The sequence below is a fragment of the Leptospirales bacterium genome, assembly GCA_019694655.1.
In the GTDB taxonomy this organism is placed as follows: domain Bacteria; phylum Spirochaetota; class Leptospiria; order Leptospirales; family Leptonemataceae; genus SSF53.
In genome coordinates this window covers 560172-616521 of sequence record JAIBBN010000001.1, presented here as the reverse complement: position 1 = coordinate 616521, position 56350 = coordinate 560172, and the positions used below count along the sequence as shown (strand labels likewise).

At 61.0% G+C, this 56350-nt stretch carries 59 protein-coding genes and 1 other RNA gene (2 of these 60 only partly in view); 21 read left to right on the top strand and 39 right to left on the bottom strand.

Annotation, left to right across the window (positions count from 1 at the left end):
- The 4 genes from K1X75_02935 to K1X75_02920 all read left to right on the top strand — a co-directional run.
- Positions 1-1057, top strand: the 3' portion of a protein-coding gene (locus K1X75_02935) for a 2-oxoacid:acceptor oxidoreductase subunit alpha (protein MBX7056994.1). It extends 830 nt beyond the left edge of the window; only the last 1057 of its 1887 coding nucleotides appear in the window; its start codon lies beyond the left edge, outside the window; it ends in the stop codon at positions 1055-1057.
- Positions 1058-1063: 6 nt separating this feature from the next.
- The gene (locus K1X75_02930; GenBank protein MBX7056993.1) at positions 1064-2071 is read left to right on the top strand and encodes a 2-oxoacid:ferredoxin oxidoreductase subunit beta; all 1008 of its coding nucleotides are present in this window, start codon (positions 1064-1066) and stop codon (positions 2069-2071) included.
- Positions 2072-2318: 247 nt separating this feature from the next.
- Entirely contained in the window at positions 2319-2711 is a 393-nt protein-coding gene (gene speD, locus K1X75_02925; protein MBX7056992.1) for an adenosylmethionine decarboxylase, read from the top strand.
- 34 nt (positions 2712-2745) lie between these two features.
- Positions 2746-3069: an STAS domain-containing protein gene (locus K1X75_02920; protein MBX7056991.1), complete on the top strand. Its 324-nt coding sequence runs from the start codon at positions 2746-2748 to the stop codon at positions 3067-3069.
- On the opposite strand, the gene K1X75_02915 is transcribed toward K1X75_02920, so the two are convergent.
- Positions 3056-4414, bottom strand: coding sequence for a UvrD-helicase domain-containing protein (locus tag K1X75_02915; protein ID MBX7056990.1), 1359 nt, complete (start codon positions 4412-4414; stop codon positions 3056-3058). The two genes, K1X75_02920 and K1X75_02915, sit on opposite strands and share 14 nt — an antisense overlap.
- Before the next feature lie 105 nt (positions 4415-4519).
- Between K1X75_02915 and K1X75_02910 the strand changes: the two genes are divergently transcribed.
- Both K1X75_02910 and K1X75_02905 read left to right on the top strand, forming a co-directional pair.
- Positions 4520-4891, top strand: a complete 372-nt coding sequence (locus tag K1X75_02910; GenBank protein ID MBX7056989.1) for a single-stranded DNA-binding protein — start codon at positions 4520-4522, stop codon at positions 4889-4891.
- A 90-nt stretch (positions 4892-4981) separates the two neighbouring features.
- Positions 4982-5557 (top strand): hypothetical protein, encoded by a 576-nt coding sequence (locus tag K1X75_02905; protein MBX7056988.1) that lies wholly within the window; start codon positions 4982-4984, stop codon positions 5555-5557.
- 6 nt (positions 5558-5563) lie between these two features.
- Here the strand turns inward: K1X75_02905 and K1X75_02900 are convergent, their stop codons facing one another.
- Both K1X75_02900 and K1X75_02895 read right to left on the bottom strand, forming a co-directional pair.
- Complete coding sequence (locus tag K1X75_02900; GenBank protein MBX7056987.1) at positions 5564-6049, bottom strand: hypothetical protein; 486 nt, start codon at positions 6047-6049, stop codon at positions 5564-5566.
- Positions 6046-8637, bottom strand: coding sequence for a TIGR03936 family radical SAM-associated protein (locus tag K1X75_02895; protein MBX7056986.1), 2592 nt, complete (start codon positions 8635-8637; stop codon positions 6046-6048). Before K1X75_02895 ends, K1X75_02900 begins: the two co-directional genes overlap by 4 nt.
- Positions 8638-8777: 140 nt before the next feature.
- On the opposite strand from K1X75_02895, the gene K1X75_02890 reads away from it, so the two are divergent.
- Both K1X75_02890 and K1X75_02885 read left to right on the top strand, forming a co-directional pair.
- Positions 8778-9818 (top strand): alpha/beta fold hydrolase, encoded by a 1041-nt coding sequence (locus K1X75_02890; GenBank protein ID MBX7056985.1) that lies wholly within the window; start codon positions 8778-8780, stop codon positions 9816-9818.
- Positions 9815-10705 (top strand): hypothetical protein, encoded by an 891-nt coding sequence (locus K1X75_02885; GenBank protein ID MBX7056984.1) that lies wholly within the window; start codon positions 9815-9817, stop codon positions 10703-10705. Before K1X75_02890 ends, K1X75_02885 begins: the two co-directional genes overlap by 4 nt.
- Here K1X75_02885 and K1X75_02880 read toward each other — a convergent pair.
- From K1X75_02880 to K1X75_02865, 4 genes are all read right to left on the bottom strand, one after another.
- Positions 10614-11567 (bottom strand): phosphate ABC transporter substrate-binding protein, encoded by a 954-nt coding sequence (locus K1X75_02880; GenBank protein ID MBX7056983.1) that lies wholly within the window; start codon positions 11565-11567, stop codon positions 10614-10616. The two genes, K1X75_02885 and K1X75_02880, sit on opposite strands and share 92 nt — an antisense overlap.
- Before the next feature lie 117 nt (positions 11568-11684).
- A complete protein-coding gene (locus K1X75_02875) occupies positions 11685-14168 on the bottom strand; it encodes a SpoIIE family protein phosphatase (GenBank protein ID MBX7056982.1) in 2484 nt (827 codons plus the stop codon).
- A 117-nt stretch (positions 14169-14285) separates the two neighbouring features.
- A complete protein-coding gene (locus K1X75_02870; protein ID MBX7056981.1) occupies positions 14286-15170 on the bottom strand; it encodes a hypothetical protein in 885 nt (294 codons plus the stop codon).
- Positions 15171-15226: 56 nt separating this feature from the next.
- Complete coding sequence (locus tag K1X75_02865) at positions 15227-17014, bottom strand: ComEC/Rec2 family competence protein (GenBank protein ID MBX7056980.1); 1788 nt, start codon at positions 17012-17014, stop codon at positions 15227-15229.
- An 86-nt stretch (positions 17015-17100) separates the two neighbouring features.
- On the opposite strand from K1X75_02865, the gene K1X75_02860 reads away from it, so the two are divergent.
- The 4 genes from K1X75_02860 (at position 17101) to K1X75_02845 (ending at position 21855) form a co-directional block, all read left to right on the top strand.
- A complete protein-coding gene (locus K1X75_02860; protein ID MBX7056979.1) occupies positions 17101-19251 on the top strand; it encodes an ATP-binding protein in 2151 nt (716 codons plus the stop codon).
- A 117-nt stretch (positions 19252-19368) separates the two neighbouring features.
- Complete coding sequence (locus K1X75_02855; protein MBX7056978.1) at positions 19369-20439, top strand: polysaccharide deacetylase family protein; 1071 nt, start codon at positions 19369-19371, stop codon at positions 20437-20439.
- A complete protein-coding gene (locus K1X75_02850; GenBank protein MBX7056977.1) occupies positions 20436-21410 on the top strand; it encodes a DMT family transporter in 975 nt (324 codons plus the stop codon). The genes K1X75_02855 and K1X75_02850 overlap by 4 nt, the downstream gene beginning before the upstream one ends.
- Positions 21397-21855 carry a TfoX/Sxy family protein gene (locus tag K1X75_02845; protein MBX7056976.1) on the top strand — a complete coding sequence of 153 codons (459 nt, stop codon included), beginning with the start codon at positions 21397-21399 and terminating at the stop codon, positions 21853-21855. Before K1X75_02850 ends, K1X75_02845 begins: the two co-directional genes overlap by 14 nt.
- A gap of 21 nt (positions 21856-21876) precedes the next feature.
- Here the strand turns inward: K1X75_02845 and K1X75_02840 are convergent, their stop codons facing one another.
- Entirely contained in the window at positions 21877-22440 is a 564-nt protein-coding gene (locus tag K1X75_02840; GenBank protein ID MBX7056975.1) for an isochorismatase family protein, read from the bottom strand.
- 92 nt (positions 22441-22532) lie between these two features.
- Between K1X75_02840 and K1X75_02835 the strand changes: the two genes are divergently transcribed.
- Complete coding sequence (locus K1X75_02835) at positions 22533-22997, top strand: hypothetical protein (GenBank protein ID MBX7056974.1); 465 nt, start codon at positions 22533-22535, stop codon at positions 22995-22997.
- Positions 22998-23033: 36 nt separating this feature from the next.
- On the opposite strand, the gene K1X75_02830 is transcribed toward K1X75_02835, so the two are convergent.
- From K1X75_02830 to K1X75_02820, 3 genes are read right to left on the bottom strand one after another with little or no spacing between them, the layout of a single operon-like run.
- Positions 23034-23921 carry a hypothetical protein gene (locus K1X75_02830; GenBank protein MBX7056973.1) on the bottom strand — a complete coding sequence of 296 codons (888 nt, stop codon included), beginning with the start codon at positions 23919-23921 and terminating at the stop codon, positions 23034-23036.
- Positions 23918-24538: a DnaJ domain-containing protein gene (locus K1X75_02825; protein MBX7056972.1), complete on the bottom strand. Its 621-nt coding sequence runs from the start codon at positions 24536-24538 to the stop codon at positions 23918-23920. The genes K1X75_02830 and K1X75_02825 overlap by 4 nt, the downstream gene beginning before the upstream one ends.
- 3 nt (positions 24539-24541) lie before the next feature.
- Entirely contained in the window at positions 24542-25735 is a 1194-nt protein-coding gene (locus K1X75_02820) for a sensor domain-containing diguanylate cyclase (protein ID MBX7056971.1), read from the bottom strand.
- Between the two features lie 59 nt (positions 25736-25794).
- Between K1X75_02820 and K1X75_02815 the strand changes: the two genes are divergently transcribed.
- Together K1X75_02815 and cysK are read left to right on the top strand one after the other, a co-directional pair.
- Positions 25795-26652: a serine O-acetyltransferase gene (locus K1X75_02815; protein ID MBX7056970.1), complete on the top strand. Its 858-nt coding sequence runs from the start codon at positions 25795-25797 to the stop codon at positions 26650-26652.
- 45 nt (positions 26653-26697) lie between these two features.
- Entirely contained in the window at positions 26698-27621 is a 924-nt protein-coding gene (gene cysK / locus K1X75_02810) for a cysteine synthase A (protein MBX7056969.1), read from the top strand.
- Between the two features lie 36 nt (positions 27622-27657).
- On the opposite strand, the gene K1X75_02805 is transcribed toward cysK, so the two are convergent.
- Genes K1X75_02805 through K1X75_02795 form a run of 3 tightly spaced genes read right to left on the bottom strand, consistent with a single transcriptional unit; the run spans position 27658 to position 30463 of the window.
- Positions 27658-28470 carry a hypothetical protein gene (locus tag K1X75_02805; GenBank protein MBX7056968.1) on the bottom strand — a complete coding sequence of 271 codons (813 nt, stop codon included), beginning with the start codon at positions 28468-28470 and terminating at the stop codon, positions 27658-27660.
- A 39-nt stretch (positions 28471-28509) separates the two neighbouring features.
- Positions 28510-29559, bottom strand: coding sequence for an ABC transporter permease (locus K1X75_02800; protein MBX7056967.1), 1050 nt, complete (start codon positions 29557-29559; stop codon positions 28510-28512).
- Positions 29531-30463: an ABC transporter ATP-binding protein gene (locus K1X75_02795; GenBank protein MBX7056966.1), complete on the bottom strand. Its 933-nt coding sequence runs from the start codon at positions 30461-30463 to the stop codon at positions 29531-29533. The genes K1X75_02800 and K1X75_02795 overlap by 29 nt, the downstream gene beginning before the upstream one ends.
- 204 nt (positions 30464-30667) lie before the next feature.
- Here K1X75_02795 and K1X75_02790 point away from each other — a divergent pair, with 204 nt between their 5' ends.
- A complete protein-coding gene (locus K1X75_02790; protein MBX7056965.1) occupies positions 30668-31780 on the top strand; it encodes a FecR domain-containing protein in 1113 nt (370 codons plus the stop codon).
- Between the two features lie 104 nt (positions 31781-31884).
- On the opposite strand, the gene trpS is transcribed toward K1X75_02790, so the two are convergent.
- Positions 31885-32850, bottom strand: a complete 966-nt coding sequence (gene trpS / locus K1X75_02785; GenBank protein MBX7056964.1) for a tryptophan--tRNA ligase — start codon at positions 32848-32850, stop codon at positions 31885-31887.
- 81 nt (positions 32851-32931) lie between these two features.
- Between trpS and K1X75_02780 the strand changes: the two genes are divergently transcribed.
- From K1X75_02780 to K1X75_02765, 4 genes are read left to right on the top strand one after another with little or no spacing between them, the layout of a single operon-like run.
- Positions 32932-33189, top strand: coding sequence for a hypothetical protein (locus tag K1X75_02780; protein MBX7056963.1), 258 nt, complete (start codon positions 32932-32934; stop codon positions 33187-33189).
- A gap of 5 nt (positions 33190-33194) precedes the next feature.
- Positions 33195-33575 (top strand): hypothetical protein, encoded by a 381-nt coding sequence (locus K1X75_02775; protein ID MBX7056962.1) that lies wholly within the window; start codon positions 33195-33197, stop codon positions 33573-33575.
- Entirely contained in the window at positions 33554-34405 is an 852-nt protein-coding gene (locus tag K1X75_02770; GenBank protein ID MBX7056961.1) for a hypothetical protein, read from the top strand. Before K1X75_02775 ends, K1X75_02770 begins: the two co-directional genes overlap by 22 nt.
- A 30-nt stretch (positions 34406-34435) precedes the next feature.
- Positions 34436-35287 carry a DUF547 domain-containing protein gene (locus tag K1X75_02765; protein MBX7056960.1) on the top strand — a complete coding sequence of 284 codons (852 nt, stop codon included), beginning with the start codon at positions 34436-34438 and terminating at the stop codon, positions 35285-35287.
- 35 nt (positions 35288-35322) lie between these two features.
- Here the strand turns inward: K1X75_02765 and K1X75_02760 are convergent, their stop codons facing one another.
- The 15 genes from K1X75_02760 to K1X75_02690 form a co-directional block, all read right to left on the bottom strand.
- Positions 35323-35904: a M23 family metallopeptidase gene (locus K1X75_02760; GenBank protein ID MBX7056959.1), complete on the bottom strand. Its 582-nt coding sequence runs from the start codon at positions 35902-35904 to the stop codon at positions 35323-35325.
- Positions 35876-36559 (bottom strand): hypothetical protein, encoded by a 684-nt coding sequence (locus K1X75_02755; GenBank protein ID MBX7056958.1) that lies wholly within the window; start codon positions 36557-36559, stop codon positions 35876-35878. Before K1X75_02755 ends, K1X75_02760 begins: the two co-directional genes overlap by 29 nt.
- A gap of 72 nt (positions 36560-36631) precedes the next feature.
- A complete protein-coding gene (hisG, locus tag K1X75_02750) occupies positions 36632-37237 on the bottom strand; it encodes an ATP phosphoribosyltransferase (GenBank protein ID MBX7056957.1) in 606 nt (201 codons plus the stop codon).
- Between the two features lie 35 nt (positions 37238-37272).
- Complete coding sequence (locus K1X75_02745; protein MBX7056956.1) at positions 37273-38031, bottom strand: hypothetical protein; 759 nt, start codon at positions 38029-38031, stop codon at positions 37273-37275.
- A 29-nt stretch (positions 38032-38060) separates the two neighbouring features.
- Positions 38061-39749 carry a 30S ribosomal protein S1 gene (locus tag K1X75_02740; GenBank protein MBX7056955.1) on the bottom strand — a complete coding sequence of 563 codons (1689 nt, stop codon included), beginning with the start codon at positions 39747-39749 and terminating at the stop codon, positions 38061-38063.
- A gap of 92 nt (positions 39750-39841) precedes the next feature.
- Positions 39842-40546 carry a (d)CMP kinase gene (gene cmk / locus K1X75_02735; protein ID MBX7056954.1) on the bottom strand — a complete coding sequence of 235 codons (705 nt, stop codon included), beginning with the start codon at positions 40544-40546 and terminating at the stop codon, positions 39842-39844.
- Positions 40539-41456, bottom strand: a complete 918-nt coding sequence (locus K1X75_02730; protein MBX7056953.1) for a prephenate dehydrogenase/arogenate dehydrogenase family protein — start codon at positions 41454-41456, stop codon at positions 40539-40541. Before K1X75_02730 ends, cmk begins: the two co-directional genes overlap by 8 nt.
- A 6-nt stretch (positions 41457-41462) precedes the next feature.
- Positions 41463-42578, bottom strand: coding sequence for a prephenate dehydratase (pheA, locus tag K1X75_02725; GenBank protein ID MBX7056952.1), 1116 nt, complete (start codon positions 42576-42578; stop codon positions 41463-41465).
- Positions 42579-42582: 4 nt separating this feature from the next.
- Entirely contained in the window at positions 42583-43308 is a 726-nt protein-coding gene (scpB, locus tag K1X75_02720; protein ID MBX7056951.1) for an SMC-Scp complex subunit ScpB, read from the bottom strand.
- A gap of 139 nt (positions 43309-43447) precedes the next feature.
- Complete coding sequence (locus K1X75_02715; protein MBX7056950.1) at positions 43448-44344, bottom strand: segregation/condensation protein A; 897 nt, start codon at positions 44342-44344, stop codon at positions 43448-43450.
- Positions 44345-44396: 52 nt separating this feature from the next.
- Positions 44397-44756, bottom strand: a complete 360-nt coding sequence (locus K1X75_02710) for a response regulator (protein MBX7056949.1) — start codon at positions 44754-44756, stop codon at positions 44397-44399.
- A gap of 23 nt (positions 44757-44779) precedes the next feature.
- Positions 44780-45805, bottom strand: a complete 1026-nt coding sequence (locus K1X75_02705; GenBank protein ID MBX7056948.1) for a chemotaxis response regulator protein-glutamate methylesterase — start codon at positions 45803-45805, stop codon at positions 44780-44782.
- A gap of 22 nt (positions 45806-45827) precedes the next feature.
- On the bottom strand, positions 45828-48947 hold the full coding sequence (locus tag K1X75_02700) for a chemotaxis protein CheW (GenBank protein MBX7056947.1): 3120 nt from the start codon (positions 48945-48947) through the stop codon (positions 45828-45830).
- Complete coding sequence (locus K1X75_02695) at positions 48947-49459, bottom strand: chemotaxis protein CheW (protein ID MBX7056946.1); 513 nt, start codon at positions 49457-49459, stop codon at positions 48947-48949. The genes K1X75_02700 and K1X75_02695 overlap by 1 nt, the downstream gene beginning before the upstream one ends.
- 74 nt (positions 49460-49533) lie before the next feature.
- The gene (locus K1X75_02690) at positions 49534-50136 is read right to left on the bottom strand and encodes a 5-formyltetrahydrofolate cyclo-ligase (protein ID MBX7056945.1); all 603 of its coding nucleotides are present in this window, start codon (positions 50134-50136) and stop codon (positions 49534-49536) included.
- A gap of 68 nt (positions 50137-50204) precedes the next feature.
- On the opposite strand from K1X75_02690, the gene ssrS reads away from it, so the two are divergent.
- Positions 50205-50384, top strand: a non-coding RNA gene (gene ssrS, locus K1X75_02685) — 6S RNA.
- Positions 50385-50414: 30 nt separating this feature from the next.
- On the opposite strand, the gene K1X75_02680 is transcribed toward ssrS, so the two are convergent.
- The 9 genes from K1X75_02680 to K1X75_02640 all read right to left on the bottom strand — a co-directional run.
- Positions 50415-50735 (bottom strand): cell division protein ZapA, encoded by a 321-nt coding sequence (locus tag K1X75_02680; GenBank protein ID MBX7056944.1) that lies wholly within the window; start codon positions 50733-50735, stop codon positions 50415-50417.
- 13 nt (positions 50736-50748) lie between these two features.
- Positions 50749-51480 carry a hypothetical protein gene (locus tag K1X75_02675; GenBank protein ID MBX7056943.1) on the bottom strand — a complete coding sequence of 244 codons (732 nt, stop codon included), beginning with the start codon at positions 51478-51480 and terminating at the stop codon, positions 50749-50751.
- A 179-nt stretch (positions 51481-51659) separates the two neighbouring features.
- Entirely contained in the window at positions 51660-52001 is a 342-nt protein-coding gene (rplT, locus tag K1X75_02670; GenBank protein MBX7056942.1) for a 50S ribosomal protein L20, read from the bottom strand.
- A gap of 22 nt (positions 52002-52023) precedes the next feature.
- The gene (gene rpmI, locus K1X75_02665) at positions 52024-52224 is read right to left on the bottom strand and encodes a 50S ribosomal protein L35 (protein MBX7056941.1); all 201 of its coding nucleotides are present in this window, start codon (positions 52222-52224) and stop codon (positions 52024-52026) included.
- A gap of 5 nt (positions 52225-52229) precedes the next feature.
- A complete protein-coding gene (gene infC / locus K1X75_02660) occupies positions 52230-52898 on the bottom strand; it encodes a translation initiation factor IF-3 (GenBank protein MBX7056940.1) in 669 nt (222 codons plus the stop codon).
- Positions 52899-53065: 167 nt separating this feature from the next.
- A complete protein-coding gene (locus tag K1X75_02655) occupies positions 53066-54322 on the bottom strand; it encodes a serine hydroxymethyltransferase (protein ID MBX7056939.1) in 1257 nt (418 codons plus the stop codon).
- Positions 54323-54359: 37 nt separating this feature from the next.
- A complete protein-coding gene (locus K1X75_02650; GenBank protein ID MBX7056938.1) occupies positions 54360-55193 on the bottom strand; it encodes a lipoate--protein ligase family protein in 834 nt (277 codons plus the stop codon).
- Entirely contained in the window at positions 55193-55633 is a 441-nt protein-coding gene (locus K1X75_02645; GenBank protein MBX7056937.1) for an ATP-binding protein, read from the bottom strand. The genes K1X75_02650 and K1X75_02645 overlap by 1 nt, the downstream gene beginning before the upstream one ends.
- Positions 55634-55700: 67 nt before the next feature.
- Positions 55701-56350 carry the final stretch of a chorismate-binding protein gene (locus tag K1X75_02640; GenBank protein ID MBX7056936.1) on the bottom strand. Its footprint extends 1144 nt past the window's final position, so only the last 650 of its 1794 coding nucleotides appear in the window; its start codon lies off the right edge, out of view — the gene reads right to left on this strand; its stop codon occupies positions 55701-55703.

Here is a 56350-nt window from a genome sequence, read left to right as displayed (position 1 = left end):
AATCACGCCGGCCTCGGACATTTTGCACGAGCTTTCCAAACACAAAAACTTTGGCGTGAAGACCTTTCAGGCCGAGGACGAGATTGCCGCCGCTGGCGCAGCAATTGGCGCCAGCTACGGCGGTTCGCTGGGCGTAACGGCTTCCGCCGGCCCGGGCATCAATCTCAAGCTGGAAGCGATGAACCTGGCGATGATCACCGAGTTGCCGCTGGTGGTGATCAACGCCCAGCGCGCCGGTCCCTCCACCGGTCTGCCAACCAAGACCGAACAGGGCGATCTATTGCAGTCCTTCTTTGGACGCAACGGCGAAAGTCCGATTCCAATTCTGGCATCGGCCACGCCGGCGGACAGTTTCGATTGCAGCATTGAGGCCGTGCGTCTGGCCGTTGAGTTCATGACGCCGGTCATGTATCTCTCCGAGCTCTTCTTGATCTTTGGCTCCGAGCCCTGGCGCGTTCCCAGCGCCGACTCGCTGCCAGTCATTCGCCACAACCAGATCCAGGCCGGCGAAGATCCGGCCGCCTTTCATACCTATGCCCGCGATGAAAAAACCCTGGCGCGACGCTGGGCGATACCCGGCATCCCCGGCTTCGAGCATCGCGTCGGCGGCCTGGAAAAGGATGCGCTCAGCGGCGCGGTCAGCTACGATCCCGATAACCACGAACGCATGGCGCTCACTCGCCAGCAGAAGATCGAAAACATTGCCAATTTCATCCCCGAGCAAAGCGTCTACGGCGAAGAATCGGGCCAGCTTTTGATTCTGGGCTGGGGCGGAACCCATGGCGCAATCCGCGCCGCGGTCGAGGAACTGAAGCGCGAGGGCGTCAGCGTCTCCCACGCCCATCTGCGCTACTTGAATCCCTTCCCGCGCAATCTGGGCGAGATCCTCAAACGCTTTGATACAATTCTGATCCCCGAATTGAATCTCGGTCAATTGTCCTGGCTGATCCGCGCCCGCTTTTTGCGCGAGGTTGTTGGTTTGCACAAGGTCAAGGGCCGGCCTTTTCTGGTTGGCGAGATCAAAGCAAAAGCCATGGAACTGCTGGGACGCAACTGAGGAAGTATGAGCGCAACTGCACTGACCAAAAAAGACTTCGTCAATGACCAGGAGGTGCGCTGGTGCCCTGGCTGCGGCGACTATGCCATCCTGGCGGCCATCCAGAAAACGATGCCCGAGCTGGGCGTGGCGCGCGAGAAGATTGTCTTTGTCTCCGGCATTGGCTGCTCTTCGCGCTTTCCCTACTACATGAATACGTATGGATTCCATACAATCCATGGGCGCGCGCCGACCATCGCCACCGGCCTGGCCCTGGCGCGTCCGGATCTTTCGATCTGGGTCATCACCGGCGACGGCGACGCGCTGTCGATTGGCGGCAACCACCTGATCCATGCCATGCGGCGCAATGTGAATATCAAGGTGCTGTTGTTTAACAACCAGACCTATGGCCTGACCAAGGGCCAGTATTCGCCCACCAGTCACCCTGGCACCATCTCCAAGTCCACGCCCTATGGTTCGGTGGATCAGCCCTTCTCTGCTACGGCCGTGGCCCTGGGCGCTGGCGCGACCTTTGTTGCGCGCACCTATGATAAAGACGCCAGACACATGAGCGATGTGTTCAAGCGCGCCCATGAGCACAAGGGCGCCGCCTTCGTTGAGATTCTGCAAAACTGTGTTATCTTCAACGACGGCGTATTCGAGGATATCGTCGGCAAGGACCAGCGCGTCGACCACATGCTGCACCTGCAGCATGGCGAACGTTTGCGCTTTGGCAAAGACAACCAGAAGGGCCTGGCCATCACCGACTTTGCTGCGGAGGTGGTCGATGCGGCCAGCGGTCGTCTCGACGACGTGGCCGTGCACCGCGAAGATCTGCAGAATCCAGGCTACGCCTTCCTGCTCTCGCATCTGATGCAGCCGGAATTTCCAGAGCCGGTTGGCGTCTTTCGTTCCGTGGAAAAGCCGGGCTACGAGTCGGCGGTCATCGCTCAAATTGAAGAGCAGACTGCACGACGCGGTCGCGGCAATTTGGACGCACTGCTGCGCTCCGGCGACACCTGGCAAATCCACTGAACGGCAGATGTCGCTCAACAGTCCGCTCTGTTCCGATCTCTTGACAGCAGACCCTCCCCGGAGAGTATGGCCGCTTTCCTGGAGTTTCAGGAAATTGGCGTCGTCCGGTAGTTCCGGGCGGCCCCGTCGTCGCTGTGCAAAGCGCAGCGATCTGCGGCAGGCGCGGCACAATCCGCGTCGGTCGGGACTGCTTCCAGGCGAGGCTGGACCGCAAGGCGGTCTGGCGCCTGTTCGGGGGAGGGACGCATTGGTCGATCCACTTGGCGCTCATTACATCATTGAACTCTGGGGTTGCGAGGCGACAGCCTTGAACGATCTACCTGCCATTCGCAGCACGCTGCTGGAAGCAGCCCGCCGCGCAGAGGCCACCATCATCGACGATCGCTTCCACCAGTTCGCACCACAGGGCGTTTCCGGAGTGGTGGTCATTGCCGAATCGCACCTCAGCATTCACACCTGGCCAGAACTGGGCTACGCCGCCCTCGATCTATTTACCTGCAATCTGCATATGCCCCTGGAAGAGTGCCTGGATATGATCCGCCAGGCGTTCCAACCGTCCGATATGGAAGTAAAGCGAATCGAACGCGGCATCCGTCCGCTGGCCGCAGTGGGCGCGCCCGGCAAAGGCTCGGCCAGCTGATCTCGACCGGCCAGCGGTCGCGCCTTCGGAAGCCATGGAGTTTGCAGACAATATGCTTCTGATTCACGAAAACCACCAGACGGAGGAGAGCAGGCTTTCGCTGGTCGGCGCGCTGGATCTGGAAGCCTCCGTCGATTTGAAAAGCGCACTGGCCCAGTGCCTGGCGCGTCCGCAGAGAGTGGTGCGCATCGATATGGCGCAATTGCAGCTGCTCAGCTCCACCGGCGTGGGCGCCCTGATGCATTTCCAGCAGCAGTTCAATGCCGTCGGCGGACGGGTAATTCTCTGCAATCTATCCGAGGTCTGCCTGCGCGTCCTGATGATCCTGGAATTGCGCGATTTCTTTACGATTGAATAGCGCCGCGCAGCTGCTCTTCGCGGCGTAAGGCGCGCTCTACCGCCAGCCCATCCGCTGCGCGACAATGCGGCCCGATCCAGCGCTCCCAGTAGAATCCTTCGCGCTCGTTTTCGCCGTATTCCGGCTGATGCAGGACGACGACCAGATTCTCCGCTCGCGTGATTGCTACGTAAAGTATACGAAACTCTTCATCGGCCTGAAGCGCCTGCTCGGCGCCTGTTCGCCCGGCCCCGCTCCAACCGGAGACCAGATCCAGAAACACCGCCGGGAATTCCAGACCCTTGGCCTTATGCACTGTAAGAACTCGCTCCGGGTCAAGGCCGGCCTGAATCCAGCGCGCCCTCCGATAGTTTGTACGTACCAACAGTCTGGCCTCCACAAAGCGATGGAACAGGCCGGCCAGCTCCCGCTCGCGTCCGCGCGCCACGGGCAAAGCCAGCGGTCCCAGGCCGCGCGCACCGCCGCGAACGGCGCGCACCCTTTTGCGCAATTGCCGGCTCGATCCGCGGATCACCGCCGATCCCAGATGGACCACGCCGCGCAGGCTGCGAAAGTTATCCGCCAGACGAAACAGGCGGGCGCCGCGAAAGAGCTTGCGAAAATCCAGAAAGGACGACAGGTTTGCGCCGCGAAAGGCGTAGATGCTTTGCCAGTCGTCGCCCACGACGACCAGTCGCGCGGGCCGCAGCAGACTCAAAAACTCCAGCTGTCTGGCATCCGTATCCTGAAATTCATCAACAATGACCAGCTGGTAGCGACGGCGCAGTTGCTCCGCCTCCTGTCCGCCGCGCCGCAAGAGGCTGAGCAATCCCTGCTGCAAGTCTTCATACTCCATGCGCTCCTCGGCCCGCTTCCAGCAATAGAAAGAGCGAAAGACATCGAGGGCGACATGCGGATGCAGGCGACGAAAAAGCGCCGGATCATCGATCAAAGCCGCAAAGGGCATGCCGTCCAGCTGCGCAGCATGTTCGCGCATCCGCTCGAAGAGAAAATCGCGGCGTTCCTGCTCCGTAATTAAGGCGCGACCGACCACGCGCTGCGGCGCCAGCTCGCGCAGACGCCGGTAGCAGAAGGAATGAAAGGTGCAGACTTCCGCCTGCGACTGCACGTCCGCCGGCAGACGCTGGCGAAGTTCGGCCGCCGCTTTGCGACTGAAGCTCAGCGCCAGCACGCCGCCAGGCGCCTCGAGACCTGCGCGCAGACGGTAGGCAATCAAGCCGACAACGGTGCGCGTTTTACCGCTGCCGGCGGCGGCAATCACCTGTTTGATGGGCGCGGGATCCAGAATGATATCAGATTGCGCCTTCGAAAATCCCGGCAGGATGCGCGCTCTGTCTCTGGCCATACTGCCAGTTGTCGCCGGGCGCGGCCTTGTTCCGGCGTTCTGGAAAATTTTTGCGGAACAATCCTCGGGCGCACAACGCCGGCCAGCATACAGGAGGATAGCTGTATGCAAAATTTGGCGCTTGCAATTCTGGATGGCAACCTGGTTGCCGATCCGGAGCAGAAGCAGGTGAAGGACAATCGCGTGGTAACGACCTTTCGGGTGGCCATGAATCACGAATGGGGATCGCGCGAGGGCAACCAGCAGGTAAGCTACGTAGCAGTTGAATGCTGGGACAAGCTGGCGGAGAACTGCGGGAAGTACCTGAAAAAGGGCAATCGGGTGACCGTGACCGGAGTGATCCGCCAGGATCGCTGGAAGGATCAAGACGGCAAATCGCGCAGCATGATCAAGGTGGTCGCGCGGACCGTTCGCTTTGATACGCCGCCGACCAGGTCGGAAAGCGAGGATGCAAAGGAGGCCGAAGCAGCGGCCTGAATGGGACAGCGGGGCCTGTCCGGGGCCCCGCTGCTTTTTTGCAATTGTCGAAGGCTTGACGCTTCGGCGGCGAGACTTTCTCTGCGGTCCATGAAATGCAAGGCGAAAGTGATTGCGATTGTTCTACAACTATTGATCAGCGCCTGCCAGAGCGCTACGCTCAGCAACCAGGACAATGCCCCGGCGCTTGGCGCCTTGCAGCCCGGCGCACTGCCAGTCGCCTTGCGCAATCCAGCGATCCAGCTGCGCGTGGCGGAATGCCGCTCGCTGGCGCGCCTGCGCATCCAGGGCAGCAACTTCTGGGCCGACCCAGGCCGCGCCATTCTGGCAGTGACCGTCATCTTCGAAGCGAACTCCGCTCGCCCCTTCGATATTGAGCCATTCACCTTGATGGCCGGATACAGCGGAAGCAATCCCGATACTCCAGGTCAGGACGCCGCCAATCAGTTGATTGCGCCGGAGCTGATCATCCTGGTCGCGCCAGATGGCAGCCAGCAAATCGCCAGACAGGCGCGGGACGCAACTGCGCGCGTTGCGCCGGGCGCTTGGCTGGCGCGACGCTATCTCTGGTCGCATCGCATCGGAGCGCCGCCCGATTTGCTCAAGCTGAGTTTTGGCCCCGGAGCGGCAGCGCCCGTAGCCTTGCGCAATTGCAGCGGCTCCTAGCCCGTCTCAGATTCCGACGCCCAGCAGATCGCGAAAACGCTGGCGCGCGGCGGCCATATGATTGGTCTGAAAGTGCCGGGCGCAGACCTCGGCGCATTCCAGTGTTGTGTTGTTCGTCGCACAAACAAAGCCAATGCTGTAGCCCAGACTGTAGCCAAAGCCGCGCGAGGCAGGAGTAGTGCGGTAGAATTGTTCCAGCTGATCCAGCACCTGATGCCAGCTTTGACGCGTAACTGAACGGCAGCCAAAACCGATTGCCTGTACATCCAGGCTTGCATTGCGCACCCGCGCTCGAAAGGGAGCATATTCCGCATCAAGCTGGGAATCATCGACAACTTCGCCTGGCGCCGCCGATTGATCCTCTGCAGCCACTGTCGGCTGAGAAGGGTCGGCGGGGTCCAGCTTGCCGCCGCTGCTGCAAGTCGCACAGCAAATGCCGGCCGCACAGAGGGCGCCGGCCAGCCAGGTTCGTCCATCACGCAAATCAATCATACTGAGCTGGCCTCCTTGACGATGCGCAATTGCACATTCCACTCGCTGACCGGCAATTCGAGATATTGCACCAGCAGATCGGTCAGGGAGATGGCGCCGCCGCCAGGGGCCTGCAGCGTAAAGCGCAAGTGCGATCCATCAAGGTCGATGTCCGACAGGGCGGCGCCAAGCGCTCGCTCCATGGCGCGCATGCGACTCTGTCCGCGCTTGAGCTTGTGTACCCGCTTCTTCTTGCGATCCAGCTTTTCAAAGGCCAGGCTGGGCGGCGCGCTCTGCAGGGCCTGGCAAGCCCTCGCCGCTCGCGCCGCGTCCTCAAACTCCAGACGATAGCGACGGGGATGCAACTCTGCAGCGCGCAGATCCGGCGCCGCCTCCAGAAGCTGCAGGCTATTGAGCGTGAGTCCGCCTGGCAGCTGCGACTTCAGGCGCTCGGTCAACGCCTCCAGATCCGGAATTTCATATAGTTCCACATATATTTTTTCAGATTCACTGTAGAAATAGAGCGGCAGCGAATCGGTGAAATGCAGCTTCTCGTGTTTGTTGAAGCCGCGGCTGAAGGTCATCGGCGCGCGAGCGCGCCGCAAGGCCTTGCGCAAGACCTCCGCTCCCTCCAGGTGGGACACGTAGATAAAAGGATCCAGACGCTGGTAATCCAGCTCCAGATAAGCGCGGCGCTCGAACTTGTTCTCGGGCATGCTGACCGGCTTCAAAAGCTCGGGCGGGAAATCGGACTCCTGCAAGGCCTGGGGATGCGGCGGCTTCATGTTCTCGGCCGTCACGCCCTCGAATTTAGCAAAGTCGCGGCTGAGCAGATCCAGATTCATCGCCTTGCCCTGAATCAGATCGTGCCAGGGCATGGCCATACCGCCGGGCTTGCGTTCCATCCACAGCGCGCGTCGCTCGGGCGCCAGGCCGGCAATCAACTCCATCCAGAGCTCGGCCTTGAATTGCTCATCCCAGGAATCAAAGCGCGCGCCGCGCTGGAAGGCCTCCAGAATCAGCGCTCCGGCGCGGTGATCGGCGCGCGAGAGCAGCCCCTCGACGTAGGCCATCTCCGGCGCCGGACCCTTCAACGCGACGCGCCGGCTCTTCAAGCCCGACTTCAGGCGCGCCAGGCCCCTGCGGAAGTACTCCGGCGTGGCCTGCGCCTCCCATTGAAACGTTGTGAATGGCTTAGGAACAAACAGCGAGACTGTTACGTTGACGCGCTTGCGCTCCCCGCACTCCTCGGCCAGCTGGCCAAGGGCATTGAGCGCGCGCACCAGGTCCTCGATTTCGCTTCCATCGCGGTCGGGCAAGCCCATCATGAAGTAGACCTTTACCAGATCCCAGCCGCGACTGTAGATTTCACGAATCAGGTAGTGCAGATTCTCTTCGCTTGACTTTTTTCGAATCCGTTCGCGCTGTAATTCGCTGCCCGCTTCCAGAGCGAAGGTCACGTTGCTCTTGCGAATGCCGGCGGTCATCTCCAGCACCGGTATGGTCTTGACCTGCACGCGCAGGCTGGGCAGCGACAGCGAGACGCCATCCGGACCGTGCCGATTGGCAAGGCCCGTGACCAGCTCTTCCAGATAGGGATAATCGGCGATGGACAGCGAGTGCAGCGAAATGGAGTCGGCGCCCGTTCGCTCCAGCAGCCGCGAGGCGTTATTGATAAGAGTGGTCACTTCCGTATTACGCACCGGTCGCTTCCAGAATCCGGCATGACAGAAGCGACAGCCCTGACCGCAGCCGCGATTGACCTCCAGCACCAGTCGGTCCTGGGTCACCTCGATGCTTGGAAGAACTATATGTTCTAACATCGCATATGATTTGTTGAAGAAGTCGCGCTTTTGCACCAGGGGCCCGCGGTAGCGGGGGTAACTTTGGGCATCCGGCGGCGCCTCGATGGCGTAGCGATGCGGCAGGAGCAAGCCCTGCACCGCCCCGAGATCATCCAGAATCGCCGCGCGCGTCTTGCCCGCCGCTTTGCCGGCAGCGATGATGTCGCACATTTCCAGCAAGGCCTCTTCGCCATCGCCAAGAAAGATGCCGTCCATGAAATCAAAGAGCGGCAGCGGATTGGATACGGCGGTTCCGCCGGTAATTACGATCGGATCGTGCGCGCCGCGCCTTGTGCGCAGGATCGGCGAACCGGCCAGCGATAGCGCATAGCAAAGATTGGTGAAGTGCATCTCATGCGCGGTATTGAAGCCCCACAGATCAAAGCTGCCGGCGGCCAGGAAATGATCGAGGGAGTAGAGCGGCAGGGCATGGGCCTGCAACTGATCGGCAAAATCGGGCCACGGCAGAAAAATGCGATCGGCGATGTAGTCCGGACGACGATTGACTGCGTCGTAGAGGATCTTCAGACCCTGATTGGACATGCCCAGCTCATAGGTGTCCGGATAACTGAGCGCCACGCGCACCGTCGCCTGGCGCGGATTGCCGGCGGCCAGACCAAACTCGCCGCCGGTGTAACGGCCGGGTCGAAGCGCCTTCTGCCAGAGCGGTCGCAGCAAATGCCGCTCTACAAACTGCAACGGCGGCCCAAAGGGGCGGACATCCGCTACTGCTGTTGAATCGGGTGCCGGGGCCGCAAGACGCATCGCGCACAGCAAAGCGCGACGCCGATCCAAACTGACAGCAAAAAAATAGCTGCGGCTGTGGAGAACGGTTTGCCCTCACGGCCGCCGCCCGGGCCTGACTGTGCCGACGTCGCCGCCGGTGCGATGCAGCGGAGCGCAACATGGATCTCGATCAGTCAACACGACGCCGACGCATTGCAGGCGCCTCGGCGCTGCTGGCCTTTGCGGCGGTCGCGGCCTTTGCGCTGCTCTACAATCCGCTTGCCTACCAGAAGCCGACGCTGCCGGCGCCACAAGACTTCGAAGCATTCTTACAGGAACGGCTGGCAGAAAGCCGGCGCGTTGGCGTTCGCCCGGGAAATGAAGAGCGGCTGCAACGTTACAGCGCCGGTCGCAGCAGGGAGGCCATACTCTATATCCACGGCTTTGGCGCCTCGCGCGCCGAGGGCGAGGAAATTGTCGATCAGGTAGCCGCCGAGCGACGGGCCAATACCTACTACATGCGTCTGCCGGGCCATGGCGCCAGCATGGAAGAGCATGCCCGACATGGCTTCCGCGATTACCTGGACGCTGTGGAAGAGGCCTTTGCGGCCATGCCGCTCCTGGGCGAGCGTACCATCCTGGTTGGTTCGAGCACCGGCGCACTGCTGGCCATGTATCTTGCTGCTCAATACCCGGATCGCGTCAAGGCTCTGATCATCAATTCGCCGCTGATCGACTACCGCAACAAGCTGGCGGCGATCCTTGGCGTCCCCGGCGGCATCTACATTGCACACGCCCTCTACGGCGAGGTCCGCGACGCCGGCTGGGGCGACGATCCGGAGCGGCGGCGCGTCGATGGCTACGAAGATCACTGGCTGGTGCGGCAGCGCTACGAAGCCGCCGTCGAACTGGATAAACTGCGACGCAGTCTGGCGGCGCCGAAGACCTATGGTCGAATCGTAGCGCCAACGCTGATGCTTTACTACTACGAGGATGAGGATCATCAGGACGGGACAGTTGCCGTCTCTTCGATGCTTGAGGCCTTTGCCCAGTTTGGCAAATTCAGCCGGCCCTCGCCGCTCAACCGCGCCGCCGCAATTTCGGACAGCAACCATATCATGCTCAGTCACTATGTGCGTACTAACAAAACGGACGCGCTGCAGGAGATACGGGCTTTTCTGGCGGATCTCGAAAGCCAGGAGAGAGGCGCCGCCCCTTGAACAAGCCGCCCGAAGCGCCGCTCTACGGCTTCTCGCTGCTTGACGGTCTGGCCTACCTGCGCGAGCTGGGCGCCGGTCGTCTGGTGCATCTTTTTTCGCGGCTGAGCATGGAACGGATGCTCTATATCTCGCAGCGCATCGCGCACGCTGAGATCTTGCGTCTGCTCAAGAGCGTAAATCAGGAAAAATTGGTCGAAGTCATGCAGTCGATGCGCAACGAGGAAATCATCCGCCTGCTGCGGTCTGTGTCCGAAAAGGATCTTATTCTGCTCCTGGAAGAGATTCCAACCGCCGATTTGATCGCCTGGCTGCATCACTCGCCGGTGCAGGAAACGGCGACGCTGGTCAATGGCATTGGCGCTCGCGATTCCGTACGCCTGATTCGCGGGGCCGGCGTGGAACAAAGCATTGAGCTGGCCCGTCTGCTGAAGGCGCGTCGGCTGGTCGATCTGGTGCAATCGATTGGCGTCGATGTCGCCCTCGAACTGGTGCAGGCCGTTCCGCTTGCCGATATCAAGCGCTGGGTGCGCAAGCGAGGAATCCAGGATCTGAAAATCCTGGCGCCCTGGCTGGGCGCCGGCAATCTCGCGAAAATCCTGGAAGGCCTGGGCGTCGATCGCGCCGCGGCGATGATCAAGACCATCGGCGCAGCGGAGAGCGTGCGGCTCCTGCATCTGGTGCAGTCGATGACCCTGCCTGCGGCCAGCGCCGAACAGCTGGAAGCCCTGCTTCAGGGCAAAGCCGCTGCGCCAGGCCGCCGAGGAGCAGGCAAGAAAGTGCGCAAAGGCGCAAAGCCTAGGGCGACTGGCCGCGCACCTCGAGCTGGGCAGCCAGGGCGCGCAACTGGCCGGCGCGCTGCACGACGCGCTGCCCCTCGGCGGAAGTAATGAAGGTCAGCAAGCGAGCGGCAGCCTCGCTCTGGTCATCGCGAGCCGTATTGTTTGGCTTGCTTAAGTAAACAAAGAACAAGGGACGGGACAGGCGATAGGTCCGGTTCAATACGTTGGCGATAGTCGGCGCCACCGGACGCTCGCGAGGAGTCAGAGCATAGTCCAGCGGCTTTACGCGACGAATAAAGGTCAAATCGGCGCTGGCCATGCCCATGTAGCCCACTGCGCCTGGATTTTTTTCAATGAACTCTGCCATCTGCGTATTATCAGCAACCACCTGGGCCGATGGATCCAGCTCTCGGTTGCCTTCGCGAGCAAAGACGTCGGCGCCAAGATCGGCCATGCGCAGGACGTGCTCCCGAAAGTAAACGGTGGAACCGCTGTTCTCGTCGCGGATCACCAGCTGCAGCGGCAGATCGGGACCGCCGATTTCTCGCCAGTTGCGGACGCGCCCCGAAAAGATATCCGAGGCCTCGCGCAAACTGAGGCTCTTGATCGGGTTGGCGGTATTGACCGCCAGCACCAGGCAATCGTAGGCAATCACTTCCGCCCGAAACTCGCCCAACTTCGATAACTCGACGCGCTCCTGATCATCCAGCGAACGCGAACTAACAGCCACATCGGACTTGCCGGAAAGCAGATCGCGCAATCCAGCATTCGAGCCGCGAAAATGCATTTCAATGCGGTCCGTACTTCCCGCCGTCCGAAACGCTGCAACCAGCTGCTCGGTCATCGGGTGCATCGTCTCCGATCCAGAGATGACAAGATCCGGATCGTTGCCGCAGGCCGAAAACAGCAGTCCAGCCGCCAGCGCCAGATAGCCTGCAATCGTGCGGCTGAGTTTAAACTGTGCAATCATTCCGACTCCTGCCGGCGCCTGCTCCGGGCGCGACTCCGGCATTTCGTCCTGTCGGTAAGGGCGCTGGCAGCGCAATACTTTTGCGCCGCGAGGCCGCTCCTGTCACGGATCTGTAACCTACCGCTCTTTGACGCCGATACCGCGGGCCTGAAGCGCTGCGCGCATCCGCTCAGCGCGAGCTACGTTACGCTCCCGGGCGTCGCGCTTCAGGGATGCGCCGCTCATCTCCTGTACGCTGCGCACTCCCAGCAGAGAATCGCACAAAAACTGGTAGAGCGGCGCCCGCCAGCGAAGGATGCGCTGGATGCGCGCTCGTTCAAAATAGTCGCGCGCCTGCCCAACCTGACCGGCGCGCAGCAAGCAGCGACCGGCAAGCATCAATAGATGGTAGTCTGCGGCCGCGCTCTCCTCCTCGGCGCGCAGCAATTCCGCGGCGCGCACAAAATCACGGCTGCGCAGGGCCAGCTGCAGGGCCTTGCGGCGCGCTCCGGAAGCGGCTTGATCTGGCAGCGGCGGCGGGGCCCCCTCGCGATAGCTGATGCGCATCAGACTGATATCGTCTGAAAACTCGCCATAGGTCTCCAGACGCTTCAACAGTGCGTCGAGATCCCCGCCGGAGTGTTCCGCCGCGCGCAGGAAGAGTGTTTCGTCCTCGTTGATGCGACGGTTGCCCTGAGCGTCCCGGCCAACAATCAAATCATCGCGACCATCCGATCCCAGAATCAGGATATCATCCGGCCGCAATTGAAAGGTGCGCAAATGAAAAGGACGGTCCAGATCAATGCCCAGCTTGCGAAACAGCGGCGCTCGCTCCAGGAAGCGCGCCCTGCCCCGGCGCAGCAGCACCGCCGGCGGATGCTCTGCATTTATATAGTAGATAAGGCCGCTGCGCTCATCGATCAATCCCATGGCCATGGAAACCAGCATATAGCCGTCAAAATTGAGAAACACATCGTGCATTTCCAGGAAGCCTTCGCGCAGCCATTGCTCCGGCGAGCGCTGTTGAATGGATTCGCGCATCGCTGTGCGCGAAAGAATCGACTTAAACAAGGCGCCCAGCACCAGGGCCCCGCCCGCTCCCTGAATCGATTTGCCCATGGCATCGCCATTCAAAAAGGCGGTGTAGTGCCGGCCGCGCAAATGGACATCGGCGCGAACACAGAGGTCGCCGCCGATGTCCGCCTCCCAGTGGCGAAAACGAAAGCGCTTCTTCTGAAAGGTGCGCGTATCGATGCGCACCAGCTCGCTGCTGTGCGCGCCGCCGGACAGCGGCCGAATCAGGAGCGAGGTCAGGAAATAGTCGCCGTCCTGCTGCTCTTTGAGGGCGCGCACCTCGCGCAGCGAGCGGGCCAGCTCTTCGGTGCGATCCGCCACCTTCTTCTCCAGATTGCGATTGAGGTCCTCCACCTCTTCATTAAGTCGTACAAAGCGATTGGCCAGAATCAGCGCAATGGACAGAATAAAGAGCAAGAAGAGATAACCCATGAAGCGCGGTATGGGCAAACTCAACAGGTGACCCGTGGCATCAATGCCCACTCCGACAACAAAGGTTGCCAGACCGGCCAGCAGGTAGCGAGCATCGCGCTCCTTGCGCCAGAATGCTTGATAGGAAATCAAGGCAAGCATCGCCGGCGCATAAAAGATCACCCAGCTGGAAATGGCGATGCGACGATTCCAGTAGTCCCAGGCTACGACATCGTCATTGATTGCAATAAACAATGCCAGAGCAACGTGCACGCCGGCCAGAGCAAGCATGCCGCGATCGAGCCAGCGCTGCGCCCATCCCGGCGGAAGGCGAAAGCTGTATCGCAAAAAATAATAGAGAAAGTTGGGTATCGTATAGAGCGTGATGTATTCCATCCGCTTCATCATGAATAGGTCGTCGGAAATAAAGTACTTCAGCTGCAGCCGTAAGAATTGATAGCCCACCAATCCAAAGCAGGCCAGGGCAAAAAATAGGTTCTCGCGATTCTGCTGTCGGCGCAGGAACAGAAAGGCAAAGTAGGCGCCCACTGACACGTAGAGCATCAAGAAGAGACCTTGAACGAGATTGCCAAGGTAGAAGCGCTGGTATTGCAATTTCGCCGGCCCGATGCTCAGCGTTCCGCGGATGATTCCGGCCTCGTGTGGAAAATAGCTGCGCACTCGTATCAATACCAGATTGCTCCGGTCGCGGAGCAGTACATTCTCCGGCACTGGATAGAGACGCAGTCGGTCGTAGGCCTGCGGACGCGATGACGCGAAGTCGCCCGTCTGCCCCAGGGCGACGCCATTCAAAAAGGCCTGATCGATGTCGCTGATGTTGCCAAGGCTGATCACCAGGGGCTGGGCCGTTGCGCGGCGCAGACGAAAGCTGAAGGCCAGCCAGATTTCCCGCACGCCATGGGCCAATTTCAGGTCATTCAGCGCGTTGCCGGGAACCTGCGCCTGGACCCAATTGCCTGGCGCTCCCCGCAGGCTGTCGCGGCGATTCTGAAATTCAATCTGCAACGCGGCCGGATCAATGCGCTCGGCGCTGGCCAGCCAATCCACCCCTTCGGAGCTTTCCAGAGCGACAATGCTCTGGCGGGCGTCCAGCAGCGGAGCTTCGGGCGACGCCACAAGCTGTCCCGCCGGCAGCAGCAGGAACGCAAACAGTCTGACAAAGGTCCTGCGCCTCACAAAACCTCAGTGGCGCGCACTTGCCTGGGCGGCAAGCGAAAGGAGATCTGCGGTCATTCAGCGCGGCGCGGTCCATTGCTCTGGTATGCGTCGCGCCAGTGCAAAATAGAACTCAGGATCGATCTGTTCTGCGCGCCGATCCAGCTGAATGCCAACTTCTTCAGCGAGGCCCAGCAGCGCGGCGGCCTGCTGCTCATCGCGGCTGGCCTGGCGCATCGAATTTGAGAGCTTCTTGCGCCGCGCCGCAAATGCACGACGCAGTACAAACTGCAAGGCCGCCGGATCGCTGCGCCAGCCGGCTTCATGGCGCTCGAACTCGATGAAGGTGGAATGCACGGCGGGCCTTGGAAAGAAGAGCGCCGGCGAGAGCTCGAACACGCTTCGCCAGCGGCCGGCATTGGCCAGATAGACGGTCAGCGAACTTTCGGCGCTGGCCGCCGTCGCCCGCGCCGCGTATTCGCGCTGCACCAGGAAGGCGCCGCGCCGCAGACGGTCGATTGCCATGCATTGCAATAGCAATTCTGTCGTTATGTAGTACGGAACATTACCGACCGCCGCCGCTGGCGCCGCTTCGGCCACAGACGAATCAAATTGGACTCGATCCCCCGCCGCCCAGGCTGCCAGAGCAGGCCGTGCATCGCCGCTGCGCAGCGCAAAGTTGCGTCCAGCAAAGGCCTCGCGCAACAAGTGACAGAGTACGGGATCCAGCTCTAGCAGCAACAACCTCCTTCCCCGCTCCAGCAGCGGCCAGCTCAGCGCGCCAAGACCCGGGCCGATCTCGACCAGCGGATCGATACCCCAGGCGGCAATGTGTTCGGCCATGCGCTGGCTGACGGCCGCGTCCGTCAGAAAGGACTGACCCCAGCGCTTGCGCGGAGCGGCCCCATGGGCGGCAAAGGCCGAGCGGATGCGCGTCGCGCTGTAATACGGAAAAGCAGACACCAGATCCACTGCCGGCGGAAGCAGCGTCGGGGGCCACTACGATGCAAGGCCCTCGGTCAAATCGCGATCCAGCGCTGCAGCGCAAGCAGGGCCAGGGCGCCGGGCGGGCCGCCAGTAGCCAGCGTCAACCAGGCAAGGCAACGCCAGATACTGCGCCGTGCTGGCGTCGTCTGGCGCAGTCGACGCAAAGTAATCCAGAGCGCCAGACCACAAAGACCGGCCAGAAAGGCTGGCGCCGGCGGAAAAACAGCGGCAACACCTGCGGCGACGGCGCTGATCTTTACCGCAAGCTGCAGCAATTGAGCGGCAGGCCAGAGAACCAGAGCGGCGATCGAATCGGAGACGCCGCACAGGCTGAGCGCGGCGCCGCCGTAGAGCGCGGGCAAGAGCAATCCAGCCAGCGGAACCAGTATCATGTTCAACGGCAGCGCCAGCCACGCATAGCTGCGAAAGAGGAACTGCAAGAGCGGCGCCGTCAACAACCCGGCAGCGGCGCTGACTGCGCCCTGCGTTGCCAGCCAGCGGCCCGGCGCAGTCCGGGCGTCGAAGACTCGCCGCTCCAGATCGCGAAAGTAGTAGAGAATGCCGCCGGCTGCAGCAAAGGACAGGGCCGCGCCAGGTGAAAGCATCTCCTGCGGCCGCAACAGGAAACAAAGCCAGGCAGCGTGCAGCAGGGCCTCCCGCGGCGGCAGCGGCCGGTGGATAAGCGACCGCAGCGCCGTCAGCAACAGAAAACACTGCGCCCGCAATAGCGAAGCGGGCGCGCCCAGAGCCAGAGTAAAGACGGCACACAGCGCCACGCCTGGCCACAACGCCAGCGGATGGCGTGCGCCAAAGACCCGAGCCAGCGGCCAGTGCAGGCAGACAAAGAGAATCGCCAGGTGCAAACCGCTGGCGGCAAAGAGGTGCAGGCTGCCGGTCAGAGCGGCATCGGCGCGCAACTGGCGATCCAGATACGAGGAACGACCAATCAGCAAGGCAAGCATCGCCGATCTTGCCGGCGCATCAAGACCTGGCGCCTGCTCTACGCTGTGCTCCAGTCGAGAAAGCAAGCGACCGCGCCACGTAGCCGATGCACAGTTCGTCCCGATCAGTTGATAACGCGGTGAAATGTGCGACTGCAGATAGACGCCGCGGCGCTGCAGAAATTGGCCATAGCCCTCGGGCGGCGCAAGTTGCATGGCGCCCCGACCCCAGAAACGCAGCTCCACCCGGCAACCTTCCATCCAGCGCTGCCCGCTAATCGAAACAGCGATGCGAAAGGGTGCGGCGGTAGCCAGCGCCTGGCTCAACGGATTCCAGCGCGCCCGCCATCGAACGGGCGCCTGCGACCGGCGTATCTGCCAGGCGGCTCGGCTGCTAACGTTGCGGCGGCGCTGCTGAGCTGCGTAGCGGCGAGGTCGATGGGATGCGTCTTCCGCGCCGCCGCGCCGACGACTGAAGCCAGGTCGGCGAGCCTGGCGCTCTTCAACATATCCGCTCTGACTTTCTATAATATAGAGGCCCGGACGAATTGTCTCGACCACTTGCGCTTGCAGGCGATAGGCGCGGTCATAGCGCGGTTGCTGTGCCGCAGCCTCGCCCAGGGCAAGCAGTAGCTGTCCCGGCGGCGGCGCCGTCTGCCATTGTGGGGCCAGGCGCAGCGCAGCCAGCAGCAGAAGTATGGCCGCCCCAATCCAGCCCCGCCAGCTTGCGCGGCGGTTCAGCGCAGCGACGATACCTGGCAAAAGCGCTGCCAGACCCAGTGCAGCAAGCCAGACGCAGGCCTGATGCCCGGCGCGCCAGCAAATCAGCAAGGCGCAGCCAAGTGCAAGCAGGCGGGCAGCGGCGGCAAAGGGCGGCATGAATGCAGGCGTTGGGCGCCGCCGCCGCGTTCCGGAGAATTTCTGGTTGCGATGCGACCGGCAAAATTTCGAACTCAGTCCGCACAATGGGCTATTCATCGGGCAAATGGCTGCTCTTACCGCTGGCATTGCTCTGTGCGGCGCCGCTGACGGCCATGCCGTCGCTGGATGCTGCAATCGACTGGCAAGGCGAAGGCGCGGCGATGCACGCCGAAGTGGCGGCCGATCCCGGCGCCCGCAGCCAGCCGCCGCTGGCCGATTCTGCCGCCGACGCTCTGCAATTTTTGCCAGCCGCCAGCGACGCCCCCTCCTTTGGCTTCGAATCGGGGGCGCGCTGGATTCGTTTCCAGCTGACCAATAGCGCCGGCGCTTCACGACTGATGGTCGTCGACATGGGCTACGCCATGCTTGACGATGTTCGCCTCTATGTTGTGAGCGCCGACGGCCAAATAAGCGAGCAACGATCCGGCGATACGATGCCCTATGATCAACGCCCGCTAGACTATCGCAACCCGGCCTTCCAGATCCTGGTACACCCCGGACAGACCCTGCGCTGCTACCTGCGCATCGAAACCGAAAGCTCCATGGCCCTGCCCATCCGCTTCTGGAGCGCAGCCGCCTTTCAAGACCATGAACGTCTGGAAAGCGTCATCTACAGCATGTACTTCGCCGCACTGGCGGTGATGTTTTTCTACAACTTGATCTTGCTGGCATCGATTCGCGACATCAGCTATTTGTACTACTTAGCATATCTGCTGTGCGTGAGCCTTTTCCTGTTTACCCTGAATGGCCTCTCCTTTCGCTTGTTGTGGCCGCAGCTGCCGCGATGGGGCAACAGCGCTTTGCCGGTCTTCATTGAGCTGTGCTTTACATTTGGCTTGCTGTTTACGCGCCGCTACCTGGATACGCGGACGCACATGCCGACGTTTGATCGACTCCTGCTGGGTCTGAGCATCTCGGGAATACCGCTGGCGCTTGTGTCTCCGCTGGTCAGCTACCGCCTGGCAATTGTGGCCGCTACGGGCCTGGCGTTCATTGTCGCCTGTTGTGCGCTGGCCGCTTCGATCCTTGGCGCAATTCGCCGCGCACGCGAAGCGCGCTACTATCTGATCGCCTGGTGCGCCATGCTGGTGGGCATCGGTCTTTACAGCTTGAAGACCTTTGCCATTCTACCAAATACGCTGTTGACTGCAAATTCGATGCAGGTTGGAATCCTCTTGCAGGTCGTTTTGCTTTCGCTGGGCCTCGCCGACCGCATCAACCTGCTGCGACTGGACCTCAAGCAAAAACTGGAGGACCTCTCCCATGCCGATGCGGCGATTCGCGCCAGCGAGTCGCGCTACCGGCTGCTGGTAGAAAGCGGACGAGATATTGTTCTGCTGCTTGATCCTCAGGGCGTCATCCTGAGCGCAAACCGCGCCATACAAGAGCACCTGGGCCGCCGGGCGGAAGAGGCGGTCGGGCAGAATTTTCAGAGCCTGCTGTTTCGCTCGCCAGAGCTGAGCGAACTGCTTCCCGATATGGACCTGCACGGCGAATTCCTCAGCCGGCAGTTCCGCGAGCTGGACCGCCACGGCGGCTCCCAGGTCTTCAAAGCGGAGTTTGCTACGCGCCTTGGCGAGCTGCGCCATATGGAGGTCCGCCTGGACTCCATCGAAAGCGCCGGTCAGCGTTTGATTCTGGCGCGCGCCGGCGAAGCCCTTGACGATTCGCTGGCTCGCTTTGTCGAAAGCGAAAGCCAGAACTTTGTGATTGGCAACTTTATCAACATTGGCGATCTGATCAGCCAGCGCATCTGCAAGAACCTCAGCAAGTATGCCGACCCGGCGACGACCCTCGGCCTGGAAATTGGAGTGCGTGAGATGGTAATCAATGCCATCGAGCACGGCAACCTTGCAGTCACTTACGAAGAGAAGACGCACACCCAATCGCGCGACGCCTACTTTCAGTTCTTGCTGGAGCGGCAGAAGGATCCCCGCTACCGCGACCGCAAGGTGCGCATCCAGTATTCTCTGAACCGCCGTCGCGTGTTCTATGTGATCCGCGATGAGGGCGCCGGCTTTGACCATCGTAAGATGTCGCGGCAGGGGCATCAGCAGTCCAATGAACAGCAACTGGCCCATGGCCGCGGGATCTCCATGGCGCGCAGCGTCTTTGATGTCATCCGTTACAATGATAGCGGCAACCAGGTCATGATGATGAAGCGCTTTGATCGCAGCCCGGCTGCGCCGGCCTGAGGCGCGTCGCCGACGGCGCCTGGCGCCGGCAGCAAGGCGCCATCTTTGCGATTGTCCGCCGCCTGGGGCCGAAAAACCTGGTCAAGAACTCGCCCGAATGGGCGATGGATGTAGCAAATGAAAGCCCTTTCGAAGACTGCTCTTGCGGTCCTGTTGCTGGCAGCGCCGGTCGCCGCCAATCCGCCCGCCTCCAGCCAGGAGGGCGCACGCGTCTATGTGCTTTGCTATCACACCTTCCTCGGACGCAGCGGCGAGTACGATACCTCTCCCCAGGAATTCGGCCGACAGATGGATGAGCTGGCGACGCTGGGCTATCGCTTTGTCAGCTACCCCGAGATGCTGGCCGGCCAGGTAAGCGGCAGCCGCAATGTTCTGATCAGTATCGATGACGGAAATCGTTCACTGCTCAGCGTTTACCAGAATGTACTGCGCCGGCATTCGATCAAACCGCTGTTGTTCATTTATCCGGGGATCATCGACAAAGCGGACTACGCATTGACCTTTCCGGAACTGAAAAACATTCAAAGCCAGGGCGCCAGCTTTGGATCGCATGGCTATTTTCATCTGTTCTTGAATCAGAAAACACACGATCGCAGCCCCACCGCCTTCCACGACGAATTTCACCGTTCCAAACGCATCTTGCAGGAACGTCTGGGCATCGCCAACGTCGACGTCTTTGCCTTCCCCTTTGGCGTTACCAGCGATCTGGCCCGAGCTGAGCTGCGACGCGCCGGTTATCGCTATGCCTTTACAATCTTTCACGGACAGGTGCGCGTGCCGCTGGATCAAAATAGCGATCCGCTGCGTCTGCCGCGGTACATGGTGACCAAAGAGAGCTGGCGACTGATTTCTGGAATCCTGCGCCGCAATGCGCGCCAGAATGATCCCTCGCATGCCGATCGCAGCGCCGCGGATCGGGCTGTGCAACGCCGCCCAAATCCGAGGCAAACCGCGGCGGAAGTGCGGCAACCGCGGAGTCCGTTGCGCCAGTCACATCCAGCGCAGCGTTCTCAGCGCAGCCAGGAACGCCGTCGTCGACTGAGCAGAGAGGTGCGCCCGTCGCGTCCGGCTGGCGAAGAATCCGGTCGACGGCCCGCGCCGGCCGCAACGCCCGCGCTACGTCCAGCCGCTTTGCAGCCTTCGACGCCGCCGGCCGCGCCGCCCGACGAGCGGCCAGCCGCGCTGTGAGCGAAGCGCCGGAGTCCATCGCTGCAAAGAGCGATTCCAATGCTTCGATCTATTTTCAGCTGACGCTGACGGCGCTATTCTGGTCAGGGGCCTTCTTTGCAGGCAAGCTGGCGCTGGTCTGGGCCACGCCCATGGAAACGGCCGCGGCGCGTTTTCTAACAGCCGGCGCAATTCTTCTGGCCGTGTTGCGCTGGCGCAGCGGCCTGCACAGCGTCCTCGATCGCGCCTTTCTGGTTCAGGCGGTGATGCTCGGTTTGATCGGAATTACTTTGTACAACGTATTTTTCTTTCACGGTCTGGCGCAGACCGCGCCGCTGAACGCATCGCTGATTGTGGCCAGCAACCCATCGATGACGGCGCTGCTGGCCTGGTTCTTTCGCGGCGAACGTCCTTCGGCGCGCGCCGCCGCCGGCATCGCACTATCCTTCAGCGGCGTTGCCATCGTTGCCAGCAACGCCTCGCTCAAGCAACTGCTGCAGCTGCACTTTGGACCTGGCGACCTGATGATCGTGGGCAGTTCCTTTTGCTGGGCAATCTACTCGCTTTTCAGCCAGCGTCTGATGCGCCAGCGCGGCGCGCTGGAACTTGCCGCGTGGTCCACCAGCGCTGGCGCACTGCTGTTGATCCCGCTGGCGATGCTGGAAAGCCGCGGCCTGCAGTGGCTGGGCCGTCCGGCAGCGACGCTTTCAATCCTTTACATGGCGGCGCTGGCTTCGGCCTTAGCATTTACGCTCTGGAATCGCGGCGTAGCCCGCCTGGGCGCGCCGCGCTCCGCCATCTTCATCAACCTGGTGCCGCTTTTTTCCTTCTTGATCTCTCTGGCCAGCGGCGTTCAACCGGGATTGGCGCAAATCGCAGGCGGCGCGGCCATTCTCAGCGGAGTCTATCTGACCAGCGCGCCCTCGCGAGTCGCAACCGCGCGCCGGGCAGAGTCCGCCGCCGCTGGAGGCAAAGATCATGGCCGAGGCTGAATTTGTCGCCTTCCTGCTGGAGCAGTTGCGCCCGCTGGGTGCGGTCCGCGCGCGACGCATGTTTGGCGGCTATGGCGTTTATCGCGGCGCGCAGATGTTCGCTCTGGTCGCCGATGGCGTGCTCTATCTGAAAACGGATGAAGGCAATCGCGCCGAATTCGAGGCCGCCGATCAACGGCCCTTTGTCTACGAAACCAAAGCCGGTCGCAGAACGGCGATGAGTTACTTTACGGCGCCAGAAGAATCGATTGAGGATTCCGAACAACTGTTGCGCTGGGCGCAAAGCGCGCTGGCTGCGGCGCGGCGCGCGACGGCGGCCAGTCCGCGGCAGAAAAAGAAAGCGGTCTCCGACCGCGGCGCAAAGAAGTCGGCGGCCCGCGGCCTCAACCAGCGGAAGAAGAAGGCGAAAACAACCGCCCGCAAGCCTCGTCGAAATCCCTCCTGATTTGCGGCTTGCAGCGCACGCTTAACGGACCAGAGCCGAGATGGCCTTGAAACGCTCCGTGCCAGCCTCACGGCAAAGCTCAAAGAGCAAGGATTCAGCAGAGGTAACGATGGCGCCCTCGTGACGCAGACGATGCAAAGCCAGGTCTTTGTGTTCCGGGCGGCGCGAAGCGACGCAGTCGGCGACGACTACGACTGTATAGCCGGCAGTCAATAGATCGATGGCTGTTTGCTGGACGCATACATGACTTTCAATGCCCATCAAGATTACCGACCGACGTTGCAGTCCTTCCAGCTTCTGGACAAATCCGCTGTGGCCGCAACAGCTGAAGCTGGTCTTGTCAATTGCCGCCTGCAAGGATTCGCCATAGCCGTTCTGCTGCAGGCAGTCCTGAAGCGTCGTCACGGTGGGGCCCAGGCCCTTGCGGTACTGCTCGCTGACCAGCAGCGGAGCGCCCAGCAGCGAGAGACCGCGCAACAGCAGCCCGATGGAATCCAGCAGGGCCGGCGAATTGTGGATCGCTGGCAGGAGGCGTTCCTGAACATCGATCAAGAGACCGCAACTTTCTGATAGCAAGACGCGCACGCAACAGTGGCGCTTCGCGGCTGTAACCCGGCAAGCAGTTCCTGCGGCGCGCTTTCGCTTGCCGCCAACGCGGCGTGCTTGCGCGCTGTGCCATGCCTCGATCGCTTTATTCCGCGCTGCTGCTGGCGCTGCCTGGCGCCGTGCTTCTATCCTTTTGCAGCAGGTCGCAGCCGGCAACTTCCGGACCGGAGGGTTATCGCCTCTATTCCGCAATGGAATTTATCCCGCGCGGCTACTCCTGCAGCCGGCCCTGCCGCTGCCTGGAAATCTACAGCCGCCTGGAACTCAGCGCCGAGGAGCAGAAGCAAATCGAAAGAGCGCGCCTCAATCTACGCGGCTTCGCCGGACCGGATCAAGAAGCGGATGTCGAGCGCTGCGACCCATCGCAGGCGGTGGCGCGCTGCCAGATTCATGCCCGCGATGCGCTGCCAGAGAAGAGCGAACCGCCCGACCTCTGGCTGGTATGGTACGACGGCGCTGAAATCGGCGCGGCGGCGGCGCGCGACGACTGCAGCGCCGAAGGCTTTCGTGAGCTGCAGCGGGATGGATCGCCCTGAGTTATGGCGCGGCACACTCCTGCAATTCCGCCTCGGTCAGATCGATCCATGGACCATTTTTGTCAGTCCATGCTCGTAAGTTCGCAACTGATGGGTAAACAGGATATCCAGATCGCCGTCCGAAGCAAGCGCCGATAAGGCTCGGCCGCGGGCGATGGCATGGGCCAGACGCTCGCCATCGATCTTGGACAGCGAGAAAATAGGCCGCACCCGACCGGCGTGGCGATAGGGAAAGTGGGCGCGCAAAATGCGTACGTCCTCGACTGGCGTATCGACGATTGGATCCCAGACATTCTCGATACGCCAGCTCTGGGGGACCAGTCGATCAAAAAGACCGGCAAAGCGTCCATCGCCAACGCGCGGCGATCCGACGACATAGACGCGCGGACGGATGGCGTGTAATTCGAGGGCCGCCAGCGTCGCCAGGGCGCCGCCCAGACTGTGGCCGGCAACAGTCAGCGGTCCGCCGCCAATCAACGCTCGCAACTCGGCAGGCGCTGGACGAAGCGACGAATAGATGCGGGCAAATCCGCGATGCACAGAGCCGCCGCTCAATCCGGGTCTGGGCATAAAGGGACAGGGGACCTGCGCCAGCTGCAAATCGCGCAGCCATTCGCTGTCGTGAATTGTTCCGCGAAAAATGAGCAAGCGCTGCTTGCCGCGCGCCGCCAGAAAGCCAATGGGCCAGGCGTCGCGGCGCGTCTGTCGCCAGCGGATGACTTCCAGCAACTGGTATTCGGCGGGCAGATGTCCCGGTCGATAGCGCTCATACCGCGAGCGCATGCTGCGCGGCCGCCAGTCCTCGGGACTGGCGCCGTAGCGTTCTTCAAAATATTGCACGTAGGCGCGCCCTACCAGCCGCAAGAGCTCCAGGGCTTCCCCCGGATCAAAATCGCGCGGCCGCCAGAACTTCCACTGTATCATTGCTGCTCCTGGTTTTCGCGCAGACGGCGCTCGAGGTTGCCGCGGATGCTTTCGTAAACGCGCAAGAATCCGCGAATACGCACCAGCTTCCATTCGGCGTCCGCCGTCCAGATGCTATCCGGAAATTCCTCGATCAATCTTCGAAAATATCCCTGCGCCTGGACAAAAGCTGCAAGCGAATCCAGAACGCGGCGCAATCCATTTTCGTCTGGTAGAATGCGCCGTGAGCGACCGCGAAACATCATGCCGCCGGCGCCACGACTGAAGTGCACAAAACCCTGCTTGTAGTAGGCGTAAGCGGGATCGCGCAGCTCAGCCAGTGCTCGCGTTTCCGCCGCCGGCGCCGTGGGCGCGGTAGCGCCGCGAGCGGCAGGCGCTGGACGGGCGGCGCTGCCGGCCGGCGGCAGCACAGATCCGCCGCCGCGCAGCAAGCGCAGCCAGGCGCGGTAGGCCTCATTGATTTCGGCCATGCGGCGCGACTGCTCCTCGCGCAACCGGGGCTCGAAGCGATCGGGATGATTTTCGCGCGCCAGTCGACGGTACGCTTTGCGCAGTTCGATCTCGTCAACGGCGGCAGAGATGCCAAGCAGGGCGGCGTAGAGTTCAACCGGACGCAAGCTTTACTGGACCAGCATGACGCAATTGCGTCCGGCATCCTTAGCCGAGTACAGATTGCGATCGGCGGCAATCAACAGTTCATCGGCGTTGCGCCGCTCGCCCAGTTCGGCAACGCCTATGCTTACAGTGATTTTCAATTCGGGGGATATCTGCGACCAGTCAAATGACTGAACGCCGGCGCGCACCTTCTCGGCGATGCGCTCTGCGCCGCGGCCGTCGGTTTCGGGAAAGAGCATGGCAAATTCCTCGCCGCCATAGCGGGCCACACAATCCACGGAGCGAACACAATCGGAAAGAATACGCGCAATGCGCGCCAGACTGCGGTCGCCAACGCTGTGCGAGAAGGAGTCATTGATTTGCTTGAAATGATCCACATCGCACATGGCCAGCGCCAGCGGACGGCGGTAGCGATGGGCGCGGTCGATTTCGTCGCGCATACGGTGATTCAGGTAGCGGCGATTGTAGACGCCGGTCAGGTCATCGGTGCGGCTCTGCAACTCCAGCAGCGCCGCCTGTTGCTCCATTTTCTTGAGCAGTCGTGTCTTTTCCAGATGGGCCCGCGCCAGGTCCTGGCGGGAGGCTTCAAAGCGAGCGAAATCAGCCAGCTCGCGCCAGCGCTCGCTGATCTCCCGGCCCACTCCGTACCAAAGGCCGCTATCTGGCCGTCGAATAAAGCGCCAGCTGATCCAGATTTCAAGTTCGCTGAGACCGGCCACGCGATGTTCCAGCGACGTTTCCAGCTGCTCTGCACCGGGGCGGGCCAGACGCTCCATTCCAGCCTCACGATCCTCCAGGTGGATCAGAGAGTAGAAGGAAAGCCCGCTCAGCTTCTCCCGGGCCAGACCGCAAATTCGGGCAAAGACCTGATTTGCCTGGCGAATCCGACCGCCGGCGTCCAGGGCCACAAAGGGGTCGTGGGAATTTTCCAGCAAATAGCGCACAAGATCAGCCGACTCGGCACAATGGCAGCTGGAGCTGGATTCGGTCATGGCCAGTACTGATAACGCTGTGGGGGCCAGCCGCTTGCGCAAAATGGCCTGTCCCCCGTTGATCCCCGGACATTTTTTCCAGTGGGCCGGCCGCGAATAGCCGCAAACGGCAAGGTCGACTCGCCAGGCGCCAAAAAATACCAGAAGCGGCCCGGGCCCCGCACTGCACTCCGCAGGCTTCTCCTTGACTCCTGCCGCAGAGGACACATCGCAGCAATTCCGCCGAAACGGCCGAGTCGATCCGGCGTCTGAAAAAGGAAGGCCTGATGAGCGGAGTACTACCAGCCTCCCTGTCCGCAGCGCGCGCCATATTTGAACGGCGCCGGGAATTGCGCGACCTGCATCCCCTGAAACGGGCCAGCGAAGCATTTATCAACGATCTGCTGGGCGCTTTTTTCCCGCACCACGCCAATCGTCCCATTGCCAGCGAGTCCGACATGGCTGCGGCCCTGGCCGGGATCGAAGAGGAACTGGTCACTGTCCTGCGCATGCTGCGCGAGCAGCTGGGACTCAGTGTGGAGGCAAAACCAGAAGATTTTTTTGAGCGTCTGCCGCAGCTGTACGCCCGGCTGCTGGCCGACGCCGAATCGCTCTATCAAGGCGACCCGGCGGCAGAAAGCGTGGACGAAGTCATCCTGGCCTATCCTGGCTTTCTGGCAATTGCCATGTTCCGCATTGCCCATGAGCTGCACCTGATGGAGATTCCGGTTGCGCCGCGCCTGATGACGGAGTGCGCCCACCGTTTGACCGGCATTGATATCCATCCCGGCGCACGCATCGGGGCGGCTTTCTGCATTGATCATGGCACCGGCGTGGTGATCGGCGAGACCACTATCATCGGCGATAACGTCAAACTCTACCAGGGCGTCACCCTGGGCGCGCTCAGCGTGGACAAGGATCTGGCCCGGCAAAAGCGACATCCGACCATCGAGGACCGCGTTGTGATCTATGCCGGGGCCACGATCCTTGGCGGGGACACGACCATCGGCCACGACAGCGTCATTGGCGGCAACGTATGGTTGACGAGCAGCGTGCCCGCTCATTCCCTCGTGACGCACCGTAGCGGCGACCGCGTGCGCGACCGCCGACTGCGCAAAGACTTCGAAATCGACTTTGTGATCTGAGGCGTCGCGCCCCGTGCCGCGCGCCACAGACCGATAGGGAAAAGCATGAAAGCAAACAGCATTCTGGATACGATTGGCGCCACGCCTCACTTGCGGATCAACCGCCTCTACCCCTCCGCTCAAGAGGTATGGATCAAGCTGGAACGAGCCAACCCCGGCGGATCAATCAAGGATCGCATTGCTCTGGCCATGATCGAGGATGCCGAGAAGCGCGGACAGCTGAAGAAAGGATCGGTAATCATCGAGCCGACCTCGGGCAACACTGGCATTGGATTGGCGATGGTGGCGGCGGTGAAAGGCTACAAACTGATCCTGGTCATGCCGGAGTCCATGTCCGTCGAGCGGCGTCGATTGATGGCCGCCTATGGCGCCAGCTTTGAACTTACGCCGCGAGAGCGCGGCATGAAGGGCGCCATCGAAAAGGCCCGCGAATTGACCGAAGGCATGGACAATGCCTGGATGCCGATGCAATTCGACAACGAGGCAAATACGGAAGTACACATGCGCACTACGGCGCAGGAGATCTTGAAAGACTTTCCCGAGGGCCTCGACTGCCTGATCACCGGCGTAGGCACCGGCGGACACATCACCGGCTGTGCACGCATACTAAAGGAAAAGTTTCCAAAGCTGAAGGTTTTTGCTGTGGAACCGGCGGCATCGCCAGTACTCAGCGGCGGACAGCCAGGCCCGCATCCAATCCAGGGCATTGGCGCCGGTTTCGTACCTGGCATCATGGACGTGAAATTGCTCGACGGAGTTATCCAGGTCAGCAAAGAGGAAGCCTTCGATTTTGCGCAGCGCGCCGCGCGCGAAGAAGGACTTTTCATCGGCGTGAGTTCCGGCGCCTCGCTGGCTGCGGTGCACAAGAAGCTGCCGGAGATGAGCGCCGGCTCGAAGATCCTGACCTTCTGCTACGATACCGGAGAGCGTTACCTCTCTGTGGAAGGCCTCTTTGAATTGAAGAGCTGAGCAGCGCACGTAGCCCGGCGCCGCGCAGCAAAACAATCAGCTGCCGGCGCTGAGCGCGGGCGCGCTTCCCGTCGCTTGATCCTCTCCAAGCAATTGCGTGGCGGCGGCGCCGTACATAGCCATACTCGCGGCCATGGTCGGGAAGATGCCCACAAAGCAAAGCAGGATGCCCAGATTGCTGACTTGCGTCATGGCAAAGACCAAGAGCATCAGGTACCATTTGTAAGGCGCCGTAACGCGCCACGACTCGCGATAGGCGTCAATCACTCCAAAGTTGCGCTCCTGGATCAGCGGAAAGACCAGCACCCAGCGGCCCCAGAGAAAGTACATGAAGACCGAAACGACGAAAAACAAACCAAAGCTGCCAAGGTAGCCAACCAACAGCGCGGCCTTGAGTGCGCCGGAGCCGGCGGATTCGCCGCTGGCGCCGCCCAGAGCGCCCAGACCAAAACCAAAAACAATAAGCGGCAAGAAGGCAGCCAGAAATGGCGCCACAAACAGCAGCGACGCGCCCAGCTGACGCCCATAGTTGCGAAAAGGGGCAAAGAGCCCGCCGACAGGATCGCGACGACGGACCAATCCAATTCCGGCAAGGGCGTAGCCGCTGATCACAATCGGAATCAGGAAGATTCCCACCAGCAAAACGCTGAGCGCAAGGATCACATAGGTCAGCAGCAGATGAAGAAAACCGATGGCAAAGGATTGGCCGATTTGCTCCCAGGCGGCCTTGAAGCCGACCTCAAAACAGCGCGCCAGATCCAGCTTGCCATAGCCCGTGCTGCCATTTGCAGGGCTGCCCTGCGAACCCTGCAAGCTTTGCTCTGAGGGATGATACACGCTGTCTTGCATACGCGCTTCTGGCGAATGTCGACTGAGTTGTCAATCGCTTCAACGCCAGCGAAACATGCGCATTCCAAGCGTGAAAAAGCAGAGCCCGATCGCGCCCAACCACGCCGTCGGAAGCGCGATCTCAGTCAGACCCGCCCCTTCATTGAAAACCGCGCGCAGGGCGTCGGCCAGAATCGAAAGCGGCAGCCGCGAGAGAATTGGGACCAGCCAATCTGGAAAGTTGCGATAGCTGAAGAATATCCCGGATAGGACCATCATTGGCAGGGTCAAGGCATTGACGATGCCGTTTGCGGCGCGCAGGCTTTCGGCGCGACTGGCAGCAAAGATGGCAATGCCGCCAAACGCGGCGATGCCGGCCAGCAGCAAGAGCGCAACGCTGCCCCACGCGCCCTGATTCTGCTGCCCGAAAAAGAGCCAGGTAAAGAGCAGCAGCGCGCCGGTTTCGATACTGATAAAGAGCAAGCGCGCAATCAGCTGAGCCAGCAGGAATGCGGCGCGACTCATCGGACTGGCCGCCATCCGTCGCAGCAGCTTGCGAGTCCTCAGATCAATCAAACCGAAGCCGACGCCCCACAAGCAAGAGTTCATCACGCCCATGGCGACCATGCCAGGGGCCAGAAAATCGATGTAGCGATCGCCCAGGTTGGAAAGCAGACGTTCATTTACCGCCGGTCGCACGCCGCGCGCCAGCTGCAATCGCCTTTCTGCCGCCAGCCAGGCCGTACGCGCCGTCGTCGCCGAGGGATCGAGATGTGCGCGCCAGCCATCGGCGTCAAGGGTCACATACAATGCGGCCTCGCCATGACGAACAGAGCGCAGCGCGGCATCCTCATCCGCCGCCGCAATCAATTCAATATTCAACTTTTCCGATCCAGGGCCGGCAATCGCCTGCTGCAACTGGCGAAAGCGCGGGCTATCAGAAGGGAGCGCTACAGCGATGCGCACTTGTTCAACTTCGCCTTTGGAAAAGGCGAGGCCAAGAGCGCCGGCCATCAAAATGGGAAAGAGCAGGGCCCAGAAGATCGTGCCCGGCTCGCGGAAGAACTCCTTAATGGCGGCTTCAGTCAGCAGCAGTGTTTGTCGTATCATCGAGGGACCGTCCGGTCATTGCCGTAAAGAGATCGTCGAGGTGCATGCGACGACATACCAGATCGCTCTGTCGAGCGGGCGGCAGCAGCCGCAGGATGGCCGGCAGCGCCTTGTGGGCGGAGCGTACGGTCAAGCGGATGCGTCTGCCATTCAAGGCTTCGGCGCGAGTCAGACCGGGAGTTTGCTGAAAGCGCTGCGGACGGAGCGTGCTGTTGAACTCGATCACCTCGCCGCCCAACGAACGCAGCAGGCTTTCGCGTTCGCCATCGGCCAGCTTGCGTCCGCGATCCATGATTACGATTCGATCGCAAAGCCGCTCCGCCTCCTCCATGTAGTGTGTGGTTAGAATCAGAGTGATGCCGCGGGCCTTGAGGCCCTCGAGGATGCCCCAGACGTCGCGACGGGCATTGGGATCGAGCCCGGTGGTGGGCTCATCCAGCAGCAAGCATTCCGGTTCATTGATCAATGCTGTGGCCAGGGCCAGGCGCTGGCGCTGTCCCCCCGAAAGGTGCGCCACGCGCGCCGCACGCTTCTCGCTCAGCTGCACCTGCTCCAAAAGCTGATCCACACGGCTGCGGCCAAGGCCGTAGAAGCTGGCAAAGAGGTTCAGGATCTCGGCGACGGTCAGTCGATCCTGAAATCGCGTTTCTTGAAGGGCGACGCCAATGCGCCGCCGAATTCTGGCCGCGCTGCGGCGCCAGTCGAGCCCGAAGATTTCGATTTTACCCTGGTCCGGGCTCTGCAAGCCTTCCAGCATCTCGACGAAGGTGGTCTTGCCCGCGCCGTTGGGTCCAAGCAGCGCTACAAATTGGCCGCCCTCGATTTCCAGATCGAAGCGGTCTACGGCGCGCAGCTTGCCGAACTGCTTGACCACGCTGCGAGCGCTGAGCGCCAGTTTGGTCATGGCACAAGGCCCAGGCGGACCAGGATAAGTTCCAGGAGATCCGGGCAGTGTTCCGGCATCGGCAAAGCAATTGTAGCGGCAGAGGTCCGGGCAAGCGATTTTGCGTAATTTTGACAGCTCTGGATTGTGACTTGCTTGCAAGCGCCCGTTGCTTCGTCTGTTGTATAATATAGCAGTCGTCGCTGGCGGTCTGCGGAGGAAATCATGCGCAATCGAATTCTAAGCGCGCTCCTATTGGGCGCACTCGTGGCCGGAGTGTCTGGCATCGCCTGCAAGAAGGAAACGGCGGGAACTCGCGCCCATCTACTGGTGATCTTTGCCGGCGAGGGCGCCGTGGTAGTCCAGAACGGAAAGGAAAGTCCGGCCAGAATCGGCATGGCTGTGGAAGAAAGCGATCGTATTCGCACAACGCAAGGCCAGGTTGATCTGCAGAGCTCCGGCGGCGCCACCGTGCGCGTGCGCCCCTTCACTGAAATCCAGGTGCGCAGCCTGATGCCGCAGCAGGGCGTTTCCCTCGATCTGAAGAATGGCTCGCTGGCTGCCCGCGTTCGCCGCGCAGGCGCTGGCGAGGATTTTACGGTGCGGACGCCTACGGCCATCGCCGGCGTGCGCGGCACCACCTTCACCGTGGAAGAGGATGCCGAACACGGCGCCCAGGTGACCGTGCTGGAAGGACAGGTAGCGCTGGCCCCGCGCATTGCTGCAGCGGATGATGCCAACCTCAGCGGCGCCAGCCAGCAGTCCGTAGCGCAGGCGCAAGAACAGCTGCAGGCGCAAGAAACGGTAATTGAGGGCGGCCAGTCCGGTTCGCTCAGTCCGCAAACGGTGCAGGCATTGCAGCAGGCCAATGAGGCCGTTGCCGAATCAGCGAGCAACAACCAGGCCCTCCCGGCCCAGGTTATGCAACAGCTGAACGCGCCGGAGCAACCGGTGCAGGTAGCCCAGGCTGATATTACCATACGCGACCGCGCCGAACAGGAAAGCCTGGTGGCAGTCAGCAACGACGCCTTCCAGCAGGCCCTGGAAAACGCCGGCAGCCCGCAAGCTACCGAGGCGCTGCAAAACGACTACAATCGCGAACGCGAGGGAGCGCTGCAGCGCATCGAATCCGAAGCGCGCAATACGCAGGCCAACAGCGATGCTGAAATCCGTCGTCTCTATCGCCTGGTAGAAGTGGTTTCGCTGAAGGATGGCCGCAAGATCACCGGCGCAGTGATGACTCAGATTGGCGATGTGATCGTGGTGCACAGCGCGGCCGGCGTGGATCGCGTCAAAGTCAACGACATCAGCTACATCGACTACCAGGACGCACGCTAGTCGGCGATCCCTGTCATCGATGCTTCGACGAAGAGGCGACCGTCATGACGGTCGCCTTTTTTTTGCACCAATTGCAGGCAATGCAAACGATCGCAAGACTGGCTTCAGTAATCCAGACCGATGGCGCGACGAACGCTGTGCAGCGTAGCGGCGGCGCTACGACGCGCTTTTGCGGCGCCAGCATGCAGCAATTCGCGCAACGCCTGCGGATCGCGCATGATCTCCTCGCGCCGCTGCCGCTGCTGCTGAAAGTGCTGCAGCACAATTTCGAATAGCTCCTGCTTGAAATGGCCGTAGCCCTTGCCCGGCTCGGCAAAACGTCGCGCCAGATCCTGGCGACCGCGCTCGTCCAGGAATAGCGAATAGATTTCAAAAAGCGGCGTCCCCTCGGCTGGTTTGGGCGCATCGACAGGCGTGGAATCAGTCACAATGCCCATAATCGCCTTGCGCAGCTCTTTCTCCGGCGCAAAAGGATAGATGGCATTGTTGTAGCTCTTGCTCATCTTGCGTCCATCGACGCCGGGCACCACCGCTACATCTTCCAGGATGTCTGGTTCCGGGATCTTCAGTAGATCGCCGTATTGCAGATTGAAGCGCCGCGCAATGTCGCGCGCAAACTCCAGATGTTGCTTTTGATCTTTGCCCACCGGAACACGGTCGCTTTGAAAGAGTAAGATATCGGCCGCCATCAGCACCGGGTAGAAAAACAGACCGCCGCTGGGCGTAATGCCCTGGGCAACTTTGTCCTTGTAGGAATGCGCCAGTTCCAGCTGCGGCGCAGTGATATGCATGGAAAGAATCCAGGCCAGTTCCTGCACCTCGGGCGCGTCGCTCTGCACCCAGAAAACGCAGCGCGCCGGGTCCAGGCCGAGGGCCAGAAAATCGGCGGCGGTTTCCAGGATATTCTGCGCCAGCGTCTGACCCTCGCCGACAGAGGTCAGTGAATGGTAGCTGGCAATAAAACAGAACAGTTCGTGATGCTGCTGGTAATCTACCATTCGGCGCATCATGGAAAAGTAGTTTCCCAGGTGAGGCCGTCCGCTGGGCTGTATGCCGGACAGAATGCGCATAGCGCCAGGGAGCCCTTGCCCTGCATGCTCGCCAGTACTTTCCGGCGCGCAGCCGCAGAGCTCGATCGATCGACGAGGCACATGGAACATTTTCGCGAGCTGAGCGTTATCATCATTGGCCTTGTGTTTGGCGCGCTGGCCGCCGGCTGGAGCCTGATGATTCTATTGCGCCACCGCCGGACGCCTCGCCCGCAGCGGCGAGCGCAGCGTCCATTGTTGTGGGTGGCAGTCATCGCCGGACTGATTGCCCTGGCGTCGCTGAGCAAGGCCGGCGGCGATTTGCGTAAATGGATCGCTGCCTCCGCGAGCGAAAGCCCGGGCCAGCGCCGCCTGCCCTGAATGCTATGGAAGACGGCTATCTCATATTGATCGGACTGACGCTTGGCCTGGCCATCCTCTTGATCTGGATGCTCTTGCCGCTGCGCAGTCGTCGTCAGGCGCCGGAGGAAAAGCCGCGCGGTTTCTGTCCGCTGTGCAAGCACCCCTTGATGAAGGGCGAGCGCGTGCGCTCCGATCAGACGGAGATCGGCAATATCGAGGTGCAGACGCGGATCAAGGGTTGCCCGTTTTGCATGGGTCCATCCAATCGACGCAAGCGCAGCTGCCCGGTCTGCCAGCGTCCGGTAGCGCAGGATGAGGTCATCCTGGCGCTGGCCGATCCGCGCGTCGATCGGCTGAAGCTCTCCATCAAGGGATGTCGCCAATGTTTTCCGCAGGGTTTTTGAAGCGCGCCGCTCTGCTGCTGCTTCTGGCGGCCGGGAGCGCCAGCAGCGTCGCCTGCAGCAGTCTGTACTGGAGCAATCGCGGCCGTGATGCAGCGGACGTTTTCACGCTGGAGTTCAGCACACAGAGCTATGGACTCAGCGTGCGCGCCGGGCCGCTACAGCTTGGCGCCGCCTACAAAGACGCGGCTGGCTACAGCGGCGGTCTGCGCGGCGGAAGCTGGGGTCAGAAGTTCACCGCCGGCTTTACGGCGCTTTTTTTTGGCGCCGACTATCTGAGCTCGGCGCCAATTCGTTTCAGTCCGCCAGGCGAGGCTGAAGCAGAGGAGGCATCGGACAGCGCCGAGGAATCGTCGGACACAGCTGAGGCGGCGCCGCCTTCGACGCAGGACGCTGCTGCCAGCGAGGACACAGGCGGGCCTGCGATAGCTGACGAAAATGAAGCCGGCGATGTGACGCCGCTGCTGAGTTTGCGTCATAAAGAATACCGCGCGCGCGCTCCGCTTGGTACGCAAATGCCGGCGCACCTGCGACGCTCGCTTTTGAAGCAGGAGGGCGAGGTCTTTGCGCCAGGTTCTTATTTTACACAGCTTGATCTTTCGCTGGGCGTCTATTTTGGACTGCGCATCGGCTTCAATCCGGGCGAGCTTCTTGATTTGCTGCTTGGTTTTCTCAATTTCGACCCGATGGATGATGACGCGCCCTATGAGGCCACGCTGGAAGAGCAGCTGCTGGAATCGCCCTACTTCCGCAATCTGGACCGCGCTACGCGGCAGCAGATTCTGGAGCGCGTGCGCAGCGGAGATCTACAATTGCCGGGCGCCGCTCCCTGAAGGCGCCTGGCTTTGCGCCGGGAGGCAAGCATGAATCTGAGTGCAGCGGCGAAGCTGGCCGTCCTTCTGTGCGCCGTCATTGCGTCGGCCTGTAGCTTTCGCGACAGCTGGCTGATTCGTTCGGCTTTTTATCCCGAAGTAGTCGAAAGCAACGCTCCAGGCGTACAGCGCGAGGGCCTGGACAGCGTCGATGACAACGCTTACGGCGCGCTGCTGCTGCGTCACGTAGCCGAGGACGGCGCGGTAAACTATGCCGCCTTGAAAGCAGATGAGGCGCAGCTCGACCGTGTGCTTGCCAGTTACGCTGCTGTAGAAGTGTCCGCGCTTTCCAGCGAGGCCGAACTGGCTTTGTTGATCAATGCCTACAATGCCTTCACCTTAAAGTTGATGCTTGGCTATCCTCAAGTGCGCTCCATCCAGGACATACCCGCCGCCCGACGCTGGAAAGATCAGCGCTGGCAGCTGGCCGGTCGCCGCTGGAGTCTCGATGCCATCGAGCACCAGTGGATTCGCGCCCAGCACCGACAGCCCTTGATTCACTTTGGCCTGGTCTGCGCCTCGCGCGGTTGTCCGCCATTGCGCCGCGAACCCTACCGCGCTCGCGCTCTGCGCGCCCAGCTGCAGGATCAGGCGCGGCGCTTTTTTGCCAGAGAGAGCAACCTGCGCTGGAATGCGGAACGCCAGACGCTTTCCGTTTCCGAATTGATCGATTGGTTTCGCGACGACTTCCGCGGTGGCGGCGGACCTGGCGCCGAACTGCGCTTTGTGCTTGGCTATGCGCCGCCGGCCATTGCCAGCGAGGCGCAGGCCAACATCGACTCTGTGCGCCTCGCCTATTTACCGTACGACTGGCAGTTGAACGGCAGCTGGCGGCAGCCATAGCACCCGGCCTGCAGACCCTGACCGCCAAAAGCACTTCAAGGAGCGGACAGCGCTTCGGGATCTACGCGTCGCATTAGCTCTCGATTTGGATCCAGAAAGAAGATCAATAGCCAGCCGCGCCGGCGGCTCAAATCAAGGCGCTCCAGATGTGGAAAAATACTGAAGATGGAATAGTGCAGATGCGGCAGGTCCGATGCGCCCGTGTTGCCAACCAGCCCCAGCTCCTCGCCCCGCTTTACCAGAGCGCCTGAGCCTGTCTGGAATTTTGAGAGATGTGCGTAGTAATGCAAGAGGAGATCGGCGCCAAGAACCATGACGACCTGGCCGCCGCGGCCTGTAATCGGATCCGGGCCCGTGTAGAGCACGATGCCGTGCGTCGCAGAAACGATCCTCGCGCCAGCAGGTCGAATGATATCGAGTCCGTAGTGCAGGCGTTCTCCGCTGCACCACGGACAACGATCCCACCAATTCTGAGCCGTCCAATGCCTCGGTCGAGCGCCCAGCACCGGTATATCCATCGGCCCCGGCCAGACGTAGACGCGCATACAAAGCGCGGCTGCCGCCGCCAGCAAAATGATGCGGATACGCTTAGGGCTGCCCTTCCGGCTTCGATCCATCGACAGCGCCATCCGCATCCTGGGCTTCTTCCGCCGGCGCCATTTCGGCCAATGCCGCCGCCGCCGCCTCGCCAATGCCGCCGCGCTCGCCGGCCAGAGACTCCAGCTCGCCGCGATCCTTTTTCTGCAATGCCGTCTCCAGGCGCAGACCCATGGAAACGACAGCCACATCAAAATCCAGGCCCTGCCCCTCTTTGTTCAAAAGCCAGCCCGCAAAATAGGTTCCGCTGGCGCCGCCTTCTACCTGCAGCCACTCGCCCTCTGCGTTCTTCTCCCGCGACTTAACAAAGAATACAACTCCGGGCTTGATATTTCGGGAACTGCTCTGGGCGCCGGAGGTAGCGCTGGGGCGTTGATAGATCTGCAGACCGCTGCTTTGAATAACGCCGGCGTCAATGAACAGATTCTTACTTTCCACAAAGACTTCCTTTCCATCGGCAAGGCGCACCAGGCTGCGATCGCCCTCGACGCGCAGGAATTCCACGCGCTCGCCCTTGCTCAGATAACCGCTGCGCGTTTGACCGGCTGCATCGCTGCTTGCCGCCAGCGCCCAGCGCGCCACGCGCATGTTGTCTTTTTTGCAGGCGCTGCCCAGAGCGCCAAGCAGCGCCGCGGCAACAATCGCCAGCGTGGTCTTATGCCATTGCTTCATCATGCCAGTCCTCAAATTCAGTAGTTGGGCCAGCTACTGTCGCCCTGCTGGCGTCCGGCAAGCGAAATCCCGGGCTTATTGCGTCGCAGCCAGCGCGCTGCGAAAGCTGGAGAGCAGATCCTGAATAAAGGCGGCATCCAGCGCGTAGGCGGCGCGGCGTATGGTTAACGTAGCCTGCGATTGGAGTATCGTTTCAATCTCGCGCAGACCGTTGGCCTTCAACGTGGCGCCCGTACTTACCAGGTCGACAATGCAATCAGAAAGACCGAGCGTTGGCGCCAGCTCGATGGAACCATGTAATTTTATGACCTCGCAGCTGACGCCGCGTTTGAAAAAGTAATCCATCGCCAGGCGCGGATACTTGGTGGCCACGCGCAGATGCGAACTCTGCAACAGCTCTGCAGCGCGTTCGGCAGGCGCGGCCAGCGCCAGTCGACATTGACCGAAGCCCAGCTCCAGCGGGGCAGTCAGGTCATAGGCGCCTTCTTCCAGTACATCGCGACCGGTTATGCCGGCGTGCGCCCCGCCCTGCAGAACATAGGTGGGCACATCCTGGCTGCGCACCAGCACGGCACGAATTTTTCCGCTGTCATCCAGAAAGGCCAGCGAGCGATCCTGGCGCGGCTTGCTGAAACGAGCAAATCCGGCGCGCTCGAAAAACTCGATGCTTTCGTCGGCCATTCGGCCGGCTGGCAAGGCAAGTGTAAAGGGCTGGTTCACGGTTGCGACGCGGCCGCGCCATTAGCCAGGGCGAATGCCACGGCAGCGGCGCGAACATCATATTCGCCGGCAATGGTAGCGCCAGCATTCATTGCAAACAGTTCTTCGAGAGCCTTGCGCCCATCGTCGCGACGTCCCAGTGCAAAAAGGGCGCGCGACTGGCCAAAGCGCGCGGTAGCGCGCAGCACATTGTCCTCGCGCAAATCGTCAACGGCCAGGCTGTAGGCGTTGAGCGCCTCGTTCAGCTTTTCGGCATCCTCGAAGCAGGCGCCGGCCTGAAGATAGAGATAGCCGCGCAGCTCCGGCGTTTCTATTTGGCGGGCGAGGGCCATCGCCGCCTGCGCCGCACTGCCAAAATTCTTGGCGCGCAGCTCGAGACCAAATTTGAGCAACAAGCCGCGCTTGCTGGAGCTGGCGCTATCATGTTGCTGCAAATACTCATCGACTTTTGCGATGGCCGCCGCGCCGGCCTGATTGTCCGGGTCAAGCAGCGGATTTGCCAGCAGCGCTTCGTAGTCCGCCAGCGACTTCTGCTCCTGTGCATCCAGATACAGGCGAACGCCGATCGCCGAAAGCAGCGCAACGGCCACAATTCCGACGCCGATCAGGGTCTGGCGCAAATGCTGCCGAAGATAGAGCGCGACGCGGGCGACCATTCGCTCGGCCGCATTACCCTGAAAATCGCGCAAGGGATCCAGGGCCGCACTGGCGCGAATCTCTTCGGCGTGTTGCTGGGTGCGACGTCGACGTGCCATATTTCAGCGCTGCTCCTGCGGCTTCAGTTTCAGGCCTGGGTCTTCTTCAGAAAGGCGCCCAGACTGGAGGTGGAGGGACTTGCATCCTTTTTCAAATACTGCTCAATCAATGCGCGTTCCTGGCGCACATCGTAGTCCTTGATCGAAAGCGAAATGCGACGATTGTCGGCATCAATGCCAAGCAGGATGGCGTTCACTTCCTGTCCTGGCTTGTAGACTTCTTCCATTTTTTGATCGGGCTTCAGCGGCAAACGGGAAACGTGCACCAGCCCTTCAAAGCCATCGCCGATGCTTACGAAAAGACCAAAGGGCGCAATGCGCGCCACGGTCCCCTGGATCGTATCGCCTTTGCGATACTTCTCCATCAACTGCTGGAAGGGACTGGGCGTCAGCTGCTTGATCCCACAGGAGATGCGACGCTCCTTCTTGTTCACTTCGAGGATCTTGAACTTTACCTGATCGCCTTTTTTCAGCATGTTGCGATCGGGATGCTCATCCCAGGAGTAGTCTTTGAAGTGAATGAGCCCTTCGATGTCTTCGGCCACTTCAACAAAGGCGCCAAAACGCGTGATGCTGGCCACCCGCCCCTCGCCGATCTCTCCGGCGCGCAACTGCGACCCAAGCGCCTGCCAGGGATCGGCCAGCATCTTCTTGCGGCCCAGCGAGATGCGTTTCTGTTCCAGATCGACGGACAGCACCTCGGCCTCAACTTCGGAGTCCTGTTCCAGATAGCTGCGCGGGTGCCTAGGACGACGCGACCAGGTAAGTTCGGAAACGTGCACCAGGCCTTCCAGGCCTTCCTTCAATTCCAGAAAAGCGCCGTAGTCTGTAACCGAGCTGACGCGTCCTTTGACAACGACGCCGGGGCTCAGCTCGCGGGCCGCCCATTCCCAGGGATCTTCGCTGAGTTGTTTCAGTCCAAGCGACAGTCGATTGTTCTCGCGATCCATGGACAGAATCTTAACGTGAATCGCTTCTTTTACCTTGAAGCGCGACTTGAAGGGCGCCCATTTTTTCCAACTGATGTCGCTTTGATGCAGCAGGCCTTCTACGCCCATGATATCAATGAAGAGTCCGAAGGCGACTTTCTTGCTGATGACGCCATCCGCTTCGTCGCCCTCCTTGTATTTCTCTATCAACGCGTTCCAGAGCTCGTCGTTTCGCTCTTCGATGATGCGTCGATGGGAGACGACCGCGGAGCGATGGCGCTCCTTCAGCTCCAGCACTTTGAAATCCAGCTTGTGGCCGACTGCATGGCGGCTCTTTCGCGTTTTCAAATCGCCGTGCGAAAAGGGCATGAACAGCTGCAGCCCGCCAAAATCGACGAGATAGCCGTGGTTCAAACTCTGCGTTACCACGCCGGTCAATGCGGCGTCGGCCTGGGACGCCTCGGCCAGATCGCGCCAGGCGATGCGCCGTTCGGCCTCCAGTCGCGAGAGGCGCACCGGACCATCGTCGCCGCGCGAAACGACGACGACGTGCACTACGTCGCCTGCTGAAGGCGTCTCCGCAAATTCGGATCGCGGACAGCGGCCGTCCTGCTTCTGTCCAATGTCCAGAAAGACGTCGCGGTCATCGACGTCGATAACGCGCGCTTCGATCACTTCGCCGGCGGAAATATCATCCTGAGCGCCCATCGATTCCATGGCTTGCGTCATGGACTCCAGCTCCTCACGATCGAGGTCGAACGGAGTGGATGCGCGGTTGCGAGAGGTCATAGAGGAACCGTAGTTGTAGTCGCCATTCAAGCGATGGAGTGAATCGTTTGCGCCCCCGGCGGGGCCTGGCAGGCCGCTGCAAACACGACCTGCTAGAATTGAATCTGCAGATAGCTCAGGAGCCTGTGGACGACATCGTTGGGCGAAAGCAGCGATGTGTCAATAAGAATAGCGTCTTCAGCCTGTCGCAAGGCGCCAAAGGGCCGCGCGCGATCCTGTTCATCACGCTCATGGATTTCCCGCGCCAGTTGCTCCATGCCGACCTGGGCGCCGCCGCGCTGGAATTCTCCCTGACGACGCTCGGCCCGCACCTGAACGCTGGCGTCCAGGTAGAATTTGTACGGAGTCTCTGGAAACACCACCGACCCAATATCGCGACCATCGACCACCAGATCGGCGACGCGCGCGAAGGAACGCAGCTGCGCATTGACCACGTCGCGACAGGCGCGCATATCGGCAATGTAGCGAATGCGAGCGGTCACCTGCGGCGTGCGAATGCGTGCGCCAACATCAACGCCATTCAGACAGTTGCTCTGGCGGCCTTCGACCAGCCGCACCTCGACGCCCAGCTCTTCTGGCCGCAGTTTATCGGCTGTCGCCAGCCGGCCAAAGTCCTCAGGCGATAGCCCCTCGCCCATACGCTCCATCCAGGCGAGGGTCAACGTGCGATAGATGGCGCCGGAGTCGGCGTGCAGGTAGGCCAGGCGCTCCGCCAGCATGGAAGCAACTGTGCTCTTGCCGCTGCCCGCTGGACCGTCCAGTGCAATCACCGTTTTTGCAGCGCCGCGCTTACTCATCTTCCTGAAATCCACAAAGGCGATTGCGATCGCGCCGCGCCGCAGCAAACCATTGCATCCACCAGTCTTCATCGAGCGGCGAACGCTGCAACTGGACAATGATCTCGCCAAGCTGATCCTGAAAATCCCGCAGCGAATGCAACACGGCCTGGCGGTTAGCTACCAGAACGTCGCGCCACATTTCGGGATTGGAGCCGGCAATGCGCGCCATACCCTTGAAGCCGCCGCCGGTAATTGGCATGGGCGCCAGCGCCAGGCTCTGTTCGACGGACGGCGCGGCCTGGGCCCAGCGCGCCAGAATGCCGGAAAGAACATGCGGGGCATGACTCAAATAAGCCAGAGTCTGATCGTGCAACTCAGCCGGCAAAAGACAGATGCGCATCCCCAGCTCCTGCCAGAATTCTGCAATGAGCTGGCGATCGGCTCCTGCAGCGCTCTCTCCGCCAGGATAGGCGCCGCTGTCTTTGCTGATCAAACAGAGGCGATCCACATACAGGTCGGAACTGGCGGCGGAGGGCCCGCGATTTTCAGATCCACACATCGGATGCGATCCAACAAAACGAAGATCGCTGCGCAAAGCAAAGGCCTGATCTACTTCGCGGCGCGCAGAGGACATGTCGGTGATCAACGAGCTGCATTGTGGAAAGACCGGCGCCAGGGCGCGCACGGCGCCCAGCGGCAAGGCCAGGACTATCAGATCATAGGAATCCAGTTGCAAAGCGCCAAGCGCTTCGACGCCGGATGCGGCAATGGCGCGATCGGCCATCCGCTGATCTTCAATCCAGCGGCGCGAAGACTCGCTGCGCACCACGCCATCAAGACGCACTGTGGGCCAGCGTTTGCGCGCGGCAAGCGCCAGCGATGCGCCCATCATGCCCATGCCAAGAATCAATATCGATTGCGGCTTCATTGCGCCTCAGGGCAGGTCCATCCGCGGATAGGATCCAAGGATTTTCAAAAAAGACGTATGCTCCTCGACCTCGGCCAGGACAGCGCGCACTGCTTCCGATTGCTGGTGCCCTTCAAAGTCGATAAAGAAATTGTAATCGCCAAAGGCGCGGCGGCTGGCGCGAGATTCAATGCGCGTCAGATTGATGCCGCTTCGTTCGAAGGGGGTCAGCATGCGATAGAGGCTCCCCGGCTTATCGCGCACCGAGCACACCATCGAAGTTTTGTCATCGCCGGTAGGCGGGCATTGCTCCGCACCCACCACAAAGAAGCGCGTAATATTGTAGGATTTCTCCTGTATACCCGCGCGCAAGACCTTGAGACCGTAGGTCTCAGCCGCCAATTGCGAGGCGATGGCGGCGCCGTCTTTGCGTTCCGCCGCCAGCCTTGCCGCCGCCGCTGTACTTGAGGTTTCGACCAGTTCGATCTGGGAAAGATTGAGATTCTGCTGCAGCCACTCGCGGCATTGCTCACGAGCAATGCGCAGCGTATAGATGCGGCGTACCGCGGATAGATCCATCTCTTCGTGATGCAACAGATTCAACGTAACGCGGATGTAGTGTTCGGCGTAAACCTTCAGCTCGCTGCGCAGAAACATCTCCAGCGTCACGCCAACGGCGCCTTCTGTTGTATTGTCCACGGGAACCACGCCAAAGTTGGCGCTGCTGAGCGCTTCCACTGCACGAAAGACATCGGGGATAGTATCTACGGCCAGAGCGCGGACGGCGGAGCCAAAACGAAAGAGCGTTGCTTCGTGGGAAAAGGAGGCCGGCGGGCCCAGATAGGAAACGACCGGACCGCCCTCCACGGCAATACTGCCGGACATGATCTCGCGATAGATGTGGCGCAGGATGGCCAGCGGCATCGGCGGCGCAGCGCCAAACTCCGATTCCACCAGCCGTCGAAGGTTATCGTAGACTTCCTTTTCACGATCTGGCCGATACACAGCGGCGCCGACGCGGCGCTTGACCTCGCCAATCTTGCGCACCAGGTCGGTGCGTCGCATGATCGCGCGAATGATCTCCTGATCGGCGTGGTCGATTCCCTCTCGCCACTGGCGCAATTCCTCGTCTTCGGAGGGCATGGCGTCAGTCAAGATCGTCGAACTTCAGCTCCTTGACGTCTTCCAGCGTGGGAAGATCGCCGAGCGAGTTCAATGCAAAGTGGGAAAGAAACTGGCGCGTGGTTACGTAGAGCGTGGGGCGGCCCGGCGCCGGACGGTAGCCCTGCGGCTTGATCAACTTACGCTGCAACAACTGAACAACCATGGCGCGGCTATTGACTCCGCGGATCTCCTCGATCTCCGGCAATGTAATCGGCTGCCGATAGCTGATGATTGCCAGCGTTTCCAGGGTCGATCGCGACAGCGTCTCGCGTTTCTGTTCTTTGAAGACCTCTTTGATTGCGGCGCTGTAGCGTTCGGCGGTCACAAACTGATAGCCGCCGGCTATTTCGCGCAGCTGCACGCCGCCATCGCGCTCGGCGTAGTCGTCGGCCAGGCTGTCCGCCAGCACGCGCGCGTTGACGCGATCCAGATTGCAGCGTCTGGCCAGCGAGCTGATGGAAAGCGGTTCCGGCGCCAGAAAGAGCGCGGCCTCGATCAGCCCGCGATAGAACTCTTCCTCTTCCCTGGACAATTCGCGATGCTCGGGCAAGGCAGCGTCGGCGGCCTGAGCCAACGGCGTGGCCCCGCCAGCTTCCGGCGGCGACAGAGGCGCCGTCGTCGCCGGTTCAATTGCACCGATATCGGAAGAAAATCCGGGTTCGTCGGCCGGTTTTGCAACGGTATCTCGTCTTTTGCGTTCGCGAGCCATGGTTTGTGGCGGATCAACCGCCTCCTGCCTTATTAACGGGCGCACAGCGGCTGGAATTGAACCGGCGGCGTCCGGCCTGGCGCTCAGGCTGGCGCCCGGAATCGCGGGCGGCGGGGATTATGTCAACCCCAAGCCCCGCTCAATGCACCAGAGCGCTGCGCTTGAAAATACGGATCTCGCCGAAGTTCACCCGCTGGCGGATGACAATCTCGCGCATCCGCGTCAGTTCCAGAAGCGCCAGAAAAGTGGCGATAATTTCAGCGCGATTCATGCGTTCTACGCTTTCGAAAAGCTCGTCAAAACTCAATTCCTGGGCCGTCTTGAACAGTTCGCGCAGCGCTTCGATACGATCTTCAACGGAGACCTCTTCCAGTTGAATTTCAAAGCGCCGTTCTTCGGCGGCCCCTTCCTGCAGCCGTCGCAACATATTGGAGTAGGCCTGGATCAGGTCATTGATACTGACCTCCAGCCACTCGTTGCCCTCCGCAGCGGCCGTCGCTGCCGGCGAGGGCGGACGCGTCAGCATGCCCGCCGCCAGATTGTCCATTTCGCGGAGGCGATCGGCCGCCAGCTGAAAGCGCCGGTACTCCAGCAATTGCTGCACCAGTTCTGGCGGCAGACGCGGCTCTTCCTCTGCATCCTCAAAACCAGGATCAGGGAGCAAGGCGCGGCTCTTGTAGAAGAGCAGTTGCGAGGCCATCACCGCAAAGGACGAAGCAAGTTCGATCTGCAACTCGCTGGCGCGGCTCAGGAATTCCAGAAAGTCTTCGCTAATGCGCAGTAACGATACCTCGAAGATATCAATCCGGTAGGATTCGATCAACTTCCAGAGTACGGACAGCGGCCCGTGATGCGGCTCGCCCTCTGGATCGGTCCAGCTGACCTGAAATTGATCGAGGGGTTCAGGAATGCGTTCGGCGTCTTCGCCAGACGACTGCTGCTCGCCAGCAACGGTTGCAGCACTGTCGCTTGCGCCAGCCCCTGCGGCAGGGCCCGGAAGCTCTTCAGAGGAATCTGTAGGATCAGCGGGAGACAAGGGCCTCTTGCGCGAGGGGAATCAGAATGGAGCTACGGCGAGCGCGCGAAGCTCAGCCAAGCGCCTTGGCCGCCGCCTGCTGCAGGCGCTCCGGCGGAAAGGGCTTCACCACGAAGTCCTTTACGCCCATCTTTATGGCGCGCGCCAGCAGATCTTCCTGCCCCAGAGCCGTAACCATAATGATCCGAGCGGTGGAGTCCTTTTTCAGAATTTCCCCGGCGGCCTCCAGTCCATCTTTTTCGCGCATGGTGATGTCCATGGTCACCAGGTCCGGCTTCAGATCCCCGAATAGCTTCACGGCCTGGACGCCGTTCTCCGCTTCGCCGACAATCTCGTGGCCGGCGGCGGTGAGCGCATCCTTGACCAGGGTGCGCATAAATTTGGCGTCATCTACCACCAGAACACGTGCCACAAATACTCTCCAGATTGAACCCGCTATTGGTATGAGAAGCAAGCGGACAGGACCGCAACCATATTTTTCAGTGGAACGACCTGATCGATAGCCCCGGCTTCGATCGCCCTGCGGTTCATGCCAAACACTACGCTGGAGGCCTCATCCTGCGCAAGCGTCAATCCGCCGGCGGCGCGCAGCCGCAGCAAGCCATCGACGCCGTCCCGACCCATCCCGGTCATGATCAGGGCCGCCAGCTCTCCGCCAAAGACTTTGATTCCCGACTCCAGAAGCGGTTCAAAGGAAGGTCGATGCGAGCGTACGGCGGGTCCGCTGTCCAGCCTGGCCAGCAGCAGATCGCCTTTGCGCTCCACCAGCAGGTGCTGATCGCCCGGCGCAATCAGAACCAGTCCAGGGTGCAATGCTTCGCCGTCGCAAGCCTCGCGCACTTCAAGCGGCGAGAGTTCGTTGAGTCGCTCGGCAAAGGCTGCGGTAAACAGCGGCGGCATGTGCTGCACGATCAGGATGGGCGCCGGAAATTCGGCCGGCATCTCGCGCAGCATGTCTTGCAGCGCTTTTGGTCCGCCCGTTGAAGCGCCAATCAGCAAGGCGCCGTAGCGCACGCCGGAGGCGCGGGGCGTCGCTTGTGGGGCGGGCGCAGCGCTGAGCCGTTCCGCTTCGGCAAAGGCGCTCACCCTTTCGCGCAGCGCCAGTTGCATGTCGGCGACGCTTACGCCGGCGTCCGGCGAGGGTTTGGTTACAAAGTCCGCCGCGCCGAGGTCCAGGGCGCGAAAAGTGGTGATCGCTCCGCTGCGCGTTAGCGAGGACAGCATCAGCGTCGGCGTCTTGAGCCCGCGCTTTTGCATCTCCTTGAGCACGCCAATGCCGTCGAGACGCGGCATCTCCACATCCAGAATGATCAAGTCAAATTGCTGCGTGGCAAGCGCTTGCAGGGCTTGCTCACCGTCGGTCGCTTCAGCGGCAACGCTCAACCCCTCGATCGCCTCCAGGGTATCGCGCACCGCGCGGCGGGCCAGCGGGGAATCGTCTACCAGCAGGATACGAAACATGAATGGCAACGGTCCGGCAGCGTTAGAGTCGATTGACCACGCGGGCCAGAGACTGCGCTGAAGGAATCAGGAACAAGCGTCCCAGAAATTCCAGATCTTGACGGTAGAAATCGGCGGTGATATAGAGCACTTTCAATCCGCGCGCGTCCCCTTCCTTCTGGTCCAGCCAGCGAATCAGTCCGTCGCGCGCTCCCTGAAAGAAGTCGGGCACTGTTGGCGTCATGGTGATTCCAGTACGATTGGACAGTTCATTCAGTATGCTGGCGCCAACTATATTGATCAACTCCTGAATCACAGAACGCAAATCCTCGGCGCCGATGGCTTCGCGCGTCCACTGTTCCGGAGGAATGCCCAGCAGATCGCCGGCCGCCCGATATCCCGTAGCCTCGTCGAAAACCAAGAGCACGATGGCATCGATGCCTTGCTCCGCTTCGACTGTCGCCGCCAGCAAGCTGCCGGCCGGCGTATAGCGGCTGATATCGGCGTAGTCCATTGTCTTGATTTCCGGCGTAGAAACATCGACGCGAACCCCAAGCAGCTGGGACAGGACCTGACCGGCATTGAGCATGCCGCGATTGATCAAACCGTATAACTTCTGATAGTCTTCGTCGGAAAGCTCGCGCAACGGCGCCGCACGATCCGCGTGGCGATCGGGAGACGACGACGCCGGGAGTGCAGGCGCGGGAGGCTGCTGTTCTCCGCCTGGCATGGACGCTTCAACAGCAGCGGGTTCGACTTCGGGAAAGTGCGTCCGGGCCAATTCTTCGGCCGCCGCCTGCATATCCTGTTCAAAAAGCGAAGAGGATGGTCGTTTGCTTGCGCTGGCTTCTGGTCCCGCCAGCAAAGAGCCGCCAGGTGTTGCAGCGTTCAGCTCGGGCGGCGGTCCAGCGTTGACGCTGGCTCTGGCGGCGCCGGCCGGCGCCATGGCGGCGACAGCGCTGCTGGCGCCCACGGCGGCCAATTCTTCGACCTCGCCAGTCTCCCAGTCTTCCGCCATCTGCCGCTGCAGGCGCTGCAGTTCCTCGACGCGCAGATTGTAAAGTTGCGCCGGGTTCAGATACTCTCCGCTTTCGGATTGGGCCATTTGCAGCGCCGCGTGCGCCCCGCTCTGCTGCGCGGCAATCTCCAGCAGACCCTGGACATCGAGCACCATGACAATCCGTCCGTCGCCCATCAGACAGGCGCCGATCAGTCCGGGCACGCTGCGGTAATTCTGCTCGAGGGATTTGATCACAATCTCTTTCTTACCAATCAAGCCATCGACAACGAAGCCAATCTTGCGATTGGCATGCAGCGCAATCAGCACTGGAAAATCCGCGCCTTCGGCCCCGTCGTGCAAACCCAGCAATCGACTCAGGCGGTAGACCGGCAGGATATCGCCGCGCAGATTGATGATGTCGCGTCCCTGCAGGCTGGTCACCTCGTCGCGATTGACGCGTATCGTTTCCACTACGTCCGCCAGGGGGAAGGCGTATTCTTCCTCCTCAATGCGCACCAGGATGGCGGAGACGATGGCCAGCGTCAGCGGAAAGCTCAGTAAGAAGGCGGCGCCCTGCCCCGCCTGTGATTGGATCTGAATTGATCCTTTGAAATCCTCGGTCATCTTCTTGACCACATTCATTCCCACGCCGCGACCGGAAAGGTCAGTCACGGTCGCCGCTGTTGAAAAGCCTGGCTCGAAGATCAGCTGGTGGATTTGATCCGCGCTCAAATCGCTGTTCGAGGGTATGAGTCCGCCAGCCTGCGCCTTACGGCGAATCGCCTCGGTGTTGAGTCCGCGGCCGTCATCTGAAATCTCAATGAAGATATTGTTGCCGCTCTGGTAGGCGTTGAGCGTCAAGCGCGCTGTCGCCGGTTTGCCGCGGCTGACGCGTTCAGCCTGCGTTTCAATGCCATGGTCGAGCGCATTGCGCAGCAGATGCAGAAGCGGTTCGCCAAGGGCATCGATGATATTCTTGTCCAGCTCAACGTCTTCGCCATGGAAGTAGAGCTCAACCTCTTTGCCCAGTTCGTGGGAAAGATCGCGCACCGGACGCGTAAAGCGATGGAAGACAAGCCCGACGGGAATCATGCGCGTCTTCATGATGCCGGACTGCAGGTCGCGAGCAATTCGCTCGGCCTGATCGATCTTTGATTTCAGCTCCGCCAGCAGCCCCGATTCGCCCAGGGAGCTCTGCATATCCTCGTAGATTTTTTGCAGGCCGGAGTTGATGATCACCAGCTCGCCCACATTGTTCATCAGGTAGTCGATCTTCTCTGCGGAGACCTTGATATTGCGCGACTGCAAACGCGCCTCGGCGTGCAGAGCATCGCCGCCTTCACGACGGCCAATGGCCGCGCCAGGTCCGCGTTCCGCGATGCGCAGCTCTTCCACCATATCGATCTGGCAGAGCTTGACCAGACGATCGCGAGTGATGTCGCCGTGGACGACAAAGGCAAGATGGTCGACTTCCTGGTCCGTCTCCAGCATTTCCGCCGCCGGTTCGGAGCGAAACAGCGTCGCCTCGCGCTTGATGCTTTCCAGCAGAAGCAGATAGCGCATGTTCTTGATCGCCGCGTCGCGATCGATGCGAACGATGCCATCAAAAACGTGACGGCCGGCGGCCTGCTGAACCAGCGCTTCCTCATCGGCCTCATCAAGGCTCAAAAAATCAAGGCCAGCGGCCGCCGCTGGAGCGTTTGCCGGACCTGCATTGGCGCCGGGATTCAAGCTGGTCAGACTGGCGATCTGGCCGCCCACGACCGGCGCGCCCGTCGCTTCCTGCAGCGTTTGTTGCAGTCGTTCGCGCAATTCGGCAAAATCGTTTTCCGGCGACTCGCCGCGCGATACGGCCGCCAGAAAGGCGCGCATATGATCCAGCGCCTCGAACATCAAGTCCACAATAGGCGTGCTGATCGCAATCTTCTGATCGCGAATGCGCTGGAAGAGGTCTTCCAGTCGATGATTCAGTTCCGATAGATGGTCGTAGCCGATGAAGGCCGCCGCCGATTTCAAGGTGTGAGCGCTGCGAAAAATTTCGTCGATGATTTCGCGCTGCGGACCGGAACGTTCCAGATCGAGCAAGCTGCGATTCAGCAGATCGAGCTGATCGCCGGCCTCTTCCAGGAAAATCTCGAGATAACGATCCTTCTGGTCGGCCATCAGACTTCGCGCTCCTGCATAGCGCCGCCAAACTGCAACAAACGCTCAAGATTCAGAATGAGAAAGATGCGATCGCCGGAACGCCCGACGCTCTGAATGTACTCATTGGAGAAACCGCGCACTTCGCCGGCCTCAATGGCCGATTCTGCAACGCGAACAACCTCGAGTACTCGATCCACCAGAAGGCCGCTGTACTTTCCTTGAAAGCTGACCACCACAATGCGGCTTACGTTCTCCAGCTCCGTAAAGTCCCCGCGGAATTTGCGGCTCAAATCCACAATCGGTATGATGTTACCGCGCAGGTTGACCACGCCAAGCATCTCATCCTCGACATTGGGCGTGCGCGTGAGCAGGGTCGGCTTCAATATTTCAAAAGTATCAAGGATGTTGACGGCGTAGTAGCCGCCGGCTGCATCGAAGGTCAGGAACTGACGATACTGTTCGCCGCTCTCCTGTTCTTGCAAATCGTCGAAAAGACCGGAGAGCCCGCCGTAGCTCAATTCCATGGACATGGTCCATCCAGATTGCCCGTCTGCGGCGCGCGCTGAAAGTCTTTTTGCATCCGCTGCGTCGCGCCGACGCTCAGCTATTCGACCCGGGCCGCCCGATCGGCCAGCGCCAGCCGGCCCGCCGCAGTATAGCAGCAGGCGCCATTTTCACAGATCGCCAGATCGAGCTGCAAATCGTGCTCCTCGCCGGCAAAGGGCAAACGACAGAGCGCAGCCGGGAGTAGCGCCAGACGCAGGGCCTCGCCCAGCAGATGCTGGGATCGATCGTAGTAGCCGGCGCCGCGGCCCAATCGAGCGCCGTCCGCCGCAGCAGCAAGCGCCGGCAAAAGAGCTATATCGATGGGCGCACCCTGGGGCAAGAGAGTGGCGGCGTCCGAAGCGCCTGGCGCACCGCTCTGATCGCGCAAAGCAGGCAGCGCCGCCTCCCCCGGCCATCGGACTACTCGAAACTCCAGCAGTCCAGATACAGCCCGGGGGGCCAGAATCTGAGCATTGGCCGGCAGCGCCGGCCACGGATCGTACTCATCGTTCATTGGATAAAAGGCGGCAATACGACGCGGCTGGAGCGCCGCCAGCAGCGTTTCCAGGATTTGTAGCGCCTGGCGAGGCGCCTCAGTCGGCAGCCAGCTGGGCCACAGCGCCCTGGCCTGCTGACGGGCCTGGTTTTTTGAGAGGTTCATCAGCGTCGGCGCCTCTGGTTGCGGCGCAGCGGTTGACGCAGCGCCGACAGTGTGCTAGCATAGAACTTCCGGGACTGCAGCGTTCGAGAACCCATATTTTCGGACCAACATTGAATAGAACGGGAATCCGGAGTTCGCCGCCGCGATGGCAGGCCCTTACAGAGGGAAGTCAGAACGGCAGGACAGGAAACCCACCTGGTAACCAGGTCCCAAAATTTCTCGGTAGTAACGGCGCAGGCGGTTCCGGAGCCTTTGTTCGATAGTCGCGGCAGCGCCAATCAAACGCTTTCGCCAATCAAGCCTTCATCGAGAAGGTCGATCAGCTGACGCGTGCGCTCCGCAGCAAAACGCAGCTCTTCGTGATCGCCGCCGCGGTTTTTTTCCTGCATCAGTTCGTCCGCCAGATTGAGCGCCAGCAGCGTGGCAATGCGGGCGCGGCTGGCGCCCGGCGAAGAACGGCTGAGGTCCCGCAGGCGATCATCGACAATGCGCGCCACCTCTGCGATGTAGCCGGCCTCGGCATCGCCGCGGATCACAAAGCGTTCGCCGAGTATTTCTACCGCGACGCGCGCTTCGGGAATAGTTGCCGGCGATGCCATGCTGTGCTACGCCTTAGCGAGCCTCTTCCTCGACGATCAAGAAATCGTCATCATCGTCGACATCGAAGACGCCCAGAGCGTCGTCGTCATCTTCCAGGATAATATCGTCGTCGCCGGCGCTGTGCGCCGCAGAGGCTGGCGCAGGAGCTGTGGCGGGCGCCGGCGCCGGTGCGCTGGCCGCCGGAGCAGATGCCGGTTCTTCGGTGAGTACGATGTCCTCTTCGTCGTCGTCAAGAATGATGATTTCATCATCCATTGCCGCCGCTGCCGGCGGCGCCACCGGCGTCGCACTGTGCGAAGCTTCTGGCAGATCGTCTTCAATGATGACTACGCTTTCATCGTCGTCAACGTGCACGGGCGCGGGCGCTGCCGCAGGCGCCGCAACAGCTGCTACCGCTGGCGCGCTGATCGGCGCCGAAGGCGCGCTGGCTGGCGGCGGACTGTAGGAGCGCTCAGCGCTTGCGCCATCGCCAACAGCGGAAAGCCGGGAGAGCATTTCGCGAATCTTGCGCTCCAGGACTTCTTCCCGTCCTTTCAATTCTTGCAGTTCGCGCGAAGTCGTTTCCAGCTGCGAACGCAGCGGCGCTACCTCGCGATCTTTTTGTTCCAGGGCAAGCTTCAGCTCATCGTGCTCTTTGCGCAGCTGCTCGTTCTCGCCTTCCAATCGCGAGTTTTCGGAGCGCAGGTCGCCAATCAAATCGAGAGCCCGGAGAATTCGGCCCTCAAGCTCGTCCAGTTGTTCTATCGTAATCATGTAAGGATGCCCCTGACGCTCGACGCCGACGCCGTCCTCCCCTGGAGACAAAACGCCGCTCGATTGCTTTTTTTATCGGATGTCTGACAGCAACAGACGCAAAAATGCGGAGTTCAACTAGATTTTTTCGCGGCCAGAAAATGAGCCCCGCGAACCGCCGGGCCTGGCAATCAGCGAGCGCTTTCGCAGAGCGTCTTGAAGGCCAGGGGGTCGCCAAAGGCAATGTCGGCCAGGGCTTTACGATCCAGAGCGACGCCTTTTTCGCTGAGGCCGTGGATCAGGCGCGAATAGGACAGGCCATGGAGGCGCGCGGCCGCATTGATTCGAACAATCCACAGAGCCCGCATCTGGCGCTTCAGCTGACGACGGGAATTGTAAGCGTGAACGCCGGCTTTGACCACTGACTGCTTGGCCATCCGGTACTGCCGGTGGCGCGCGCCACGGAAGCCCTTGGCGTCCTTCAGGGTCCGCGCCCGGCGTTTGCTATGGATGGTGCCGCTTTTTGCTCGCATGGATCAGACTACCTGTAGATTCTCAACGGCCGTACGGCAGCAACAGCTTGACCGGCGCCTCGTCGCGCTCGTGGACCAACCCGCCCGCCCGCAGGCGTCGCTTCTGGTCTTTGGTCTTGGTGCTGAGATTATGCCGCTTGTTGGCCTTCGGGCGCTTGATCTTGCCGCTGGCCGTCATCTTGAAGCGTTTGGAGGCCGCTTTGTTGGTCTTCAATTTAGGCATTTTCGCTACTCGCCCTGATTTCCTGCGCCATCGACCGGCGCGGAAGCAGCCATGCTTGGCTCAGAGGCCGCGCCTTCAACTTCTTTTTTGGAAGAAGCCGGCTTCTCCGCGGGTTTCTCTGGCGCCTTCTTACGCAGACCTGGCTTCGGACCAAGAGCCATTACAATCTGACGGCCGTCCATACGCGGCTGTGACTCTACCACTGCGATCTCCGCTAACTCGACGCTGAGCTTGGACATCAGCTTCATACCCAGATCGGGATGAGCCATCTCTCGTCCGCGGAAGCGAAGAGTAACCTTGACCTTGTTTCCCTCTTCCAGAAAGGCGCGTGCGTTCCGCTTTTTTAGATCGTAGTCATTTCCGGCGATCTTTGGACGGAGCTTGATTTCTTTGATCTGGACGGTGTGCTGATTCTTGGAAGCTTCCTTCTTCTTTTTCTGTTGCTCGTACTTCCACTTGCCGTAGTCAATGATCTTGCATACCGGCGGGTCCTGATCGGGACTGACCTCAACTAGATCGAGTCCCTGGCTCTCGGCCAGACGCAGCGCAGCCTGGCGCTCCATGACTTCAATTTTGCCATCGGTTACAATTCGCACCTTTGCAGCTGTAATGCGAAAATTAGTGCGGGGCTCCCTTGCTTTGGGGGGCGGTGGTGCAATCTTGCGCTTCGACATCAAACCTCCGTGATTCAGACTGGCCGTCGCCTTGCAGGCGACGCGGGTTACGGCCTCGTTGCTGGAATCGCGTCCTCTATTGCTCTTGAATTTCTGCTCGCAGGCCCTCCGCAGAGGACCGGCTTTCTATATGGAACTGCCAGAATTGGTCGCCTAGCAAGCACATTTCAATCCAGCCGGAAGGCGTCCATGGGATGGGCATTGCAGAGTTCGGCGACGCCGCCCTTCACCCGGGCCAGCGCCGCAGGATCATTGAAGTGATCCAGGAGATCGCAGATCAGGCCGCCCAGTCGACGAAAGTCGTCTTCCTTCAGGCCGCGGGTGGTCAGGGCGGGCGATCCCAGACGCACGCCGCTGGTAACCGCCGGCGGATGCGGATCAAAGGGAATGGCATTCTTGTTGGCCGTAATGCCCGCTTCATCCATGCGATCGGCGGCGGCGGCGCCGGTTACGCCGCTGCGAGTGACATCCAGCAATACCAGATGGTTGTCAGTGCCGCCGCTGACCACGGCGAATCCCCTCGACTGGAAGGTCTCCGCCAGAACGGCGGCATTGCGTTTTACCTGACGGATGTACTCTTTATAATCCGGACGCAACGCCTCGCCAAAGGCCACGGCCTTGGCGGCAATCACATGCATCAAGGGGCCGCCCTGCGCGCCCGGGAAGACGCGCGAGTTCATCAGTTTGGCATGCTCTTCAGTGTTGGAGAGAATGATTCCGCCGCGCGGGCCGCGCAGCGTCTTATGAGTAGTACTGGTGGTGATGTGCGCCACGCCAATGGAGGTAGGATGTTCGCCAACCGCGACCAGCCCGGCGATATGGGCGATATCGGCCATCACGATCGCCCCGACCTCGTCGGCAATCTCGCGGAACTTTGCAAAGTCCAGAGTGCGCGCGTAGGCTGAGAAGCCAGCAATGATCAGCTTTGGCTTATGTTCGCGAGCCAGGGCGCGAAGCTGGTCGTAGTCGATGCGATGGTCGTCCGGGCGCACGCCGTAGGAGACGACGTTGAAATAGCGCCCCGAAAAGTTCACCTTCGATCCGTGCGACAGATGACCGCCGTGCGCCAGGTCCATGCCCATGAAGGTGTCGCCGGGCTGCAGGAAACCTAGAAAGACGGCCATGTTGGCCTGAGCGCCGGAGTGGGGTTGCACATTGGCAAAGCCGGCCCCAAATAAGCGCTTCAAACGATCGATGGCAAGGCTCTCGATTTCATCGGCGTGGTCGCAGCCGTTGTAGTAGCGTTTGCCGGGATATCCTTCGGCGTACTTGTTGGTCAGCGTAGATGTGTAGGCTTCGAGCACCGCGCGGCTGACAAAATTCTCGGAGGCGATCATTTCCAGGCAGCGCTGTTGCCGCTGATCCTCGCGCTGCAGAATGGCGAAGGCCTCTGGATCCGAATCGCGCAAATAGCGTCCCAACATTTCTAATGCAACCTCCGCCCGATCAGTCGCGCCTGACTCAGGCGCCGAGCGCCAGCTCCTGTGGCGAGCGCGCCTCTACAATCCACTCTTTTCGGGCGTAGCAGCCATAGACGAGACGACGCGCTTTGCAGTATACTTGAAATCGTTCGGCCGGCCCAAGGCGAACCGGCGCGTCGACGCGTAAGAGCTGTTGCAGCTCGCCAGAAACGCAGGCGTGAAAGGCGGAGAAATCAAAGGAATCTGGCAGGTGTGTGAGAAAGCGACGATGGTCGCGGCCGCTGCGATAGTCTGGTTCGCGCGGCGGGTGCAGCAAGTAGTCGCTAACGCGTTCAATCAATTCGGGACGCATAATCAAAGTGCCATGGAGGACCAGTGCGCCGCGGCGACGAAACTGTGCATTTCCTGATATTTTCATCAGCGTTCCATTTTCCGCCGTCACCACCAGATCGGACTGGCCGCGCAACAGCGCGGCAAGCCCCTGCGCCTCAAGCGCCTTGCGCACAATGCCCAGCAGCAAAGCGTAGGAAATGCGCAGCGGGTAGAAGTCCGGATTCTTTTCCAGAGAAACGAAAAGGCTGTAGTTCAGATTGCCCGGACCGTGCAGTACGGCCCCGCCGCCGGAAAGGCGACGCAATACCGGCGCGTCCGCCGTCCAGCGACGCCGCAGCTGCGAGGATTCAATGGAACGGCGGGCTTCGGGAATATTGGCGGTCAACTGGTCGGAACGACCCAGCACGATGCACAAGGGATTGGACCACAGTCGCAATCCCCCCGACCAACCCTGTCGGACCATGGTATTGGCCAGGGCTTCATCCAGCGCCAGTCCAAGGTATGGATTGCGCGGTTTCAAGTCGAGGAACTCAAAAAACATCAAGCCAGCCTTTTCTTGATCACCAGCTCGGTGCCCACCGAATGCGACTGATCGAAGTAATGGTAGTCCGAAAGCTTCCCGATCAAAAAGACTCCCAGTCCGCGCTCCCGATAGTCGGAAAGGTCGAGAGCATCGCCGCCGGCGATCGGCGATTGCCGGCCCAGATCGCGAAAGTGAATTTCAATATAATTAGCAAACATCAAGAATTCTAAGTAAATCGGGCGATTGTTTTGTCCCTGGTAGGCGTGCTTGATGATATTGCTCAGCGCCTCGCCAGCGATGATCTTGAGATCAAAGGCCGCGGCGGTAGTAAATCCCTGCTGCAGGGCAAGACGATAAACCAGGTCGCGGGCAAAGCTAACGAAACGCGGATGGGAAGGCAGTTCCAGACGCACTCGATCGCGCGGCGCCCCCTGTTCCTTGCTATCCTCATTGCTCAATCGCGTCCCCCGACGACCGGCCAGCGGCAACGTCGGTCAGGATTCTGGCGCAAAGGCAGGCGTCAATTCAAGCAATCGCCGGGCCATCCAGCAGCAGCGCTGGCTGTCGTCCGCGCAGCGCATTGCACACGTACCAGTCGCCCGCCCTTCGCGCTTCGTCGAGACTCAGACGCCTGCGCACTAATGTTCGCCCACGTCGCCTCAGGGATAGCTCAAAGTTCTGCAACCAGACGCCAGGCAGTGCGCCACACTCAACGGCTGGCGTAAGCCAGTTCCCATCGGGGCTGCGCAACAGCAGGTTGGCAATTGACGTTTCAACGACCTCGCCGCGTTCATTCAAGAATAGAATGTCATCCGCCTGATGCCTGGCTGCCAGCAGACGGGCCGCGTCGTACTCCGCGCGTCGCGTCGACTTGATGCGTCGAAACGGGTCCGCCGACCAGATGCGCTGCGCCGCAAGCGCCAGCCGGCGCGGCGCAGGCGGCCGAGGCGCAGCGCCCGCAGGATGCAGCGCCTGCTGCTGAACTTCAAATTGTCCGGCGCGATGCAGGAGTAAACGCAGGCGCCAGACTTCGCTTCCAGCCCTGGAACACATCGTCTGCAAAGCATCCTCGATGGCGCGGGCTGGAAAATCCATAGCGCAAAGTCTGGCCGAATCCTGGAGGCGTTGCAGATGCCCGGACAGAAGGGCAATTCGTCCACGTTCCAGGCGCATTG

Coding starts and splice junctions, on each gene's coding strand:
- K1X75_02845 (MBX7056976.1), top strand. CDS start 21,397: ATGGCCGAGGCTGAATTTGTCGCCTTCCTGCTGGAGCAGTTGCGCCCG.
- K1X75_02930 (MBX7056993.1), top strand. CDS start 1,064: ATGAGCGCAACTGCACTGACCAAAAAAGACTTCGTCAATGACCAGGAG.
- K1X75_02700 (MBX7056947.1), bottom strand. CDS start 48,947: ATGGCCGACCAGAAGGATCGTTATCTCGAGATTTTCCTGGAAGAGGCC.
- K1X75_02730 (MBX7056953.1), bottom strand. CDS start 41,456: ATGAAGCCGCAATCGATATTGATTCTTGGCATGGGCATGATGGGCGCA.
- K1X75_02855 (MBX7056978.1), top strand. CDS start 19,369: ATGAAAGCCCTTTCGAAGACTGCTCTTGCGGTCCTGTTGCTGGCAGCG.
- K1X75_02860 (MBX7056979.1), top strand. CDS start 17,101: ATGGGCTATTCATCGGGCAAATGGCTGCTCTTACCGCTGGCATTGCTC.
- K1X75_02900 (MBX7056987.1), bottom strand. CDS start 6,049: ATGATTGATTTGCGTGATGGACGAACCTGGCTGGCCGGCGCCCTCTGT.
- K1X75_02705 (MBX7056948.1), bottom strand. CDS start 45,805: ATGTTTCGTATCCTGCTGGTAGACGATTCCCCGCTGGCCCGCCGCGCG.
- K1X75_02650 (MBX7056938.1), bottom strand. CDS start 55,193: ATGTTTTTTGAGTTCCTCGACTTGAAACCGCGCAATCCATACCTTGGA.
- K1X75_02790 (MBX7056965.1), top strand. CDS start 30,668: ATGCGCAATCGAATTCTAAGCGCGCTCCTATTGGGCGCACTCGTGGCC.
- K1X75_02830 (MBX7056973.1), bottom strand. CDS start 23,921: ATGATACAGTGGAAGTTCTGGCGGCCGCGCGATTTTGATCCGGGGGAA.
- K1X75_02815 (MBX7056970.1), top strand. CDS start 25,795: ATGAGCGGAGTACTACCAGCCTCCCTGTCCGCAGCGCGCGCCATATTT.
- infC (MBX7056940.1), bottom strand. CDS start 52,898: ATGTCGAAGCGCAAGATTGCACCACCGCCCCCCAAAGCAAGGGAGCCC.
- K1X75_02905 (MBX7056988.1), top strand. CDS start 4,982: ATGAAATGCAAGGCGAAAGTGATTGCGATTGTTCTACAACTATTGATC.
- trpS (MBX7056964.1), bottom strand. CDS start 32,850: ATGCGCATTCTGTCCGGCATACAGCCCAGCGGACGGCCTCACCTGGGA.
- K1X75_02765 (MBX7056960.1), top strand. CDS start 34,436: ATGAATCTGAGTGCAGCGGCGAAGCTGGCCGTCCTTCTGTGCGCCGTC.
- rpmI (MBX7056941.1), bottom strand. CDS start 52,224: ATGCCTAAATTGAAGACCAACAAAGCGGCCTCCAAACGCTTCAAGATG.
- K1X75_02865 (MBX7056980.1), bottom strand. CDS start 17,014: ATGCCGCCCTTTGCCGCCGCTGCCCGCCTGCTTGCACTTGGCTGCGCC.
- K1X75_02890 (MBX7056985.1), top strand. CDS start 8,778: ATGGATCTCGATCAGTCAACACGACGCCGACGCATTGCAGGCGCCTCG.
- K1X75_02910 (MBX7056989.1), top strand. CDS start 4,520: ATGCAAAATTTGGCGCTTGCAATTCTGGATGGCAACCTGGTTGCCGAT.
- K1X75_02915 (MBX7056990.1), bottom strand. CDS start 4,414: ATGGCCAGAGACAGAGCGCGCATCCTGCCGGGATTTTCGAAGGCGCAA.
- K1X75_02755 (MBX7056958.1), bottom strand. CDS start 36,559: ATGATGAAGCAATGGCATAAGACCACGCTGGCGATTGTTGCCGCGGCG.
- K1X75_02695 (MBX7056946.1), bottom strand. CDS start 49,459: ATGTCCATGGAATTGAGCTACGGCGGGCTCTCCGGTCTTTTCGACGAT.
- K1X75_02895 (MBX7056986.1), bottom strand. CDS start 8,637: ATGCGTCTTGCGGCCCCGGCACCCGATTCAACAGCAGTAGCGGATGTC.
- K1X75_02775 (MBX7056962.1), top strand. CDS start 33,195: ATGGAAGACGGCTATCTCATATTGATCGGACTGACGCTTGGCCTGGCC.
- K1X75_02760 (MBX7056959.1), bottom strand. CDS start 35,904: ATGGATCGAAGCCGGAAGGGCAGCCCTAAGCGTATCCGCATCATTTTG.
- K1X75_02780 (MBX7056963.1), top strand. CDS start 32,932: ATGGAACATTTTCGCGAGCTGAGCGTTATCATCATTGGCCTTGTGTTT.
- cmk (MBX7056954.1), bottom strand. CDS start 40,546: ATGAGTAAGCGCGGCGCTGCAAAAACGGTGATTGCACTGGACGGTCCA.
- K1X75_02680 (MBX7056944.1), bottom strand. CDS start 50,735: ATGGCATCGCCGGCAACTATTCCCGAAGCGCGCGTCGCGGTAGAAATA.
- K1X75_02655 (MBX7056939.1), bottom strand. CDS start 54,322: ATGTTGGGACGCTATTTGCGCGATTCGGATCCAGAGGCCTTCGCCATT.
- scpB (MBX7056951.1), bottom strand. CDS start 43,308: ATGGCTCGCGAACGCAAAAGACGAGATACCGTTGCAAAACCGGCCGAC.
- K1X75_02835 (MBX7056974.1), top strand. CDS start 22,533: ATGCCTCGATCGCTTTATTCCGCGCTGCTGCTGGCGCTGCCTGGCGCC.
- K1X75_02740 (MBX7056955.1), bottom strand. CDS start 39,749: ATGACCTCTCGCAACCGCGCATCCACTCCGTTCGACCTCGATCGTGAG.
- pheA (MBX7056952.1), bottom strand. CDS start 42,578: ATGCCCTCCGAAGACGAGGAATTGCGCCAGTGGCGAGAGGGAATCGAC.
- hisG (MBX7056957.1), bottom strand. CDS start 37,237: ATGGCCGACGAAAGCATCGAGTTTTTCGAGCGCGCCGGATTTGCTCGT.
- K1X75_02745 (MBX7056956.1), bottom strand. CDS start 38,031: ATGGCACGTCGACGTCGCACCCAGCAACACGCCGAAGAGATTCGCGCC.
- K1X75_02805 (MBX7056968.1), bottom strand. CDS start 28,470: ATGCAAGACAGCGTGTATCATCCCTCAGAGCAAAGCTTGCAGGGTTCG.
- K1X75_02795 (MBX7056966.1), bottom strand. CDS start 30,463: ATGACCAAACTGGCGCTCAGCGCTCGCAGCGTGGTCAAGCAGTTCGGC.
- K1X75_02770 (MBX7056961.1), top strand. CDS start 33,554: ATGTTTTCCGCAGGGTTTTTGAAGCGCGCCGCTCTGCTGCTGCTTCTG.
- K1X75_02880 (MBX7056983.1), bottom strand. CDS start 11,567: ATGATTGCACAGTTTAAACTCAGCCGCACGATTGCAGGCTATCTGGCG.
- K1X75_02920 (MBX7056991.1), top strand. CDS start 2,746: ATGGAGTTTGCAGACAATATGCTTCTGATTCACGAAAACCACCAGACG.
- K1X75_02690 (MBX7056945.1), bottom strand. CDS start 50,136: ATGAACCTCTCAAAAAACCAGGCCCGTCAGCAGGCCAGGGCGCTGTGG.
- rplT (MBX7056942.1), bottom strand. CDS start 52,001: ATGCGAGCAAAAAGCGGCACCATCCATAGCAAACGCCGGGCGCGGACC.
- cysK (MBX7056969.1), top strand. CDS start 26,698: ATGAAAGCAAACAGCATTCTGGATACGATTGGCGCCACGCCTCACTTG.
- K1X75_02800 (MBX7056967.1), bottom strand. CDS start 29,559: ATGATACGACAAACACTGCTGCTGACTGAAGCCGCCATTAAGGAGTTC.